Genomic DNA, 57671 nt, shown 5'->3' with positions numbered 1-57671 from the left:
GTATTTGGGAAGCAAGGCTGGGTGGATATTGATGACCTTATTTGGAAATTCGTGAAGTATAAATTCTGGAAACTTCCATAAAAAACCTGCCAAGACTATCAAATCGGGTTTTGCTGCCTTTAAAATATTGAGAACATCCTGACTTTCAGAAAAGGCTATTCTGTTAAATGACAGTGCACTCACTTTTAAACTTTTACAGCGCTCTAAAACTTTGGCGTGAGGATTATTGGTCAGAACCTGAACTACAGAACCGATATCACTATTCTGAAAAAATTTGATTAAATTTTCAGCATTTGTGCCACTTCCCGAGGCAAAAATCACAATCCGTTTCATCTGCTTTTATTCGTTTTAAAATTATAGTCAGACCTGTCTTCAGCTATTCAGATGCAATTTGAGGTCCAATTAAAAAATATGTTCAGCAAAGTTCCATAATCTCATTTCATTTACAGATATTCGCTCCTAATTTCGAAAACAAAAAAAAGAATAATTATTAACAATTAGGAGGTAAAATAGAAATACTTCACCGTATTTTGACTAAATTACAAACTCATTCTAGCTTATTCTAGAAATAAAAATGGGTTTTAAAATAAAGTTTTTTATTTTTGCCAATTAATAAAACTTAAAATTAAAGATTATGTCAGACATTGCATCAAGAGTAAAAGCGATTATAGTAGACAAATTAGGTGTTGACGAGAACGAAGTTGTCACTGAAGCAAGCTTCACCAATGATTTGGGAGCAGATTCTTTGGATACTGTGGAATTAATCATGGAATTCGAGAAAGAATTTGATATCCAAATTCCAGATGACCAAGCTGAAAACATCGCTACAGTAGGTCAAGCTATCTCTTATATAGAAGCAGCAAAATAAGCAACAAACTTTATGGAATTAAGGCGAGTTGTAGTGACAGGGTTAGGTGCTCTTACACCAATCGGGAATACCAAAGATGAATATTGGGATGCCCTGGTTAGTGGTAAAAGTGGTGCTGGACCTATAACCTATTTTGATGCTGAAAAGTTCAAGACTAAATTCGCTTGCGAATTAAAAAACTTTATACCTACCGATTTCATTGATCGCAAGTTAGTCAACAGAATGGACAGATTTACGCAATATGCAATGGTGGCTTCTGATGAAGCTATTGCAGATGCCAAATTGGATCTTAGTGTGGTTGACAAACTTCGCGTTGGGGTGATTTGGGGTGCTGGTATTGGTGGGTTGGAGACTTTTCAGGATGAGGTACTTAATTTTGCCGCAGGCGACGGAACGCCACGGTTCAACCCTTTCTTTATTCCAAAGATGATTGCAGATATAGCTCCGGGTAACATTTCCATTAAACATGGATTTATGGGACCTAACTATACCACGGTCTCGGCTTGTGCATCATCCGCTAATGCAATGATTGACGCTTTGAACTATATACGTTTGGGCTATTGCGATGTTATTGTTACCGGTGGAAGTGAAGCAGCCGTTACTAAAGCAGGAATGGGTGGCTTTAATGCCATGCACGCTCTATCAACTAGAAATGATAGTCCGGAAACAGCTTCTAGACCTTTTGACGCTACTAGAGATGGTTTTGTCTTAGGTGAAGGTGCAGGTGCTATTATTCTTGAGGATTATGAGCATGCTAAGGAAAGAGGGGCAAAAATTTATGCAGAGGTACTTGGAGGCGGATTGTCTTCTGATGCCTATCATATGACTGCACCACATCCTGAAGGAATAGGAGTTATTGCCGTAATGAGAAATTGTTTGGAAAATGCTGGATTGAAGCCGGAAGATGTTGATCATATCAACACACACGGTACCTCCACGCCTTTAGGTGATGTTGCCGAACTAAAAGCAATTACGGAAGTTTTTGGTGAACACGCCAAGAACATCAATATCAATTCAACAAAATCTATGACGGGCCATTTATTGGGTGCTGCAGGTGCTATTGAGTCTATTGCCGCAATTTTGGCTATGGAATATGGTATCGTGCCGCCTACGATAAACCATACCGTTGTAGATGAAAATATTGATCCACAATTAAACTTAACACTTAACAAAGCTCAAAAGAGAGAGGTTAAAGTGGCTATGAGTAATACCTTTGGATTTGGCGGTCATAACGCCTGCGTATTATTCAAAAAATTAGACTAAATCCCGAATGAATTACATTCGTAACATATTAAATTCCCGTTCTAAATCTGACGGGAATTTTTTTTTAGCAATTCAGAAAATCATAGGCTATAAGCCCAAAAATAAGAGTCTTTTCATAAAGGCCTTCACGCATCGCTCTATGAACATCAAGGACGATAAGGGGATGGCCCTCAATTACGAAAGGCTCGAGTTTGTTGGGGATGCTATGTTGGGTGCGGTTATTGCCGCCTATCTTTATGATGAAGTACCAGAAGGAGACGAGGGTTATTTGACGAAAATGCGATCTAAAGTAGTGAGTAGAGAACACCTTAATGAATTGGGAAAGGAGCTCAGGCTTATTGACTATGTGGAAGCAAAAATTCCTAAGAACAATTTTGGTAGTAATATTCACGGCAACTTGTTCGAAGCCCTTGTTGGTGCCATTTACCTCGACAAAGGATTTAAGCAATGCGAAAAATTCATCAACAAAAATGTTATTTATAAACATATAGATATTGAAACGCTTGAAGGCAAAGTTATCAGCTACAAAAGCTTATTGATTGAATGGTGCCAAAAAGAAAAGAAAACCTTCGATTTCAATGTTTATGAAGACACCGGCAATGACAATATCAAACATTTCTCCGTTAAACTTTCTATCGATGGGAAAGTAGTTTCAAAGGCACGAGCAACCTCCAAAAAGAAAGCTGAAGAAAAGGCTTCCAAACGTGCTTTTTTTGCGTTTCAAAACCGAATTAACAGATCGTTTAAGGAATAGTTTTTAGTTTTTTAATAAAAGTTGCTAACTATAACGATTTCGCTTGCTACGCCTGTTAAGAATAAGTAAAACTTCGCATCACAGTTGAGATAAAATGGTATCTTTACGCTTCATGTTGTTATCACTATGGCGTTACACAAACTACTTGTAGATGATTTTTATGACGCTTCCTACTCGCTTTTAGCCGTACACTGTAGGTTGGAAGATTACAGACTTGCCTATCTTCTTAATAAATATTTAAATCTGAACCTGAAACGTCAGCGTCACGATTTGGATTATAAATATTTTGCAGCAACTTATCCAATTTATGAATGGTTTGATGAGGAGTTTTTTACAACCTGGCACATGGTGTCAAATGTCTGTAAGAAGGAAGAAGACAGCTTGCAAAGTTCCGGTTCGTTGTTTTCAACGAGCGAGAAAGTGTTGAAAACATACCATTTGTTGCCTGAACTAAAAAATGTAGATTTTTTAATAAAAGTGACAAATGATGATCGGTATTTAGACGAAAAACAGATGCTGGAAAAAATACAGGGAATACCTCAGGTAGTAACAACATATGCCATAGATGTAGACCAACTAAAGTCTAAGGACAACTTAATTTTTTGATTAATGCAAAAACGAAAGAAAACAAAAATAGTAGCCACTTTAGGGCCCGCAACGAGTACTAAAGCAGTTTTAAAAGGAATGCTTGACGAAGGCGTTGATGTCTTCAGGATCAATTTTTCTCACGCCAATTATGCTGACGTTGAAGAACGTATCAATATGATTCGGGATCTCAATGAGGAGTTTGGCTATAATGCCGCCATTTTAGGAGATTTACAAGGACCCAAATTACGCGTTGGTGTGATGAAGGGTGAAGTGGTCGTGAATGCGGGCGATGAAATTATCTTCGCAACGGGGAAGAAATTTGAAGGCACAAAAGATCGTGTCTTTATGACTTATGACAAATTCCCACAAGATGCCAAACCGGGAGAACGTATTCTTCTTGACGATGGAAAGCTGATTTTTGAAGTGGTTTCCACAGATAAGAAATCTGAAGTAAAAGCGCGCGTTATCCAAGGTGGACCATTAAAATCAAAGAAAGGTGTTAACCTTCCAAATACCAATATCTCACAACCTGCCTTAACGGAAAAAGATATTGAAGATGCCATTTTCGCCATAAAGATGAAAGTAGATTGGATGGCCTTATCTTTTGTGCGTCATGCTGAAGATTTAATGGAGTTGGGTGAATTGATCAAAAAGCATAGTGATCATAAAATTCCTATTATTGCCAAAATTGAAAAACCGGAAGCGGTAGAAAACATTGATAAAATTGTCGCTTATTGCGATGGATTGATGGTTGCTCGTGGAGATTTGGGTGTGGAAATTCCTGCAGAGGAAGTGCCATTAATTCAAAAACAATTGGTTTTAAGAGCTAAGCGGGCAAGAATTCCAGTGATTATTGCAACACAAATGATGGAAACCATGATTTCTAGCTTAACACCAACTCGCGCTGAAGTAAATGATGTTGCGAACTCTGTCATGGATGGTGCAGATGCAGTCATGCTATCAGGAGAGACTTCCGTAGGACAATATCCTATACAAGTGATCCGACAAATGAGCAATATTATTAAAAGTGTGGAAGATTCACCCTTAATTAAGGTGCCACAATCACCGCCACATATTCGTACCAAACGTTATATTACAAAGTCAATTTGCTATCATGCGGCCAATATGGCCAATGAAATCAATGCAAGAGCTATTTCAACCCTTACAAATAGTGGTTATACGGCTTTTCAAATATCAGCGTGGAGACCAAGTTCTCATATTTTGGTATTTACTTCCAATCTCAGAATTTTAACCCAACTTAATTTACTTTGGGGCGTTAAAGCGTTTTTCTATGATAAGTTTGTGAGTACAGATGAAACCATTGAAGATGTGAATGCAATAGCTTGTAAACAGGGTTATTTAGAAGAGGGTGACATGCTCGTAAGTTTGGCGGCAATGCCCATCCAGGAAAAGGGTATGGTTAATACCTTAAGAGTGACTGAAATAACAAGTTGTAATTTTTAGACACCAAAGCCTAATTACTGTTAGCCTATTCAACACAAAAACCTCAACGTCTTTTTAAGGCTTTGAGGTTTTTTGTTGATATAATTGAAATCTTTAAAAATTTGTAACTTTATCGGAGTCCACATTATCTAGAATTAATTACGCAACCATTATAGTCATATCGCATCTAAATAGTGAGGTGTTCAGCTGTAAATTAATATAAAGTGATATCTGCCTTATGAAAAACACCGTTATTCTTTTACTTGTAATTTTGGCATTTAGTTGTTCCAGTAACAATAATGGCACTAAAGGCGTTGTTAATTTAAAAGTTAATGGCTGCTTTCACGAATTCCAGAATAGAGCTCAAATTTGTTTGGACTCCGTCTTTAATGATTCCAGATGTCCTTCAGATCTCGTTTGCGTTTGGGGAGGTGATGCGTTGGCCGCCTTTACGATAACTAAAAACGACAATGTCAGTAATTTCAATTTACATAGTCATAGTAATTTTCAGAGCGATACCATCATCGACGGAATAACCATCACATTAATCAACATCAGGCCTTATCCAATCTCTGGGCGCCCAATTGAACCTCATGAATACAGCGTTGAGATTAAGGTTGACGAATACTGATTCGGAACCGAGAAAATTAAGGGAGATCTAAAACCCAAATTTTAGCTGCACGGTAACGCTTTTCTTTAAAGAATCGACGTCCTTTAATTTGATGCTTTCCGTATTCAAATTAGACAATGAAATACCTAGTAACCTCACTGAATTGCTCATCTTTTCTTGATAAAGTAAGTCTTTGGCTGTTTCGAGAATAATATTCTTGTCGCTGATAAAATAAGGTAGGGTTTTACTTCTGGTCTGAAGTGTGAAATCGCTATATTTAATTTTTAAGGTTACTGTTTTTCCGGCAACCTTACTATTTTCCAATCGCTTGGCAACTTCATGAGCGATTTTATCCAATTTTTCCAGCATGAAAATCTCACTTGATAAATTTTCATTAAATGTGCGTTCTGCCGCCAATGATTTTTGAATACGGTTGGGCTTAACTTCACTATTGTGGATGCCTCTGACGAGGTGGTAATAATAACTTCCAGATTTTCCAAAATGATCTTCGAGGTATTCCAGGGATTTTAATTTTAAATCATTTCCCGTAAAAATGCCCATTTGGTACATCTTATCTGCAGTAACCTTTCCTACACCATGAAATTTTCTGATATCCAACACGTGCACAAAATCCAAAACTTCTTCCGGATTTACTGTTTTTTGCCCATTGGGTTTGTTATAGTCACTTGCAATCTTGGCGACAAATTTATTGACTGAGATTCCTGCTGAAGCCGTTAACCCAACTTCTTTAAAAATCCGCTCCCTGATTTCTTGGGCAATTAAGGAAGCGCTCGGGTTTCCTATTTTATTTTCGGTAACATCTAAATAAGCTTCATCGAGAGAAAGTGGTTCTACCAAGTCTGTATAATCATAAAAAATGGCTCTGATTTGTTTTGAGATTTCCTTGTAGCGATCAAATCTAGGTTTCACAAAAATTAACTCCGGACAGTTGCGTTTGGCTTGGGCACCACTCATGGCACTTCGTACGCCAAATTTTCGGGCTTCATAACTTGCTGCCGCCACCACTCCTCGTTTCTCACTGCCACCAACCGCCAAAGCTTTACCTTTAAGTTCAGGGTAATCCATTTGCTCTACAGATGCGTAAAATGCGTCCATATCCACATGAATGATCTTTCTAATTGGTAAATCGTTTGGCATGCCGTAAATTTATAACATCTAAGTGAAGAGAAATTATAAAACATGGCAAAATCGGCAATTGTTTTGGGAGCCACCGGACTCACAGGGAACATTTTATTAAATATGCTCTTAAACGATGAGCGTTACAATCAAATCATCGTTTTTGGAAGAAATTCCTGTAACATTAAACACCCGAAACTTGAAGAATACATCATTGACTTATTTCAATTGGACCATTATGTCAATAAGTTTAAGGCTGATGAAGTACACTGCTGTATCGGAACCACAAAAGCTAAAACCTCAAATAAGGAGATCTATGTAAAGATTGATTATGGCATTCCGGTAGCTGCGGCAAAACTCTGTAAAACGAATGGCATTAAAACCTTTCTAGTGATTTCGGCCTTAGGTGCCAAAAAAAATAGTAAAGTATTTTACAATAGAACTAAAGGAAAAATGGAAGCAGCCGTGCTTGGCGAGGAGATTCCTCATACCTATATCTTACAACCTTCATTAATTAGTGGCAAGCGGAAGGAATTTCGATTTGGAGAATATGTCTTTAACGGCTTGATGAGTTTGATCAAACCAATGTTTCGTTTTGGAGGCCTAAAACGCTATCAGCCCATTGCTCCAGAAACTATCGCCAAGTGTATGGTTTGGTTAGTCAATACAACTTATAATTCCGGACGAATTAAATCAAAAAAAATACAAGAATTAGGTGAGTGAACTGATTGAAATAGAGCGTAAATTTTTGGTGCTATCTGAAGATTTTAAATTGGAAGCTCTTAAGCAAAAACGGATTGTACAGGCTTTTTTAAATTCTGATAAAAGCAGAATTGTTAGGGTAAGAATTCATGGTAATGAAGGTTTTTTGACCATAAAAGGAGAACCGACAGGAGATGGTATCTCCCGATTTGAATGGGAAACAAAAATTTCAACTGCAGACGCCGAAGCCCTTTTGAATTTATGCGAAGAAGGCAGTATTGAGAAGATGAGATATGAGATAAAATATGGCGATCATATTTTTGAGGTGGATGAGTTTTTTGGCTCCAACGAAGGTTTGATAGTTGCTGAAGTAGAGTTAAAGCATGTATCTGAAACTTTTCAAAAACCGAAATGGCTTGGTGAGGAAGTTACGGGTCAATTAAAATACTATAACTCCCAATTAGTCAAAAATCCATATCAAAATTGGACTTAATTTTAAAATTTATGATGAAGAAATATATAATCTTAACGGCAGGAATATTTTTATTTCTGACCGCTTGCAATGAAAAATATAGAAAAATAGATAAAGATGACGTTACTGTAAGTTCGGAGCGTTTAGATTCGATTATTCCTGAGCCTAAGACTCAAACTGAACTTAGGGAGGCATTACTTACCAAAGGTTATCAAATTTTTGATGTTATTGATGAGAAAACAAAAGACACCATAATTATGCAGCAATATTTTGTCGCCTTTTTAAAAACAGGACCTAGCAAAATCCAAAATGAGGAAGAATCTAAACGTTTGCAAAAATTACATTTAGAACACTTAAAAAAAATGTATGATCTAGGCTATGCTGATATTTCAGGTCCATTTGGAGACGTTGGCGAGATAAGTAATATGACAATCTACAGTGTTCCATCCTTGAAAAAGGCTGATAGTTTGGCCAATGCCGATCCAATGGTCAAATCAGGCAGTTTGGTTGTTGAAATGCATCCGTGGTGGGCTCCTAAAGGCTATTCCTTAAGGTAAGAAACAACAAAACCACTGTTTTAAGGAACAGTGGTTTTGTAAATATTTAAGTTCAGCGACTAAATTGTTGTCTATTGAAAATCTGCAGAAAATGCATCCACAGTTTTCATGTCTTTCACACTGTAGGTGTCTGAAACAGCAATAACAGCCTCTTCGAGTGACGTAGGAGTTATTTTGGCGTTGTCATATTCCACCTTGGCTAAACGTGTATCAAAATCGACCGTAACCGATTTTACGCCTTCCATTTTAGCAATCTTCTTTTCAATAGTTTTGGCACAACCCATAGCACAGGTCATTCCTTCAATTCCAAACTCCGCTTTTGCATAAGTTGCATTGGGATCGAGTTGTTTTTCAGAAGCTGGGACAGGTTGCTCCATAGCAACAGATATTACTTCTGGTTGTGCATTGTCTTTACAGCTTACTGAAAATAAGGTCAGTGTAGTAAGCAAGATAAGGGCTTTAAAAGTTTTCATAATATATCGGGATTAAAACTCTGATTGAGTTATAGCTATTTAATATGGTTGTAAAAGTCAAAATTAAGAAATATTCACGTTGTTTGCACCTAGAATTAAGAATTTAACCTGCAGTGATTTATAGGAAGAAAAGTATGTATTTGAAATGGCTGTATTTAATGGCTCTTACATTTGTTTGGGGCAGCATGTTTATACTCATTAAAAAAGGTTTGATAGGCATGGGACCCTACCAATTGGGAGCCTTGCGAATTGTTTTTACAACCTTGTTTCTTGCAGGTTTTAGTTATCAAACATTAAAGCACATCCATAAAGCGCAATGGAAATGGATCTTAATATCTGGATTTATAGGCGCTTTTTTTCCTTCATTTTTATTGGCTTTGGCAGAAACTGAAGTAGACAGTTCAGTGGTGTCAATGCTAAATTCTTTAGTGCCGCTAAATACAGTTTTATTGGGATTTGCAGTTTTTGGAATTGCCTCTACAAAGCGTCAAGTTGCGGGTATAATTATTGGTTTTATAGGTACATCGTTACTCATTTTTAAAGGAGCAACCCTTCATTCCAATCAAAATTATTTTTATATTTTATATGTGATAATCTCCACACTTATGTACGCGGCCAATGTTAATATCATTAAACGCTTTCTTCAAGACGTGAAACCATTGTATATAGTAACGGGAAATTATTTAAGTATTTTTCTACCAGCTCTTGCCGTCCTATTTTGGTCAGAATTTTTTACACAGACGACTTTTGGAGATCCAAATTTTGAAATGGCTGTTTTTTATGTTGGTATTTTGGCCCTTTTTGGAACGGCACTATTAAAGCTTCTTTATTATAAGCTTGTCCAGATTTCAACTCCGGCGTTTTCATCTTCCGTAACTTATTTAATTCCTTTGGTAGCTATAATTTGGGGAGTTTTGGATGGTGAGTCCTTTAGTGCCATACAAGGAGTTGCCGCCTCCGTCATTTTAGTAGGGGTGTTTTTATCAAATAAAACTAACATAAAAAAAGTCTGAAGCTTTTAGGCTTCAGACTTTTCCCTATTATAATGGATGTTTCTTAATTAAAATCTGCTTCTGTTACTCCTTCATTAACAATGTGGTTCGTCACGTTCATTTTAATCACTTGCGGTCCTGTTGTCACAGAAATACTATAAGGATACAGTACTTCCTTTACTGGTGAATAGTTACCATAATCTTCTACTGCTGTAAAAGATTGTCCTTGTGCTTCAGTAGTTTTTTCAACCCTTATCAAAAGACCTGAGTTTACATCATAATAACGAAATGAGTCTTTGCCGTTTGAGGAAACCTTTATTTTATAAACATCATTTCCATCAATACTGGTAACGCTCTCTAAAGTTAACATGCTAGGTTCATAATGCAATTCTGGAAAAATTGAATATTCGGCTTTTTGGTCTGCAATCTGGTCTGTTGTAAGCTCGAGCTTATTTCCTTGTTGTTCTATATAGCCAGTGGTACCGTCAAATTTTTGCTTCATCACTACGCCCATACCTTCAATGGACATCTCCATAGAAGTTTTGTTTGGTACCATAGCTTTCATTTCACCAAGAGGAGAAAAAGGCATGCCTTCAATAGTTACGTTGGCAGAGGTCCAAACTGTTTTTACAGTTTTTGCTTTGTCTTTACCGCCAACAGCATTTAGATAAGAGTCCATTACGGTTTGTGCGGTAACACCATCAGGAATTGGTTTTGAAAACTCTGGTTTGCTTACAGGACTTGCATAAGTATCAAAATACAGAATTGGAATCCCAGTTTTTTCTAGGTTCTCTAAAACATCAGCGCCTTTTCCAACCACGATAATACGAGCATTTTCTGGTTTAAAGTATGTGTTGGCTACACGGGTGACATCTTCCGATGTCACTGCATTTATTTTTTGTAAAAAAGTCTCGTAGAAATCTTTTGGTAAATTGTTTATCTTGATGTTTAAAGCATATCTGGCAACCGTTTGCGGACTTTCTAAGGCCAATACAAAATCACCAACATATTTAGCCTTTGCATTTTTAAGTGCTATAGCATCTACAGGTTCTGTTTTTATGCGATTGATTTCCTTTAATGTTTGAACGACAGCACTATCTGTAACAGCGTTTCTTACAGCAGAACTAGCTCTAAAACGTCCAACATACTTATCTGCATTTACGCTCGAACCTGCGCCATACGTATAGGCGTGCTTCTCGCGTAAGTTCATATTTAAATAACTGTCAAAACCACCGCCCAAAATTTTATTGGCTACCAATACGGCATGGTAATCTGGATCATTCATTTTTAAATTGACATTATTTGTCACAGCGATGTTAGATTGTACGGCATTGGGCATATCCACAAAATTAATTTGTGTGTATTGCGCGTTGGGCGTTGCGTCAGGAACATTTGTTTCAATGACTATAGATTTCTTCCAATTACCAAAATATTTTTCAACTTGAGATTTAATTTTTGTGAATTCCACATCACCGATAACAACGAGATAGGCATGGTTAGGATTGAAGCTTTCTTCATAGAAAGCAGTAATATCCCCAAAATTGATATTATTAACGGTTTCTGTAGATACAAATTCGCCATAAGGATGGTTAACGCCATAGGATAATGCTTGTCCCACTCGGCTCGCAACAGCATCGACACTTTTTTCTTGTGCTTTCAAACCTTCAAGAAGTCTATCCTTTTCTTTTTGGAACTCATCCTCAGTCAATAATGGGTGAGTGGCTGCATCAGCCATCAGTTCTAAAACCCGATCAGAATATTGAGAAAGCGCGCTGGCATAGCCGCCAGAAGATCCGAAATTTAAAGTTGCACCCAAGAAATCGATTTCTTCATTGAATTTTTCTTTAGAGATGGATGTAGTTCCGTTACCTAACATACCGCCTACCAAAGTGGAAACACCAGCTTTAGTGCCTTCGGTTTCTGGTGTGTTGTCTATAGTTAAGTTAAAGGAAACTCTAGGGAGTTTGTGGTTTTCGACCACCATCACTTTCATCCCGTTTTTAAGTGTGAATTCCTGCGGTGATTTTAAATCGATTTTTGGAGCAGGTCCAGGTTGCGGTTGTTTTGAACGGTCAATTTGTGCATGCGCAGAAAAAGCAACAAAAAACAACATTAGAAACGCTGATATATAAGTTTTCATAGGATACAATTTTTGTTTTAAAATTTCAATTATTTGTTATCTTTCTTTGGAAGATAGTCAAGTTCTAAACGTTGGTTAGGGCTGAGGTACTTTTTGGCCACATCTCTAATTTCTTCCCTAGTGACAGAGCGGTAAATATCAATTTCAGAGTTGATAAGATTCACATCACCTTTTAAAAGATAGTTGGTGGCCAAATTTTCTGCAATCCCTTCCACACTGGAATTGGAATTGACATATTGGTTTTCAAATTGATTTTTAAGTTTTTGGTAATCTCTTTCAGAAATCAATTCCGTCTGGATTTTTAAAATTTCTTCATCCATTTCTGCCAACAAGCTGTCTAGGGTCACGTCTCCTAAAGGTAACGCCAAAATTGCAAACACGCTATAATCCATTTGACCTACGTTGATAGCTTGCGCTTGAAGTGCCATTTTTTTCTCATCTACCATTTTTTTGTATAGCACAGAACTTTTACCACCACTTAGATAACTTGAGATCATATCGAGAATATAAGATTCACGCTCTTTAAAACCTGGCGTACGGTAAGCGGCGATTACTGCAGGAATTTGAATGTTGTTATCGTAATACTCTGCTTTAATAGTTTCTGTGATGGGTTGTTCTTTAGAGAAACCTCTCACAACCTTTTCGCCTCTTGGGATAGGACCAAAATAATCCTTGACCATCTTTTTTGTTTTTGCTTTGTCAATATCACCAGCAACAACTAATACGGCGTTGTTTGGTACATAATATTTTTTGAAATAAGCTTGGAATTCTTCTAAAGTAGCAGCATCCAAATCTTCCATTTCACCAATAAGTTTCTCTTTGTAAGGATGGACTTTAAACAAGTTTTCTCCAATGGCCGCTAAAAATGCACCATAAGGAGCGTTGTCCATACGCAATCGTTTTTCTTCTTTTACCACTTCATTTTGAGTATCTACCCCTACTTGATTGATAATAGGATGCATCAAGCGTTCAGATTCCATCCATAAACCCAACTCCAAATTATTTGAAGGAAAGATTTCGTAATAGTATGTTCTGTCCAAAGAAGTGTTGGCGTTGTTGGTTCCTCCATTGGAGGATACTACGGTAAACCATTCGCCACGGCCAATATTTTCAGTGCCTTCAAATAAAAGATGCTCAAAAAAATGAGCAAAACCCGTACGGGATGGTTCATAATCTTTTCCACCTACGTCATACATAACTGAGGTAATTACTACAGGGGCTGAATTGTCTTGATGCAGAATAACATGGAGTCCGTTGTCTAAATCAAACTCTTCAAATTCAACCTTTTGCGCATGGGCTAAAGTGCCAAAAATAAGCAAAGAGGCCAAGGAGAATAAGCATTTTTTCATTGTCTTTTATTTAAAGATTAGTTGTTTTATGATGTAAGTAGCTCAAAGTGAACAATAGTTACACATTCTCACAAAAATAGCAAATGATTATGCCATAGAGTCATAAGCTGTTAAAAATAACGTCAGAAAATTACAATAATTCAGAATTTTTCACGAATTTTAAATATTAAATGAAAAAACACTTATTTCATGAATAGATCTTTGACAGTTGCCTTAAAATACGGGTTGTTTATTACTGCTTGTTTAATCGCCTATTTCTTAATTTTGAGATTGTTTGGTTTGCATGACAGTGTTTGGTTACGTTTGGCTAATGGGCTCTTTATGGCTGTAGGGATTTTCTTTGCCATTAAATATTACAAGTTCAAATACAATGCTGGGTTTACGTATGTCGATGGATTTAAAACCGGCTTACTTACAGGGTTTATTGCTACAGGCTGCTTTGTTATTTTTATGGCCATATATATGTTCCATCTCGATAAGTCATTTGCACAGGATATTCTGGCGGAATGGTTTGGCGATAGTAATCAAGGCCCTGGCTTATTGATCCTCATTTTAGTGATGGAAGGCTTGGCTTCCACTGCTGTATTGACCTTAACTTGCATGCAAATATTTAAAAAGAGCCAGCACGTTGGTCAACAGGAAGAATTGTTTGATAAAAAATCAGAAAAACGCTAGAATTCAATTTTCTTCATAAAATATCTTTCAGACTAAAGTTTTGAATCAAAACCTGTTTCATTTTGGAATTCTATTATCCAATATTGTAGATAAAAAGGCCTTCTTGAATGCTGTTTTATCAGATAATAATGAAGGGAAATTACGAGTATTTAATGGTTATAAAGGTGCGCTTTTTTCAGACTTGACCATCGCTCAGTATATTGAAAGTGAACATAGGCATCATACCATTGAAATTACAAAGGCGCAAAACAGGTTTTTGCATACGTTTTCTTCGGGAGAACGCCGAAAAGCATTGTTGGACCATTGCTTGGCTCAAAAGCCAGATTATATTATTTTTGATAGCCTATTTGATCATCTCGATGTTCCATCAAGAAAAGAACTTTCCAGCCAACTTCTTGAACTATCAAAATCAATTTCCATAATTCAAGTAGAACATCGCAAAGATAGTGTGTTGCCATTTATAAGGAATGTGGGATATGTGCAGGATAATTCTTTTGTGATTTCTGATGTCCCAGAAATAGTTCAAACCAAAAAAAATAAAATTGCAACAGATTTTCCTAGTTCTTTGATGTTTTTCAAGAAAGATTATGAAACTATTATAAAATTTGATAAGGTGTCCATTCACTATGATGATACACCTATCGTTACCAATATTAACTGGAAAGTTCAGCCAGGTGAATTTTGGCAATTGATAGGTCCTAATGGATCAGGAAAAAGCACTTTATTATCGATGATTACTGGTGATAATCCAAAAGCCTACGGACAGGATATTATGATTTTTGACCGAAAAAAAGGGAGCGGAGAAAGTATATGGGAGCTTAAAAGAAAAATCGGCTATTTTTCTACCAACTTGGCGGAATTATTTAAAAGAAACCACACGGTGGAACAAATGATAGTATCAGGTTTTTTTGATTCAATCGGATTATACAGGAAACCTAGTGGTTTGCAACAGCAAAAAGCCAAGCAATGGCTCGATGTTATTGAAATGAAACACTTGAAAGATTCTTATTTTAACAGATTGCCATTGGGCCAACAGCGGTTGGTATTGATAGCCAGAGCTTTAATAAAACAGCCCCCTCTATTAATATTGGACGAACCTTTTGAAGGGCTTGATACTGAAAATGTGGATTTGGTGGCCCAATTGATCAACACCTTAGTTGAGAAAACCCAAATCACTATTATCTATGTCTCTCATACTGTTGAAGAGGCATTGGCACCTTCGCATATTTATGAATTGATTCCAACTGAAGACGGTTCTTTAGGACAAATAAAACTCTGATTTTAATTGTAGAATCTCTTTGAAATTATTTGTTTTGAAGTGGGCATTACTGGAATTTCTAAAGTTTGATTGATTGGAACTGAGCTTGCTCCAAATATCGGTTTGATTTCTTTTTTGTACTTTTAAACGTAAATATTCTGTGTTGCAGTCAAAAAACGTTTGTAGATTAATTAATTAGGTGTATATTTGCACCCATTTTATAACAAAAATTAATTAATTTAAACGTTACGCTATGTACGCAATTGTAGAGATAGCAGGGCAACAATTCAAAGTTGAAAAAGACCAGAAAGTGTTTGTTCACCGTTTAGCAACAGAAGAAGGAAAGACAGTGTCTTTCGATAATGTTCTTTTGATTGGTGATGGTGATTCATTTACTGTAGGCGCCCCAGCTATAGACGGAGCTCAAGTAGGAGCAAAAGTCTTAAGTCATCTTAAAGGTGATAAAGTTATCGTTTTCAAAAAGAAAAGACGTAAAGGTTACCGTGTGAAAAACGGACACCGTCAAGCTCTTACTGAAATCGTTATTGAAAGCATTGTTGCTTCAGGAGGAACTAAAGCCGAAAAAACTGAGAAAGCTAAACCTGCCAAGGCAGCCAAGCCTGCAAAAGCTGAAAAAGCTGCGCCAGTAAAAGAAGCTAAAAAAGCTACTAAAAAAGAAGTTGAAGTGAGTGAAAACTTAGTAACTCGTGCTGAGCACAGAGCTGAGGACGCACACATTGAAATCAACATTGACAAAGTACTTCATAGTATAGGAACTGCTTTAAAAGCAGATGCTGATGATTTGAAATTGATCAACGGAATCGGTCCTGTCTACGAAGAGAAGCTTAACGAGTTAGGTATTTATACTTACGAGCAAATCAGCAAATTGAAAGCTGCTGATAGAGACGAACTTTCTGCAATTGATGGCATCACTCGTGAGAAAATCGAAACTGAGGAGTGGGTTAAACAAGCAAAAGCTTTGTTGAAAGACAAAAAATAATATAGAAACCTGTTTGCTGATAAGGCAGACAATTAAAACCTTAAGACAATGGCTCATAAAAAAGGAGTTGGTAGTTCTAAAAACGGTAGAGAATCAGAATCGAAACGCCTTGGTGTAAAGATTTTTGGTGGTCAAGCTGCTATTGCTGGAAATATCATCGTAAGACAAAGAGGCTATACACATCATCCAGGTGAGAATGTGTATGGTGGAAAAGATCACACTTTGCATGCACAAGTTGATGGTCTAGTGAAATTTACAAAGAAAAGAGACAATAAGTCTTATGTGTCAATTGAACCGTTTGAGGTTTAATTTTTACAGATTCTTTTCATACCTAAAAACCCTTTCTGAAATCAGAGAGGGTTTTTTTGTGGATATATTTTAAATTGTTTTAGGTTAATAATTCTAATGATTAATCTGAAGTTTTCTAAAAATGGGCGTGTAAAGAAATATATGAGGCTGAGATCCTGCATTTTATTCAGCAAAAGGTTTATATGAATTATAAAAAAAGAACTTCAATATTTTGGGAGGACCTCTATTTATTGCTAATATTGTTACTATCCATTAATTAATCACGAACCCTTAAACTATTTGATGATAAAATCTAGAATTATTGCCGTGTTGGCACTGTTGCTCATAACGTCTATGAATGCTTTCGCTCAGATGCACTCTACTGGCGAAATGGCGGTTAGCCTTGAACTTCTTAATCCATCTTCCGAAATTAATAATGGCGTGGCAAAAGTAGCGATAGAAGGTGGCCAAGCGCCATACCAATATAAATGGAGTAATGTCAACACGCCTTTAGATGTTGCACAATCTGTTGGTTTGATAGAGGGTATGGAACACTCAGTCACAATTAGTGATGCCAATGGAAATTCGGTTTTTAAACAATTTACTATACCTGCTAAATCAATCACTGAAATTTTTAATAGTAAAGTACAGCCGGCGGTTGATGTACTGGGTGCTGTTTTGTTTTGGGATGCTTTTGCTACTCTTGGTCTCTATGATCCGATAGTGTACACTTCTGAAAAGAATGTTCCGCTTTCACCAAGAGATGTGACCCCAGATGAGGAATATCAAGTAACAAAATGGTTGGTTGCCGATGGAACTCAAGTAAAGAAAGGTGATAAAATTGCGCTATTGGAAAGTGATCTTGGTAAAGAATTAGCTGTATTTGCTTCGGCGGATGGCAGCATAGAACATGTTCTCAAGGAAGGTGAAATCATTTCAAGTGAACCTGATGCCGGTTACTTTAAAACACCACTTTTGGCGGTCATCAATTTGCAATCCCCTGAACCGTTGTTATATCCAAATGGCGATACAAAAACCAATACCATCCCTTTTATTGTGGTGTGGCTTATTTTGGGAAGTATCTTCTTTACGTTGCGTTTAAAGTTTGTGAACATTCGTGGTTTTCGACATTCTTTAGACTTGGCAAGAGGAAAGTATGACGATCCTAATGCCCCAGGAACCATAACCCACTTTCAGGCTATGGCCACTGCGGTATCGGCCACCGTGGGATTGGGAAATATAGCAGGCGTTGCTGTAGCCATTTCTTTAGGTGGGGCAGGAGCGACCTTTTGGATGTTCCTCGCTGGTTTTTTTGGAATGTCTTTAAAATTTGCCGAATGTACCTTGGGTGTAAAATACCGTTTTATTGATGAAGAAGGTCGCATTTTTGGTGGACCTATGAACTACTTGCGTTATGGTCTAGAAAAACGAAATCTTAAAAAGCTGGGGAAATTCCTGGCGATTCTTTTTGCAGTTCTCGGCGTAGGCGCTTCTTTTGGAGGTGGTAATATGCTTCAGTCCAATCAGGCGTTTAAAATCGTCTCAGAAGAACTTCCGTTTTTACAGGGCCATGGATTTTGGTTCGGGATTGTCTTTGCTCTTTTAATAGGTGCTGTAATTATTGGAGGAATTAGAAGTATTGCCAAAGTGACGGAAAAAGTAGTGCCGCTGATGGCCATTTTATATGTGTTGGGATGTTTGGTAGTGATCGGTTATCACGTTGAGTATATTGGTGGTGCCTTTTTAGCAATTGTTGATGGCGCATTTTCGGCAGAAGCCTTAAAAGGAGGATTTATAGGGGTGCTGATCATTGGTTTGCAACGTGCAGCATTTTCTAGTGAGGCAGGAGTTGGATCGGCAGCAATTGCCCACAGTGCCTCCAAGACAAACCATCCTATTGCCGACGGATTTACGTCATTGGTTGAGCCTTTTATTGATACGATGTTGGTATGTACCATGACGGCATTGGTTTTGATATTTACTGGAATGCATGAAACGAGTAGTGGTCTTGGCGGCGTGGAACTGACTGCTGATGCTTTTGGAAGTGTGGTGTCTTGGTTTCCTTCAGTTTTGGCGGTGGCAGTACTGCTATTTGCTTTTTCCACAATGGTCTCTTGGTCGTATTACGGCATGCGTTCTTGGAGTTATCTCTTTGGGAGAAGTAAAAAACTGGAAATGGTCTATAAAATCATGTATTTAGGGTTTGTAGTCTTGGGTGCTTCGGTAAGTTTGGGCGCTGTTTTAAGTTTTGCCGATATGATGATCCTAGCCATGTCTTTTCCTAATATCATCGGATTGTATATTATGGCGCCTGAAATTAATGCGGATATGAAAATTTATTGGCAGAAATTAAAACATGGAAAATTGTACATCAATCCAAAGTTTCTGAAAGTAAAAGAATGATGAGGCGTAAATGTTTAATCTGATAGATGCAAAAATTATATGATCTCCATTTTCTTCAATAAGAAACTGGCGTTCATATTCTTGCACACCCCAGTTTTGAAGGTATAGTCAAAATGGAGTTCGTCATCAATGATTTCAGCATCAAAATAATAATTTTTCACTTCATCAAGTTCCTTTTCTATTTCGCATAAACTCAAATCATGAGTGGCAATGATTCCCGTGGCGTTAGAAGCTACGAGTTTTTCCACAAATTTCCGTGAGCCTATGGCCTTGTCCGTACTATTGGTACCTTTAAGAATTTCATCGAGAATGATAAAATAGGGTTCTTCCTGGATTGCGTCTACAATGAATTTTAAGCGTGTTAATTCCGAAAAGAAATAGGAACTATCATCGGTCAAGGAATCGCTGGTACGCATGCTTGTAATTAATTTTACGGGATTGTAATCGCTTGCCGTAGCACATACAGGCAATCCCACATTGGCCATTACAATATGTAAGGAAACGGTTCTTAAAAAGGTACTTTTTCCTGCCATATTCGCGCCGGTAACAATAAGAAATTGTTCGTTATCAATATGGAGATCGTTATCCACCCGTTTCTCAACCTTCAGTAAAGGATGTCCTAAATCCTTTGCTTTAATGATCTCTTTGTTGTTTGTAATATTTGGAAACACATAGTTTGGATGGTTGAACGTATAATTTCCCAAACTATTATAAGCATCGAAAAACGACACCACCTCAAACCAATCCTCTACCTTATCCTTGTAGTCAGAAAGCCATTGCTCTACTTTGTAGCTGTTTTTTAAATCGGTTAAAAAATAGCCGTTTCCGAATATGGCCGATATAAAATTGTTTCGATTATCCAATGCATCTAAGGCTTTTGATAATTTTTTGAAAATTAGTGATGCTTTTTCTGATTCGGATTGAATGTATTTCTGCTTTTCAATTAATAATTCAGAAGTAAAGACTTCATTTTCTATTTGATCCAAAAGCATAGTGTATTGTTTGAAGGTTTCTTTGATCTCATCGGCATGTGAAGCTAAATTGTTGATTTTCTTTAAATATATTCCTGTAATCCCCAGTCCTATTAAAAGCCAGTACCCCAAAAACCCGATGCTGATAAGTTCAAAAAAGAAAAGGGAAAAGATGATCATGGTGCCTCCTAAGAAGCCATACGGAATCCATTGCATTGCTTTTGGCAGAAAGACTTTATGGCTCTTAAGCCAATTAATGATGGTTTTTGCTGAAGTTTCTACTTTTATCAAACTTGCGGTGGCCGAATATAATTGGCGCCATTCTGGTTTTGAGGCCAATTCGTTGATGGCTTCTTGACGCTTTCGGATATTTTCAATGTTATTCGCTTTAAGAGTGTCTGCTAGTTCTTGTGTACCTTCATTAATAACCGTTCTATTAATAAATTGAAAAAAGGAACCACGACCAAACAAATCAATATCCAAGCTATAAAAATGTAGAGGCTCTTGAAAGGCCAGACCTTGGTCCCGATCATGAAAATTACCTGAACTGATTTCCAATTCGGTCCTATTGATATCTGCTAAAGCTAATTTTAATTTCCTTTGGGCCTTTATATCTGTATATTTAGACAAGAGCACTATAAAAATAATAATGCCAATGACTGCAATTCCTACGGCAATTTGCCAATTGGAAAAAGTCATATAAATACCAAATGCGGTTAGCAAAAACACCAGAATACGGAGTGTACTGAAAAGTGCCATTTTCTTATAAAGGGAAGCGGCTTCTACTTCATAACGTTCTAAGTGCTGCTGGTAGTACAGATTTGGATTGTCCATTTTCTTAATTTGAAATTCAAAGAAACAAAAAATCCCAATAATGAATTGGGATTTTAAGAGATATTAAGGCCTTCGCTTTTGGAAGGTTGTAAAAATTTTATCCTTTTAAACTTGCAGATAAATATTCGCGATTCATTCGTGCGATATTTTCAAGTGAAATTCCTTTTGGACATTCTACTTCACAAGCACCGGTATTGGTACAATTCCCAAAACCCTCTTCGTCCATTTGTTTTACCATGTTTAGGACACGCTCTGTGGCTTCGATTTTTCCTTGTGGCAATAAGGCAAATTGAGACACTTTAGCACTTACAAATAGCATGGCTGAAGAGTTTTTGCAACTCGCCACACACGCACCACAACCAATACACGTTGCCGCTTCAAAGGCTTCGTCAGCATCATGTTTGTTAATTGGGATGGCATTGGCGTCAATCGTATTTCCTGAGGTGTTCACTGAAATAAATCCGCCTGCATGCTGAATGCGGTCAAATGAACTTCTATCAACTACCAAATCCTTAATTACAGGAAAGGCATTGGCTCTAAAGGGTTCTATAAAAATAGTATCACCATCCTTAAACATACGCATATGCAATTGACACGTAGTAATACCTTTATCTGGTCCGTGGGGTTCACCATTAATATGAAGTGAGCACATGCCGCAAATTCCTTCACGACAATCGTGATCAAATGCTACAGGTTCTTCACCCTTAGTAATTAAATCTTCGTTTAATATATCCAACATCTCCAAGAAGGACATATCGCCTTCAATACCATCTATTGGATATTCGACTATCTGTCCTTTGGCGTCGGCGTTTTTTTGACGCCATATTTTTAAAGTTAATTTCATAACGTTCCTTCTTATTTATAACTTCTTTCTTTCACTTCAATATTCTCGTACTCCAGCTCTTCTTTATGAAGAACGGCATCTTTTGGCTCTCCTTTATATTCCCATGCGGCAACATATTGGAATTCTGGGCGTCTTAATGCTTCGCCTTCTTCAGTTTGGTATTCTTCTCTAAAATGTCCTCCGGCAGATTCTTCTCTTTCAAGAGCATCTTTTGCAAAAAGCTCACCTAACTCTAAATAGTCAGCAACGCGCATGGCTTTGGCCAATTCTTCATTAAATTCGTTTTGTGTTCCTGGAACTCTGACGTCTTTCCAAAATTCCTTTCGAAGGGCTGCTATCTCAACAATAGCCTCTTTTAAGCCTTGGGCGTTTCTAGCCATTCCGCATTTGTTCCACATAATCTTTCCAAGTTTTTTATGGAAATGATCAACGGAATGCGCACCATTATTATTGATTAAATGTGCCAAGTTATCGTTTACAGCTTTCTCTGCTGCTGCAAATTCAGGAGTGTCTGTAGGTATTTTTCCAGTCCTAATATCTTGGGATAGATAATCGCCAATCGTATAAGGTAACACGAAATAACCATCTGCCAAGCCTTGCATCAGTGCAGATGCACCAAGACGGTTGGCACCATGATCAGAGAAATTAGCTTCTCCAATACAATATAGTCCCGGAACATTAGTCATTAAATTGTAATCTACCCAAAGTCCGCCCATGGTATAATGCACCGCAGGATAAATCATCATTGGCGTTTCATACGGATTTTGATCCACAATTTTTTCGTACATCTGGAACAAGTTTCCATACTTTTCTTTGATGACTTCCTGACCAAGTTGTTTGACCAACTTGGCATCGCTTTCGTTTAAACCTCTCACGTGTGCACGTTCTTTTCCGTACCGTTCAATAGCGGAAGCGAAATCCAAATAAACAGCTTCGCCAGTTTTGTTGACACCATAACCGGCATCACAACGTTCCTTAGCTGCACGCGAAGCAACATCACGAGGCACTAAGTTTCCAAAAGCTGGATAACGACGCTCTAAATAATAATCTCTATTTTCATGAGGAATATCTGTAGGTTTTAATTTGCCTTCTCTAATGGCCATCACATCATCCATGTTCTTTGGTACCCAAATACGCCCGTCATTACGGAGCGACTCAGACATTAAAGTCAATTTAGATTGATGCTCCCCAGATACAGGAATACAGGTAGGGTGAATTTGTGTATAACAAGGATTTGCAAAGAAAGCACCACGTTTGTGTGCTTTCCAAGCAGCAGTTACGTTACTTCCCATTGCATTTGTGGATAGGAAGAACACGTTTCCGTAACCTCCTGTTCCTAAAACCACAGCGTGAGCTGAATGACGCTCAACTTCTCCAGTCACCAAATTTCTTGCGATAATTCCTCTTGCTTTTCCGCCCACCACAACAACGTCCAACATTTCGTGGCGATTGTACATGGTTATTTTTCCACGACCTATTTGACGGTTCATGGCAGAATAAGCGCCTAATAATAGTTGTTGTCCTGTTTGACCTGCTGCATAAAATGTACGTGACACCAATACACCTCCAAACGAACGGTTATCTAAATATCCGCCGTATTCACGAGCAAATGGTACGCCTTGGGCAACACATTGGTCAATGATATTTGCCGATACTTCTGCCAAACGATATACGTTGGCTTCACGAGAACGGTAATCACCCCCCTTTACGGTATCATAAAATAATCGGTAGGTGGAGTCGCCATCACCTTGATAGTTTTTGGCGGCATTGATTCCACCTTGTGCAGCGATGGAGTGTGCACGACGTGGCGAATCTTGGAAACAGAATGCTTTAACGTTATATCCTAATTCTGCCAAGGTTGCAGCGGCAGAACCTCCTGCCAATCCAGTACCAACAACAATAACATCTATGCTACGTTTGTTAGCCGGATTGACTAGGTTAATTTGATTTTTATAGTTAGTCCACTTATCTGCAAGTGGACCTTTTGGTATTTTAGAATCTAAAGCCATATTAGATGTTTTTTTAGTTGAAGTGATGATAGAGTGCGATAAAAATAAATCCTAATGGAATGATGATCGCATAAGCCTTACCAAATCCTCTTAATCCTCTTGTGTATTTATTGTTGGCGCCTACCGACTGAAAAGCGGAACTGAACCCATGTAATAAGTGCAATGCTAAAAACACAAATGCTAAACAATAAAGTGCTACGCGCCATACGTCTACAAATTTGTGTTGTAAGTGCTCAAAATAGCGATACTCGCCATTTGCCAGTAATCCTGACATATCGCCATCAATAAATTTGACTTCAATTTCAGGAAACCAAAAATCGTAAAAATGGAGACCTAGAAATAGTAATATTACTGCACCTGTGTAGATCATGTTTCTGCTCATCCAAGTAGAATTGGCATTACCATTATACTTGACGTACGCAATTTTCCTTGCGTTTCTGTTTCTTATTTCCAACACCATGCCCATCACAAAGTGAAAAATCACACCCAAAATTAAAATGGGTTGAAAAATATATTGCACTACCCAAAACGTTCCCATGAAATGAGAGGCTTCATTAAATGTGTCTGCACTGAACACAGAAAGGATATTAATTGCAAAATGTTGTACTAGGAAAATCATGAGGAAGAATGCCGAAAGTGCCATGGCAAACTTTCTTCCAACTGAAGAATTTAAAATTCCGCTCATATTTTGAAGTTAGTTTAATGTGATACAAAGATACGTTTCAAACGTTTGAAACCCAAAAAATAGAATTATTTATACTTATTTGGAATGAGTTTAATTAAACTATGGTGCCATGTTCTTAAAAATGAGACGAGACCTTGTATATATTTGCTTCAGCATTCCAAATTTATTAACACGACGGAACCTTTTAAAGTTGAGGTTAAAAGTTTCACAAAACAGCAATATGTTTTTTAAACCTCTACGGAATCTGTAATTTTGAAAAAATACATCTTATGAAATACGATCCAATAGATAAACAGCTTTTTATAAAAAACAGAAAAAACTTTAGGGCTCAGATGAAGTCCTCTAGTTTAGCCGTTTTCAACTCCAATGACATTTATCCAATCAGTGCAGATAGTACCATGCCATTTCAGCAGCACCGTGATATTTTTTATTTGAGTGGTGTGGATCAGGAAGAAAGCATTTTGGTGCTTTTTCCTGATTGCCCAAAAGAAAAGCATCGTGAAATATTATTCCTAAAGGAAACCAATGCTCACATAGCTGTCTGGGAAGGTGAAAAATTGACCAAAGAAGCTGCTTTGGAAATTTCAGGTGTCAAGACCGTTTATTGGCTTCAGGACATGGAGAAAATCATGTTTGAATTGATGAGTCAATGTGATACGGTTTATATCAACACGAATGAGCATTATCGAGCCAATGTTGAAACGGAAACCCGCGAAGACCGTTTCACAAAATGGCTAAAAGATAAATACCCAGCACATGTTGTAGCCAAAAGCAATCCTATTTTACAGCGCTTACGCTCTGTAAAAGATCCGATTGAATTAAATCTGATGCAAAAAGCCTGTGATATCACTGAAAAAGGCTTTAGACGCCTTTTAGGTTTTGTGAAACCTGGTGTTTGGGAATACGAAATTGAAGCAGAATTGATGCATGAGTTTTTGCGCAACCGTTCCAAAGGATTTGCTTATACGCCTATTATTGCAGCTGGGAATAATGCGAATGTGCTACATTATGTGGTCAATAACCAACAATGTAAAGCTGGCGATTTGATTTTATTGGATGTTGGTGCTGAATACGCCAATTATGCGAGTGATATGACGCGAACCATTCCTGTTTCGGGAACATTCTCAAAACGTCAGAAGGAGGTTTATAGCGCAGTGAACCGGGTAAAAAATGAAGCTCAAAAAATGTTGGTGCCAGGTACGGATTGGGCAGAATATCACGTAGAAGTTGGAAAACTCATGACTTCTGAATTATTAGGTTTAAAATTGTTGGACAAGGCAGATGTCAAAAATGAAGATAAAGACTGGCCAGCTTATAAGAAATACTTTATGCACGGTACCAGTCATAACATTGGTTTGGATACGCATGACTATGGAATATTAACGGAGCCTATGCAAGAAAATATGGTGTTTACGGTAGAGCCAGGGATTTACATTCCAGAAGAAGGTTTTGGTATCCGATTGGAGGATGATTTGGTCATCCAAAAGAAAGGGGAGCCTTTTAACCTGATGGGCAATATTCCAATTGAAGCCGAAGAAATTGAAGAACTCATGAATTTATAAATATCGTAGAGGCTCTTTGCAAAGAGCCTCTACGATAAACCCACCATAATTGTTTCCACCCAAAAGGATGCGGTAAACTTCAATTAGTTTTTTAAGCCGGTACCAAGTCAAACACATACCGATTCAGTTTTCTTAAAGTTTCAATCTTATCACTAGTGTTGATCAAAAGGGAAATATTATTGCTACTGCCCCCGTAAGAAATCATTCTGACATTAACATCTTGCAGTATTTGAAATAATTTTGGTGTATCAGGATGGTAAACAATATGATTCCCTACAAGACAGACAATAGACCGGTACCCGTCGACTTCTACTTTTGCGAATTTTTCCAGCTCCGTGACTATTTCAGAAAGATTTTTTGTTTCGTCAATTGTTAATGAGATCGCAATTTCTGAGGTAGTGATCATATCTATAGCGGTTTCATGTTTCTCAAAAATCTCAAATACTTTTTTTAGAAAGCCATGGGCCAATAGCATTCTTGCAGATTTAATTTTGATAGCAGTAATCCCATCTTTAGCGGCAATTGCTTTGATGCCTTCACTATGAATGGCGTTGGTAATGAGTGTTCCGTGGGATGATGGAGATAAGGTATTTTTTAAGCGCACAGGAATATCTAAATCTCTCACTGGCATAACCGTTTGAGGATGCAGGATTTTAGCTCCGAAGTAGGCTAATTCCGCAGCTTCATCAAAAGATAAATTGGAAATAGCGTGGGTTTCTGGTACAAACCGCGGATCGTTATTATGAAAACCATCAATATCTGTCCAGATCTGTACTTCTTCAGCTCCCAATGCTGCACCGATAATGGTTGCCGTGTAATCACTTCCGCCACGTTGGAGGTTGGCTATGTTTCCAAGGGCATCTAAGCAGATAAATCCTTGAGTGATGTAGATGTCAGCTTCTGGAAGATCATTAATGAGACGATTGAAATTCTGACGGATGTAAAAATTATCCGGTTCATTGAATTTATCAACGCGCATAAAATCTAAAGCTGGCAATAAACAGGCGTTAAGACCTTCTTGCTTCAAAAATCTACTAAAAATAACAGTGGACAGCAATTCACCTTGCGCAACAATTTTATTGGCGAGCAACGGCGAATAGTTGTCATAGGCCACAGCTTTAAGTGTGTCAAAAATGGAATTCACATAACTAGCCACCTCAGTTTTTAAAGTACTATTTTGAATTAATTTTTCCACAGTTACCTTATAGGTATTGTGAAGTTCGGAAATTTGCTCAAGGGCATTTTCGATTTCCTTAAACTTTATACAGTCTGAAATGGTGACCAGAGCATTGGTTGTGCCTGACATTGCCGATAGCACGACAACCTTACGTTGACCATCATTGATGATATTTTTGACATTGGTCATATTCTCGATTGACCCTACTGAAGTGCCTCCAAATTTTAAAACAAACATATTCTTAGATTTTAATCCAGCGAAAATAAGCGTAACCCTTCTTCTTGCCATAAGAATTAAAAATTTTGACTAATTTTACACATAATGTTAAATAGTTAACAAATGAGAACTATCGCTGCTTGTGTTGAAGAAATTTTAATTGCCCAACCTTTTTTAGAGGAAGCTTTGTCCAGGGGCATCATTAATTATTCTGCTTTGGCTGAAGAATTGGTGGTTCCGATTGGTGAATTGCTTAAAAAGCCTGTGAAATCTGGAGCTGTGATGATGGCTCTGCGGAGATATCAACCACCTACTGACTTTGGAAGTTCCTTAAAACTTAAGCGAGTGGTTCAGAATTTAGGAGACATTACAGTGCGTTCCAATTTGACCGATTTCACCTTTCAAAACTCGAAAACCTTAAGCCATAGCCACTCGAAAATTTTGGAACAGATGGATAACTATTCCAATGTGTTTTATGCGTTTACAAGAGGGATTTATGAAAGTAATAGCATTATCTCATCTTCGCAAAAACACCATATCTTAAAATGTTTTGAATCAGAAGTCTTGTTGGGTGAAAAGGCAGAATTATCGGCCATTACGATCAGCTTGCCTTCTGAAAACAGCAAAGTTACGGGGCTTTATTACCAAATTTTTAAACGTTTGGCATGGGAAGGAATTGCCTTGTACGAAGTGGTTTCCACGACTAATGAATTTACCATTTTGGTGGAAGATGAGGTGGTGGATAAAGCGTTTTCGGTTATGAAACGTTTGAAGGATTGAAATGCCTATATACATTCAAAACTAAAAACATCAGAAGAGAAGGAATCAGCCATCCCAAATTGAATTTTCCCAAGGGGATGACCTCGATTAAAGCGTTAATACTTTCAGAAGGCATTAATATTTTTAAGAAGTCCGGAATACTGAAAATAAAGGCAGTAATTACTACGCCTCTAAAAATTGTAGGTGACGCCCATTGTTCCGGAATGACATTTAGTAAAATCAAAATGATGGTGATCGGGTAGATAAACATGAGTGCAGGAATGGCCACATCAATGATATAGCCAACGTCAAATTGACCCATTACGATTCCCAATAAACTCCCGATAATTGCGGTAATGGTATAGGCAATTTTTGAATTATTAAAAACGCCTTTAAAATAATCTGCCGTACCCATAACAATTCCTACGGCAGTGGTAAAACAGGCCAACGCAATTAGAACACTCAATAAAATTGCGCCAGCACTTCCTAATGTTTTGTTGCCCAGGCCTAAGAGTAATTCCGGTCTGGTAATGCCAAAAGCGAATTCAGAATTGTGAAAGGATCCTGCCAGAATCAATCCGGTATAGATAATGAACAAGCCAAAGCCGGCCAATAACCCCGACTTGAAAATGAGTCGTTTTTTTTCAGTTGGAGAGCCAGAATAATTTAGATTTATAGAGATAATCAACACCGCACCAACGACCAAAGCGGCCAAAGCATCAAAAGTTTGATAACCTTCCATAATACCCTCCACCAAGGGGTTTTCGAATTTTGAAGGCTGAATCGCGTCTGGTGAATAAAATATGGCAATGCCGATGATGGCCAATAGAATGAAGATGATAATAGGGGTTAAGTATTTGCCCAGCAGGTCCAAAACTTTGGATCGGTTCATTGCAAAAATAAATACCAATATGAAATAGAAGGTGCTGGTGAGCAAACTGCTACTGTTAAAAAAGGGCGAAATAGCCATCTCGTGAGTTACTGAAGACGTGCGAGGAGACGGAAGCACGACACAAATACCATAAACCAGTACGCAAAAGATGCTACTGAAAAGTGGTGATATTTTTTTTCCGAAATCGTACATCGTGCCTTGCAATTTGGCATGGGCCATAATGCCAAATATCGGAATCGCCACTGCGGTAATTACAAATCCAAGGGTCACTAAAAACCAATCAGGTCCTGCATAGAACCCTAAATAGGGCGGCAGGATTAAATTGCCCGCACCAAAAAACATGGAAAATAAAGCGAACCCTGTAACGAGTATATCTTTTGATTTATTCATCTGGATATTGATGACAATGCAGTCAAGCGTGAAACTCTTTATATCTTTGCCGAATATAGCTTAAAAATGATTTTAGAATACAAAGACATCCCAATTTTTTATACAAATCAAGGAGAAGGAGGGGCTGTGGTTTTGCTTCACGGATTTTTGGAAACCTCTTCAATGTGGAAGCATTTGATTCCGGAAATTGAATCACAGCACAATATAATTGCTATTGACCTTCTAGGACACGGGCAAACAGGCTGTCTAGGGTATATCCATACTATGGAGCTGATGGCTGAAGCCGTAGCGTTTGTTTTGGATTATTTGAAAGTTGAAAAATTCTTTATCATAGGACATTCTATGGGTGGCTATGTGGCATTGGCGCTTGCTGAATCTTTTCCACAACGCATAAAAGGGCTTTGTTTATTGAATTCTACCCCATTTGCAGATAGTCCTGAGCGTCAAAGCAACAGAGATCGTGCAATTAAAGCAGTGAAATATAACCCCCAAAGTTTTATCACGATGGCCATTGCCAATTTATTTGGTCCTGAAAAGGTATCGCAATTTGCCGAGGAAATTGAATTGATTAAGTTGGAAGCGATGTCCTTATCACTACAAGGAATAATTGCAGCCTTGGAAGGGATGAAAATCAGAAAAGATAGAAGTCATGTGCTCGAACAATTGGACGCTCATAAAATGGTCCTTTTGGGTCGGAATGATCCTGTTTTGGAATATGTTATCTTAAAATCGAAATTCGATGCTTTGGGAATTGATTCAGTTGACTTTGAAGGGGGACATATGACTTATATTGAAAATATTAGAGAATTTACTTACAAATTAAAACGTTTTATCGAAAAATAAAGTGCTTTGACGTTTATTTTAATTTAATTTTTTAAGTTAGAGCTTTCTAACTAAGATTATTATGAAAAAAAACACTAGTGCCCCAGCCCCATTGAAGCTTTATTGTAGCATTTTTGGTCACCGCTATGAAGTTTCCAAGAAAGTAACTTTTCACGTCAAAGAATACACGTGTAAGTGTTGCAAAAAACAATTAACAACTAATAGTAATGGGAATTTAACAGAGCTTACTCCCAAGTTCCAAGAGATCAATTCTATTTTGGAAGAGATGTACATGAGAAGGTCTGTTCGTTCGCAGGAGAAATCGCTCAGTTCATCGATATGTTGAACCTCAAAATGGGCTTATAGTTTGATTTTTATATATTTAGAGATCCTCTAAAATAATAATTAAAACTTGTAGCCACGTGAAAACAATTTATTGTTCCGTTTTTGGACATAACTATGTTGTTTCCAAAAAAATAACCTTTCATGTCAATGAGTATGAATGTACGCATTGCCATGCTGAAATGACCACAAATGGGAACGGAGAATTAACGCCGTTAACACCCAAGTTTAAGGAGATCAATTCAATTCTTGAACGCATCCATAAAAAACGACGCTTCAAACGAATGCAAGGCTTGCTCATTTTTGAGCATTAAGCACTGTTTTGGATAAGTTGTCCTTAATAAAGCGATAGCGTCACCATTCAATTGCTATTGTAAATGATGAACGCCCCATTCTAAATGGCGTGTTCAGATTTTCCCTGTTTAAAAATGTAAAACTTTACTTCCTTTGTTCTTGTACTTCCGACTTGGAATTTTTTTGAATTCTACCCTTCCAGTTGAGTTTATTATAACATTAACATATAATCTTTTCGTATCTGATTCGTTTTGATTACCATGGTGGGTGTCCCAAAAATTTGAGATTTTGAAAAATTTATTTTGCAGATTACTTAATCATGATTTCATTATAAAGAAGGAAATCACAAAATTCGTTAAAGAATACAAGTGTTCACGTTGTGGTATGCAATTAACAACCAGTGACAAAGGAGAACTTATTCCTTTAACCGATAAAAGACGTGAAATCAATGAGGAGCTCAGAAAGCTTTACAATAAAAGAAGGAATCGAAAACGGAATGTCTATTAATTTCTATGAAACAGAAATGCGCATTGCATTAGGTTTTGTTGGTTAAAGTAATAGTCGCCAAAATTTATTCATTTAAAATGAATTTGGCTCCTGATGAGTGCTAAACGCTGACGGATCGAAGCTTTTCGGCCGTAAAATTAGAATTCCAGTAATTTCTAATAAGAGTTATTGGTCTTTAAATGAATTCCAGCCTTTAGCAATTAATGGAACCAAAGTTTCTCCGCGTGTTACCAAATGCATGCCTTTTTCCTTATCTGTGATATATCCAATGACCGTTAAATTTGGATTGCCCTTAATTTTAGGGAAATCTTCTTGTGATATGGTCATTAATAATTCATAATCTTCTCCACCATTCAAGGCAATGGTCGTGCTATCAAGATTAAATTCCTCGCATGTCGAAATGACCTGTGGATCCAACGGGATTTTATCTTCGTATAATTCCGCTCCAACAGCGCTTTGCTTGCACAAATGAATAATCTCTGAAGATAAACCATCGCTAATATCAATCATTGACGTGGGCTTTACTTTTAAATCTTTCAGCAACTTCACAATATCCTTTCGTGCTTCAGGTTTGAGCTGCCTTTCCACAATATAGGAATACGGATCTAGGTCAGGTTGATTGTTAGGATTCACCTTAAAAACCTCCTTTTCTCTTTGTAGTACTTGAAATCCCATATAGGCAGCACCTAAGTCGCCCGTAACTACTAAAAGGTCGTTTGGTTTGGCGCCACTTCTATAAACAACGTCGTTTTTGTTAACCTCTCCAATGGCAGTCACAGAAATAATCAATCCAGTGGTAGAAGAGGTGGTATCGCCACCTACAATATCAATATCATAAAATTTTGCTGCAGCTTCAAATCCCACATAAAGTTCTTCAATAGCTTCCAGAGGGAATCTATTTGAAACTGCAATGGCAATAGTGACTTGTGTTGCCGTGGCGTTCATGGCGTAAACGTCAGATAGATTGACCATAATAGCTTTGTATCCCAGGTGTTTGAGTGGCATATAGCTCAAATCGAAATGCACGTGTTCAACAAGTAGATCTGTTGTAATGACGATTTGTTTTGATTTAAAGTCCAAAACAGCGGCATCATCTCCGATGCCCTTGACCGTCGATTTTTGAGTGATTTCAAAATTTTGGGTCAAATGGTCTATAAGTCCAAACTCACCCAATTCACTAATAGACGTGCGGGGTTGATTTTTATCTTCTATCATCCTGCAAATTTAGGGATATCGCTGAGAAAACACGAATCATTTTTTCGAAATATTAAGGAGGCTCTTGTATTAAAAAGACGAATCTATCCATTTAAGAATATAATATAAAGTTCCATGGAAAAACCCTTCTTATATTGTATCTTTGTCCTCTATTTAGAAATAATCTTAATAACGAATGATAAAAGTATCTGAAACAGCTAAAAAAAAGGTCATTGAACTCATGGGTGAAGATGGCTTTGACTGTGCAACCGACTTTGTACGCGTTGGTGTAAAAAGTGGCGGTTGTTCGGGTTTATCATATGATTTAAAATTTGATAAATCACAAGAAGACGAGGATAAGGTTTTTGAAGATAATGGTGTCAGAATTATTATTGATAAGAAAAGTTTTTTATACCTCATTGGTACAACCCTTGAATATTCAGGAGGTTTGAATGGTGCTGGTTTTGTGTTTAATAATCCAAACGCGAATCGCACATGTGGATGTGGGGAATCCTTTTCCCTATAATCCCATCCCAACCTTCCCCAATGGAAGGAGTTGAACATATAATGTAAATGATAATGACGAAATACACAGAAGACGATTTAAGAGAGGAATTAAAAACCAAGGAATACGAATATGGTTTTTTCACAGATATTGAATCAGATACGTTTCCTCCTGGTTTGAATGAAGATGTTGTTCGTGCAATTTCTTTAAAGAAGGAAGAGCCAGAATGGATGACGGAATGGCGATTGGAATCTTTCAGGGCATGGGAGAAGATGATCGAACCAGAATGGGCCAATGTCCATTATGAAAAACCTGACTTTCAGGCTATTTCCTATTATTCGGCACCTAATACGAAACCCAAATTAAATAGTTTGGATGAGGTAGATCCGGAATTATTGGCCACCTTCAAGAAATTGGGAATTTCCATGGATGAGCAGAAGGCCTTGGCCGGTGTTGCCATGGATGTGGTTATTGACTCTGTTTCCGTAGCGACAACCTTTAAAAAATCCTTGAATGAAAAAGGTATTATTTTCTGTTCCATAAGCGATGCCATTAAAGACCATCCTGAGTTGGTCAGAAAACATATTGGAACCGTGGTGCCACAGAAAGACAATTTCTATGCGGCCTTAAACTCTGCAGTCTTTAGTGATGGGAGTTTTTGTTATATTCCAAAAGGGGTGCGCTGCCCAATGGAACTCTCCACTTATTTCCGAATCAACCAAGGCGGAACAGGCCAGTTTGAAAGAACGCTTTTAATTGCTGATGAGGATAGCTACGTAAGTTATCTGGAAGGCTGTACTGCGCCGAGCCGTGATGAGAATCAATTGCATGCGGCCGTAGTGGAATTGATTGCTATGGATGGTGCAGAAATTAAATATTCTACAGTTCAAAACTGGTACCCAGGAAATGCTGAAGGTAAGGGTGGCGTTTTCAACTTTGTGACCAAAAGAGGGATTTGTGAAAAGAATGCCAAAATCTCCTGGACGCAAGTAGAAACCGGTTCAGCCGTCACTTGGAAATATCCGAGCTGTATTTTGAAAGGTGATAATTCAGTAGGTGAATTTTACTCCATTGCCGTGACCAATAATCACCAGCAGGCCGATACCGGAACAAAAATGATCCATTTAGGTAAAAACACCAGATCGACCATTATTTCAAAAGGCATCTCAGCTGGGAAATCCCAAAACTCCTATAGAGGTTTGGTCCAAATAGGACCTCGAGCAGAAAACGCCCGTAATTTCTCAGAATGTGATAGTTTGTTGATGGGCAATGATTGTGGCGCACACACCTTCCCATATATTGAAGTGAAAAACAAAACGGCAATAATAGAACACGAAGCCACCACAAGTAAAATTGGTGAAGACCAGATTTTTTACTGTAACCAACGTGGTATCGATACTGAAAAGGCAATTGCACTTATTGTAAATGGGTTTAGTAAAGAGGTGTTGAATAAGCTGCCGATGGAATTTGCCATAGAAGCCCAAAAACTATTGGAGATAAGTTTAGAAGGCTCCATAGGATAATGATCCATAACCTGCAAGGTTTTAAAAATGGTGTAGGTTTGAATAAATGACATAAGATTTCTGTTTTATACATCCCAAAATACATGAAAATAATAGGTTTTCTTTTAGTTGTTTTGTTGGCGTTTACAAGTTGTAAAAACGATCCAAGATCTGCTGATGTCGTTGAGGATAAGAAAGACCAGTTGGATGTGAAGGAAGTCTCAGGGAATTTTATCTATTACGACGATGCAAGTGTTTTACAAACCCGAAGTGAACTATTTGGGGTTGTTGAAAACCAAAAAGCCCAGGAATTGATTAAACAGGCCGAGCCTTTAAAAGATCAGCCAACCGATGAGGTAAAAGTGACGTTAAAAGTAAAAGTTACCAAAAAACCAGAGAATGAAGAAGGCTGGGAAAACAGAGTAGAAATCATTGACATTATTGCTGTTTCCAAAGTTGAACGACAGGACAGTGAGATGATAAAATTAAAATCACAAGAATAGAAAAATAAAATTCAAATTTTGATAGACAACTATTCGAATTTGTACTTTAACTTTAAGTAAAACCATATGTTAAAAATTATTGATTTACACGCAAGTGTTGAAGATAAAGCCATATTAAAAGGCATTAATTTAGAGATAAATGCTGGTGAAGTCCATGCCATCATGGGACCAAATGGTTCTGGTAAAAGTACTTTGGCATCTGTTATTGCCGGTAAGGAAGACTATGAAGTCACTCAAGGAGAAATCTTATTTGAAAATGAAAGCATCCTCGAGTTAGCACCAGAAGATCGGGCACATAAAGGTGTTTTTCTTTCGTTTCAATACCCTACTGAGATCCCAGGCGTATCTGTAACCAATTTCATGAAAACGGCCATCAACGAAACCCGTAAAGCAAGAGGACTTGAAGATATGCCTGCCAATGAGATGTTGAAAATGATTCGTGAGAAGTCAGAGATGCTGGAAATTGATCGTAAATTCTTATCCCGATCCTTAAATGAAGGGTTTTCGGGTGGTGAAAAGAAACGAAATGAAATTTTTCAATTGGCCATGTTGGAGCCAAAATTGGCGATTCTAGATGAAACTGATTCTGGATTGGATATTGATGCACTCCGCATTGTAGCCAGTGGGGTCAACAAATTGAAAAGTAAAGAAAATGCGGTGATTGTCATTACCCATTACCAACGTTTGTTGGATCATATTGTACCAGATTTTGTCCATGTGATGTTTGAAGGACGCATCGTAAAATCTGGAGGTAAGGAATTAGCCCATGAGCTCGAAGAAAAAGGCTACGATTGGATTAAGGAAGAAGTGAACGCTTAGTTTGGTTTGAAGTGTTTCTTGTTTAAAGTTTCAAGTTATGGCAACGGTTAAGAAATTTGAAGATTTAGAATATGGCAGGAAGCTCGAAGACTTTCAAACGAGATAAAAGAAATTGTTTTAAAATCTGAATAAAAGAATGATTTTAGACTGAGAGATCAAATCAAAGGGTCTTCAGGTTCAGTAATGGACACTATTGCTGAGGGTTTTGAGCGTGATGGGACTATTGAATTTAGACAATTTCTAACCATTGCCAAAGGATCAGCAGGAAAATCAAGATCTCAATTATATAGAGTTTTTGATTATGGATATATAGAAGAAGAGAACTTAGAGAAACTGGTAAATGAATACGAACAATTAAGTAAACGAAGAGCCAATTTCATAATATATTTAAATAAACAAGATTTCAAAGGAAACAAATTCAAATGATTACGAATGTGCAATCAGCTTGAAACAAGAAACAAAAGAAACTTGAAACTTACAGAATGGAACTAAAAGAAAAACTCATCGCCTCATTTATGGCATTCGAAAACCTGGTAGATATTGATTCGCCGGTACACGACCTGCGAAGCGAAGCCATAAAAGAATTTGAAACGCTAGGCTTCCCATCCAGAAGGGACGAAGCCTGGAAATACACCTCATTAAAGAGTATTTTAAAACACGATTATAGTGTGTTTCCGAAAAGTGAAAACCATATCGATTATAATGATATTAAGAAATATTTTATCCATGACATTGACACGTATAAAATTGTCTTTATCGATGGGAAATATTCATCACATCTTTCTGAAACGACCCATGATGGCGTGGATGTTTGTTTAATGTCATCGGCATTGTCCAATCCAAAATACAGAGCTATTATTGAAAATTATTTCAATAAAGTGGCTTCTAAAGATGGATTATCATCATTGAATACTGCATTTTCACAAGAAGGCGCCTATATTCATATTCCAAAGAACAAATCGGTTGCAAAGCCTATTCAAATCGTTCATTTTTCAACAGGAAATGAGGCTGCATTGATGTTACAGCCTCGAAACTTGATTGTCGTGGATGAAAATTCACATGTTCAAATTATTGAGCGCCATCAAAGTTTGACGGAGAATCCTGTGTTGACCAATAGCGTTACTGAGATTTTTGCGGACAAGCGTGCCATCGTGGATTATTATAAAATCCAGAATGATAACGAAAACGCCTCTTTGATTGACAGCACCTTCATCAATCAAAAGCAAGAAAGCTGTGCAACGGTACATACCTTTTCTTTTGGTGGAAAACTGACCCGAAACAATCTTAATTTTTATCAAAATGGAGAGCGGATTGATTCTACGTTAAAAGGCACCACAATTATTGGTGACAAACAACATGTAGACCATAATACCTTGGTGCACCATATTGAACCAAATTGCGAAAGCCATCAAGATTACAAAGGGATTTTTGACGACAATTCTACAGGTGTTTTTAACGGCAAGGTTTTAGTCGATAGAAAGGCCCAAAAAACCAATGCATTTCAGGCCAACAATAATATTTTGTTGAGTGATAAAGCAAGTATCAACACCAAACCCCAATTGGAGATTTTTGCTGATGATGTGAAATGTTCCCATGGATGTACTATTGGTCAATTGGATGAAAGTGCCATGTTTTACATGCGCTCAAGAGGTATTCCAGAAAAAGAAGCAAAAGCTTTATTGATGTATGCTTTTAGCAACAACGTGCTGAGCTCCGTTAAAATCCCTGAAATTAAGCAACGTATTACTAATATTATCGCTAAAAAATTAGGCGTTAATATTGGATTCGATCTATAGTTAGAACACGGATGACGCAGATATGGCAGATTGTCGCCGATTATTGTTTTCGATAAATGTCAGCTTGGTTCTGACCTATTGAAATCTGCGTTTATCATAAGCAATCAGCGCTATCCGCGTTCCTCAAAGTGATTCAAAATTTCAAAAATTAAAGCATGTTTCAAGTCGAAGATATAAGAAAAGATTTTCCAATACTTCAAAGAAAAGTCAATGGGAAACCATTGGTGTATTTTGACAACGCTGCAACTTCGCAAACACCGCAACACGTTATTGATGCCATTGTAGATTATTATTCAAACTACAACGCCAATATCCATCGCGGTGTGCATAGCTTGAGTCAAGAAGCGACGGATCATTATGAAGAGGCGCGACTAAAAATCCAAAAGCACTTTAATGCTAAAGAAACGCATGAAATTATCATGACTTCTGGTACGACGCATGGCATTAATTTGGTGGCAAGCGGTTTTACGTCACTTCTTAAAAAGGGTGATGAAATTTTGGTGTCTGCATTAGAACACCATAGTAATATTGTGCCTTGGCAAATGTTGTGTGAACGTAGTGGCGCGATTTTAAAAGTCATTCCTATGAATGATGAAGGCGAATTGGTCATATCTGCTTACGATAATCTGCTTTCTGAAAAAACAAAACTTGTTTTTGTTAATCATATTTCCAATGCATTGGGGACTATAAATCCTATAGAAACCATTATTAAAAAAGCACACGTAGTTGGCGCTGCAGTTTTGATTGATGGTGCACAGGCCTGTCCTCATATTAAGGCCGATGTGCAAGCTTTGAATGTTGATTTTTATGTGGCTTCCGCCCATAAAATGTGCGGACCTACGGGTGTAGGAATGCTTTACGGAAAGGAAGAATGGCTCAATAAACTGCCTCCATATCAAGGCGGTGGAGAGATGATTGCAGAAGTGTCTTTTGAAGGGACCACATATGCGGATTTACCCCACAAATTTGAAGCCGGCACACCAAATATTTGTGGAGGGATTGCCTTTGGAGCCGCGATTGATTATATGAACGCTATTGGATTTGAAGAGATTAGTGCTTATGAACATGAGCTTTTAGAATATGCCACCAAGCAGCTTTTGGAAATTGAGGGTCTAAAGATATATGGCACTGCAAAGAATAAAACCTCGGTAATTTCCTTTAATTTGAAAGGTATCCATCCCTATGATATTGGTACGCTTCTAGATAAAATGGGCATTGCAGTACGCACTGGGCACCATTGCGCGCAACCTATCATGGATTATTTTAAAATCCCAGGTACTGTTAGAGCTTCTTTTGCATTTTACAACAACAAACAAGAAATTGACGCCTTGGTTGAAGGGGTTAAAAAAGCAAAAATGATGCTGTCCTAATCGGCAGATTTTACAAAATTAATTATATGAGTTCAAAGTTTTTAGCCATTTTTTCAATGGTATTATTATTTTTTTCATGTTCATCAAATAAAGATAAAATACTATTTATTGCAAGTGCCAAGGTGGATTGTACAGGGGTAGCCCCTCAAAAATGTCTTCAAATCAAAGAAGAAGGTTCATCTGATTGGACTTATTTTTACAATGATATTGAAGGTTTTGATTATGTTGAAGGTTTTTACTATAAGATAAAAGTCAGTATTTCAGAGGTTGAAAACCCGCCAGCAGACGGCTCATCATTGAGATATACATTGGTTGAGGTTTTACAAAAATCGAAATCACCTTTAAATTTGGATAAAGGCTCATGGATGGTGACCCGGGTGAAGAGCATGGACAGTTTTGGCAGAAATCCATTTATTAAAATTGATCTTTCACAAAATGAAATCAATGGCAATACAAGTTGTAATCGGTTTTCTGGAAAAATTGTTGTGACAGATAATATCGTGGACATCACAGAAGTGTCTTCCACTAAAATGATGTGTAAGAACATTGAAGTTGAAACGGCATTTCTTGATGCTTTAGCGAGCATCTCCTCTTACACTTTAAATGATGACAAGCTTCAATTATTAGATGATAATCAGGAACTGCTCATAGAATGTAACTACTTAAAATCGGAGTGATATATAAAGAGTTTAACCTTGATGTCCAATGTTAAAATGCTGCGGTTGAAGAGATAAATTGTAACTTTGTATAAAATTTTAGAATGACTATAAAAGCGATACAAGAAGAGCTGATTGATGAATTTTCAATGTTTGAAGATTGGGAAGAGCGCTATCAATATATGATAGATTTGGGCAAAACCTTGCCTCTTATTGACGAGCGATATAAAACTGAAGAAAACATTATTAAAGGCTGCCAAAGTAAGGTTTGGGTTCATGCTGAAATGAATGATGATAAGGTGGCGTTTACAGCAGATAGTGATGCTATTATTACCAAAGGAATTATCGCTATTTTAATACGCGTGTTTTCCAACCAACATCCACAAGATATTATTGACGCTGATACTGATTTTATAGATGAGATCGGACTTAAAGAACACTTGTCGCCAACGCGTGCCAATGGATTGGTGAGTATGATTAAACAATTAAAAATGTATGCTATTGCCTACCAAACGCAGTTAAACTAATTCTTGCGAAAGCAGGAATCTCATAATTGAGATGTAATGTAGGTAATCAAAGTAAAGTTTGAATACTTCCTGAATTAGAGAAAAAAATGTATGCTTCAGCATATGAAATACAGTTAAATTAAGTGGATGAGGTTAAAAATTTAGGCGAATGCTTTTTGCAATGTTCCTGAATTTTTTAACTTCTAAACTCCTAAACTTTAAAAAATGAGTAAAGAAATAGACACTTTCGCTTTGGGCGAAAAAATATTAAGAGTTATAAAAACCATATACGATCCAGAAATTCCTGTAGATATCTATGAACTTGGATTAATATATGATGTTTTGGTAAATGAAGATTATGAAGTTAAAATCTTGATGACCTTAACCTCTCCTAACTGTCCTGTAGCGGAAAGCTTACCGATGGAAGTTGAAGAAAAAGTGAGATCATTGGATGATGTCAAATCAGCAGAGGTTGAAATCACTTTTGATCCACCTTGGACGCAAGAGTTAATGAGCGAAGAAGCAAAGTTGGAGTTGGGAATGCTTTAATATAAGCTTGGTTGAAAAGCCGTCCTGACCTTGCCGGTAAAGATATATCGAGTTGTGTGGCATTTGAGAAATGACGAACAAGGAATTAAATATAGAATATAATTTAATAATTAAAAATATTGTTGCACCAATCTTTAAGAGGTTAGGCTTCAAGAAAAGTGGAACGAATTTCTATAGAAAGACTGACGATATTATCCAAGTATTTAATTTTCAAAAAAGTTCCATGAACTTTGAAAACTCTTTTTCATTTGTAGGGAATATTGGTTTTATTGAACCAGAAACATATTTAAAACTCTGGAAAACAGATTCCCTTCCGAAATTTCCAAAATGTACGGATGCTCTAATTGAATTTAGACTTGGAACAATAACACATGACGGACTTGATTATTGGTATAAAATACAGAATGACAATCGTTCTGCTGCCCTAATTATTCAACTTCAAAAAGATTTGATACTTATAGAAAATTTATTCGAAAATCATAAAACTTTATTATCCTTAGAAAAGTTCTTTTCAGATAGAACTAAAATTTCGGGCTTTTATGGAGAATTAGGTCAGTTCGCTCTTTTTAAAAAAATTGGCAAAGATAAAGTTGCTAAACAAATAATTAATAAAGTGTATAAAAAAGCGAAAAAACCAAAAAGCTGGACTAATTTTAGCACGCTAACAAATGGTGTATGGGAAAATCAGAAATCGAAGCCAGAAGTCAATCAATCTTGGGTCGCCAGAATAGAAGAAATAGCTATTTTATATAATGAAGAACTAAAATAAAAACGCCACACAACAAAGATGTGTATAAGCAATGGCTTGTCCTCGCTTACTTGGAAATTCCTGCGGAATTTCCAATGGCAAGTACTTGTTTGCAGTTGTTTGTACCAGCCCTCGCCACTGCCCATACACGTAACGTTGACGAGAGTTAGCAATTCTTATAAGGTTTCCATTAATGATAATCTTATAAACCTTTATCAAAAAGCAAAAAATCATTCAATGACTAACTTTTTGAGTTTGTAATTGAATGATTTTTAAAATGAGATGCACTAATTATTGTGCACTAATTTGATTATTGTTTACTGTAGGTTAAAAACTAGACCACTTCCCAAACTAAATTGATATATGGTGGAATACGTGCTGACTCCTGTGCCAACACCTCCGGTGCCAAAATAAAATCCACCACCAACAGATTGAACTGCTGAAAGCATCTGCATTTGAAGTTTAATCCCGACGCTATCGGAGGCCCAAAAAATACCTCCTAATTTTCCGCCCCATGCAAATTTGGTAACGCTGGCTTCATTGCCGTTATCAGGATTGGTAAGTCCCGCTGTAAATACACCGGCACTTAAACCAGCAAACCCTTCTAATTGAGAATTTGATGCTCTAAAATATTTATTCGCTCCCAACATGATATAATTGATCCCGAGATCAAAATCGGTAAATTTTGTTAAAAGTTGGCCTCTCATTAAATAGGTTGTCGGCGAATGGGTGTCTTGCCGGAAATAGGAAATTTCTATTCCAACACTTGGCTGCACTCTGTATTCCGCAGCTACGCCCCATTGAAAACCTCCTTTAATCTTACCATTGTAAAATTCAGTAGGATCGTAGTAGGAGTCAAATTTGTTATCAAATACGTACCCAGCATTAACACTTACGTTCACACTTTGCGCATGCACACCTAAACTTGCCAAGGCTATTATGGCGACTAAAATTAATTTCTTTATAACAATTATTATTTTGGTTCCGTGGAGTTTAAAGCACTAAATTCAATTAAAAGTCACCGTAAATTTAATAAAATCTCATTTATAATAGGGGAATATTTATGAAACCTGCTAAGACCATATTTTTATTCTGCGAAATGATCCTTGTTTATTTAATTCACCTTGTCATTTGGTTGAAGGAATTGACGTAGCGCTCAAGGTGTTCTTATAAGGTTTTTTTTGGTCAATATTATTACTTTAAGTTGTTTTCAATTTCACCTATCAATAGCCAAAAGAAATGAACTCATCACCAATGATACGGTTTTTATGTAATTTTGTAATCAGAATTATTTCAATCGAAAATCGCCTTTTAACAATGTACAACTAAAGGAGAATTGTGATCTTCAAAATGTTATTTGACACTTTTGATGGTGTCGAATGCCAATCTAAAAGCCGAATTTTAAACCTAAAATTAAAAAATGCCAAGACCTAGCCCAAAATCCTTAAAGGACAAAAATAAAATCAGCTTAAAAAAGTCTTTTAGTGCCTTGGTATTTATCCCGCGTTTCTTTAAGGAAATATGGAGAACAAATAAAAGGTTATTTCTTTTATCAGCTTTCTGCAGACTAATAGGCGCCCTACTGCCGGTGGTGATCTTATGGGTTGGAAAACTTATTATTGATGAGATCATTCTTCAGACCAATACAGATTCGTCAGATTTAACCCAACTATGGACGTATGTGGGGATTGAATTAGGCCTCATTGTTCTTTCTGATCTCATGAGTCGCGCCATTTCTTTAACGGACGGCCTTTTAGGTGATGCCTATTCCATTGAATCTTCGGTTACTATCATAAAAAAAACCAATCAAATAGATATCAGTCTGCTTGAGGATTCGGAGTTTTATGATAAGTTGGAACGTGCTAGAATGCAAACCTCAGGTCGCGTGGGACTCATCTCAAATGCGTTAGGTGAAATTCAAAGTTTGATTTCCATTGCAACTTTAGTGGCTGGTTTGATCTACTTTGAGCCGTATTTGATTATCTTATTAGTGCTGAGTATTATACCATCGTTTGTAAATGAAATTTGGTTCAGCCAACAGCAATATTCTTTGGCAAGAGGTTGGACTGCTGAACGGCGCGAACTGGATTATCTTAGATTTATTGGTGCGAATAATGTCACCGCTAAAGAAATCAAACTTTTTGGATTGACGGATTTTATCGTAGACCGATTTAAAAACCTGTCCGAAGAATATTATCAATTGAATAAAAAACTAGCCATCAAGCGTTCAGCTCTTGGGTTCGTATTCAACGTTCTAGGAACCCTTAGCTATTATGGTGCTTATATTTTTATTATCTATCGTGTTATCTCTGGCGTAATTACCCTAGGTGAATTGACTTTTTTATCGGGTTCCTTTAATCGATTGACTCGGAATCTACAGGATTTCTTCTCAAAATTCACACGAATTACTGAGAGTGCACTCTATTTGAAGGATTATTTTGAATTTGTGGATATTTCGATTGTTCCAAAACACGATGAAGATCAACCTTTGCCTGATAAAATAAAATCGGGTTTTGAGTTTTGTAATGTTCATTTTTCGTATCCTGATTCTGAATCTGAGATTTTAAAAGGAGTCAGCTTTAAAATTGCTGTGGGAGAAAAAATGGCTTTTGTGGGTCAAAATGGCGCCGGAAAAACAACCTTGACAAAATTGATGTTGCGTTTTTATGAGCCTACTTCTGGCGAAATATTGTTGGATGGCATCAATATCAACCGATTTAAGATGGATGCCTATCAAGAATTTTTCGGTGTCATTTTTCAAGATTTTTTCCGATATGAGTTTACCGTCAGAGAAAACATTGCCATAGGAGCTATTGATCAATTGGATAATCAAGAAAAAATTGAGAATGCAGCCCAATTAAGTTTAGCCAACGACGTTATTTCAGGTTTAAAAAAAGGATATGACCAACAATTAGGCAAACGTTTTTATAAGGGCCAGGAACTTTCAGGAGGCCAGTGGCAAAAAGTGGCCTTGGCAAGAGCATACATGAAAGATGCTGAAGTGATGATTCTAGATGAACCTACATCGGCCTTGGATGCTAAAGCGGAGAGTGATGTTTTTCAACGATTTATCGGACTGACCCGAGGTAAAACGAGTATCATTATTTCTCATAGATTCAGCACGGTCCGGCAAGCCGATCGTATTTTGGTCTTAGAGGCAGGTAAAGTCTTGGAAATAGGAACTCATGAGCAATTAATGGAAAACGAAGGGCTATATGCACAACTTTTTCAATTGCAAGCGGAAGGCTATCAGTAATCATATGCTGTATTGATTACTATGAGATCCCGCCCAAAATCGTAAATAATACACTTCTATTCTGTCTGAACACTACGTTCTAGACAAAATAGGGTTTCATTAATAAAACACTTAATTTTGTAAGATGGAAAATGAAATTATTAACAGAGTCGCCAATAGCAAATTGGTTGTAGTGGACCTTGAAGATTACTACCCAAAAGGGCAACGTACCGTTTTTGACATCAAGGATTGGCTGTTTCATGAATTGGTACTTCGTGAAAAAGATTTCAGAACATATGTTAAAGAGCATGATTGGACGCAATATAAAGACCATTATGTCGCTTTGACCTGTACTTCAGATGCTATTGTTCCGGCATGGGCATTTATGTTGCTAACCATGAATTTACAGCCTTATGCCAAAAGAATTGTGGTTGGCAGTTTAGAACAACTGGAAACATCCATCTACCAAGATATTATCCAAAACCTAGAAATAGAGGCTTATGTTGATCAGCCGCTAATCATAAAAGGATGCGCCCATAAACCTGTGCCTGCCAATGCTTATATCATGTTGTCGCAAAAATTAAAACCTATTGCAAAGTCAATTATGTATGGGGAAGCCTGCTCATCAGTGCCTTTATATAAAAGAAAATAATAGAGAGAAGACTTTATTATAAATACGCTAACATTTATATTTGCACTTTAAAACAAATTAATCCATAAACACCTAAAATCTAGAAACATGACAAAAAAATTAGTATTTACACTATGCTTACTGTTTAGTATTTCTTTTGGCTTTGCACAAACGAAATCAGAACTGGAAGCCCAAAAATCAGAAAAACAAGCTGAAGCTGATGCTGCCCAAAAAGAGGCTGATGCTATTCAAGCTCAAATAGATGCGCTACCAGGTTGGAAAAAAGGTGCTTTTGGAGTTATTGGAGGTAGTTTGTCAAATTTCAACAATTGGTACGCTCAGGGTACTCCTAATAGCAGTTCTGGAAACATTGGTATTAATTTTAATGCCTATGCCAATAAACTGGAGGATAAATATTTTTGGAGAAACTCTTTAACCGTTAATCTTGCTTGGGTAAAATTGGATGATAAAGATGATCCAAATGATAACGACAGTTTTCAACCAACTTCTGATGTTTTCAATGTTTCGTCTCTATACGGTCGGAAATTAAGCGATAAATGGGCCGCTTCAGCCTTGGCAGAATATAGAACAACGATTCTTGACAATTTTAACGATCCTGGATATTTAGATGTAGGTATCGGTTTTACTTGGACGCCACTTGATAATTTATTGGTTGTGATCCATCCATTGAACTACAATTTTGTCTTTTCGGATAGCGATACCATCTTCGAATCATCTTTAGGTGCTAAAATCGTTGCTGATTATACCAGAAAATTCGGTAAAATTGATTTTAAATCTAACTTATCTGCATTCTTAAGTTATAAAGGTTCTGATTTATCAAATTGGACATGGACCAACAATTTCAGCTATACCCTTTGGAAAAATATTGGAGTAGGTTTTGACTTTGCATTACGAAGCAACAAACAAGAAGCTTTAAACTATGCTTTGGGTAATTATAACCCTGCCGCTGTACCTGCAGAAACCTTGCCTACTTTTGATAACGTAGATAATGATTTACAAACGTATTATACACTTGGTTTGACTTACAAATTTTAAGACCAAAAGTGACATCAATTAAAAAATGCTACCTGTATATCGGGTAGCATTTTTTAATTAATTAGTACATGATTATTCTTCCTCCTCAGTGTCATAATCTGGATAGAGAAAATTATTATATGGAAAACGCTGCACATGGATTTCTCTTACTTCGTCATAAACACGTCTTTTAAAAGCCTCTAAATTCTCTTTATTTAAAGCTGATATAAAGATGGCGTCATTCCCAATCTTGTTCATCCAGGTTCTTTTCCACTCTTCAAGTGTATAATTGGCCTTGGTTTTAACCGCAATCAAATCATCTTTATCAAAAGGAACCGCTTCATAAGCATCAATCTTATTAAAAACCATGATGGTCGGTTTATCTGAACTATCAATTTCTCCAAGAATCTTATTTACAGAAGCAATTTGATCTTCAAAATTAGGATGGGAAATATCCACCACATGCAATAATAGGTCAGCCTCTCTAACTTCGTCCAACGTACTTTTAAAAGATTCTACCAATTGGGTGGGCAGTTTTCTGATAAAACCGACGGTATCACTCATTAAAAACGGAAGATTTCCAATCACCACTTTTCTAACCGTAGTATCAAGGGTTGCGAATAATTTATCTTCAGCAAATACATCACTTTTACTCACAACATTCATTAAGGTTGACTTGCCAACGTTGGTGTAACCCACTAGAGCAACGCGTACCAATTGGCCTCTATTGCCACGTTGCACGCCCATCTGTCGGTCAATATTTTTGATTTTGTCTTTTAAAAGTGAAATCCGATCCCTAACAATACGTCTGTCCGTTTCAATTTCAGTTTCCCCGGGCCCACGCATTCCAATTCCCCCTTGTTGACGTTCCAGATGCGTCCACATGCCTTTTAATCGCGGCAATAAATATTCGCATTGCGCCAATTCAACTTGGGTTCTGGCATAACTTGTTTGCGCGCGTTGTGCAAAAATATCAAGGATGAGGTTGGTTCTGTCCAAAACCTTGCAGTCTAGCAACTTACTGATATTTCGTTCTTGGGCAGGCGATAATTCATCATCAAAAATGGCGGTTCCAATATCGTTTTCCTTAATAAAAAGCTGAACTTCTTGCATTTTTCCTGTTCCTATAAAGGTTTTAGGATTAGGCATCTCCATTTTTTGGGTAAAGCGCTTCACTACTTCACCACCAGCTGTATAGGTCAAAAATTCAAGTTCATCTAAATATTCTTTAGATTTTAGATCATCTTGTTCTTTGGTCACGACACCAATTAAAACTGTTTTTTCTAAATTAATATCTTTTTTCTCTAGCATAAATAGGATTAAAACACAAAGTTACGTAATTGATTGGCTTTCATTTAGTATTTTTAAAACTTAAATTATTTTAAGTGAGCCTTCAATACCCAAATTCTGACGTCCATACCATTGCCTTTTACAATACTGAGAACTTAGTTGATTATAGCGATAACCCTTTAACTCTTGATGATGACTTTTTGCCCAATTCTCCTAAAAAGTGGAATAAGGAGCGCTATGAAAAGAAAGTGTATAAAACAGGACTGGCAATTTCTAAAATAGGATTTGAGGACCTCCAAAAACCGCCTACACTTATTGGTTTGGCAGAAGTAGAAAATGACAGGGTGTTAACCGATTTAATCCAAAGTAGCGCCTTAAAAGCGCATCATTACGACTTTGTACGCTATGACTCTCCAGATGAAAGAGGTATTGATGTGGCCTTGTTATACGATAAAGATAGTTTTAGATTAGAGCGTTCTCAAAATATTGTGCTCGAAGTGGAAAATGAATTGGGGGTAAGAGATTATACGAGGGATATTCTTCAAGTAAGTGGTTATTTAGAGGGTGAAAAAATCCATATTTTAGTCAATCATTGGCCATCTCGGCATCAAGAATCTGATACTACTGGACATAAACGCATGTTTGCCGCTCAAACCATCGTTGGGATTATTGACAAAATACATGCAGATGATAGTGATGCCAAAGTTATCATTATGGGCGATTTCAACGACAATCCGAAAAATAAAAGCATCCAATTTCTTAAAAAAGAACAATCACTCTACAATCCAATGGAAGCATTGCTGTCATATACCAGAGGAAGCGCTAACCATCAATTTAAATGGATTCTCTTTGATCAAATTCTGATGACCAACAATTTTAGAGATCCAAACCAAAATGGATTTCAATTTTTAAAAGCGGATATTTTTGACGATCGATTCCTAACGCAATATGAGGGTAAATACAAAGGTCAACCCTTTAGGACTTATGTTGGTAGGAAATATATGGGCGGTTATAGCGATCATTTTCCTGTATATATCCAATTGAAAAGGAATGGACTTTCTTGAAGAACAGCCAACCATAATGGCACCTCTCATCAAAGTTGAAGTCTTGACGTTATGTAAGTTGCGACTTTTTATTTAAAATAGTCTAAGGAACAACATGGCCAAAAAAACGGCTACCAACGGAATGAGCCAAAGCGTAAAAATACCATAGACGGTTTTCTTTTTTTGATTGGCATTCAAAATTTTTCTTTTTTTACCACTGTATTGTATCCAGTTTTTGAAGTAAAGAAGCAATGCAACGATAACGAATAAAACCCAAGCTTTTGTTGACGACATGGTGGTCACATGCATTTTATTGAAAAATTCAGCAAAAAACACACCCAAAACCAGTAATAATGAGGCTTGTACTATGGTAATATACAATATGGCAATGGCGTTGGCCTTAGCTTTTAAAGTGCCTTTTTTGTAATGGTTGAAACTATTAAAAAATAGTTGGTCAAATATGGTCATATAAAGTTGGTATCATTAAAATGTCATCATTTTTCTAAAATGAGAATATCGTCAATTAAATAAGCGCCAGATAATGATGTTGCTCTTCCGTTGCCCTTCACTTTAAAGGCAATGTACAAAATTCCTTCATAAGACGATAGATCAATTAAACCTGAATCAAGGAATACATTTGATGGAGCGCTTTGTGATGGTAATGAAGCTTCTAAAGGCTGCCAAGTTGCGGCTACAACATTCGTGCCGTCAAAATCTGTAGATATCAAAACTTCCAATGTGTTGGTGGCAGACCGCACGTTAGATTGGGCCGCCTTAAAATTTAAGTAGGCAAAAGAGGATGCGGTTTTTTTGTAAACCGGAGTGATTAGCCAACCAATATTGGATGCATTACCAGAACCGATAGGATTGAATGCCGCATATTTATTTCCGTCAGAATGATGGGTTTTCCAACTCACTTTTCCAGCTTGCGCAAAATTGGTCCAACCTTCAAGGTCTAAATCGGTTTCGTTATCTGCCAATTCAAAATCTTCTTTTAGAATGGTATTAAAATCTTCAATGCCCAATGTTGTGCATCTACTTTCGGTCATGTTGACACCACTCAAATCATTCACTGCTAAGACTATTTCAGTACCATCAAATGTTTTTGAAATAACACCCGTAATGGTTCCATTTCCAAAAGGAAGCAAATTATCTTTAAAGGATGAGAAGGAGCTGATTTCTAAATTGAAATTATCATAGCCTATATTGTCTGAACAGACTTGCATTTCTCTTAGCGTATCAAAATCTTGAGCAGGATCAAAATAGCGTTTGCCTTCTAAATTGTTAGCGAATTCCACGTCATTAAACTGTACGTAAAGGCCTAGGTGGTCGGCGTTAACTTCTGAAAATTTAAGCTGTAGTGGTATCAATTGTAAGGTTTTTTGGGAGCGGAATAGCTGTTGTTTTCGTTGGTTTTCGGACAAGCGTTTTACTGTAGTTCCATATTGATCCGTAGCCGTTTCGCCACCAATGGTCACAACCCCATTGCCAACGCGTTCTTCACCTATATAGAGCCCTTTTAATTTGATATAAACTTCCCTTCCAAAATTATACTGATTATATGTTTCTACTTGATTGGGGATTATTTTAATTCCTTCAGTAGGATTTTCAGGTGCATCCTGAAGAAATAGTTCTTTAAAGAAGTTGCCCTCTTTATCTGATGATGTGACATAACCCTTTATATAGATATCAGTGTCAATTAATACGGGTTTTTTATAATTATTGACATATTTCATTTTCAACTCAGTCATAGTAACTTGAATGGCGCCACTTGCCAAAAGTGCTTCTAGACCTTTGTTTTCTTCAATACCCAAATTATCTGGAACCGAAAAGTCATCGCTTTGGACACAAGAGCTCATCATGATACTCATTGCTATCATGATGAAAATTGCTAAAATTCTATTTGTCTTAAACATAATCTCATTATTTTAGAAATCTCAAATTCGTCTTGTTTTTAGTCATCTTTAAAACCTTATATGAACGTTTAAAAAATAGGTTGTGCCTCGGCCATACCAATATTTTGAACCAAATACCGGAATTTCATTGCTGGCATCTTTTTTCAATACTCTATAATTGGCATTTCTACCTTGCTCGAAGCCACCAGTTTTGTGCGTGACGTCGAGTAGATTGTTAATACTGGCAAAAAAGCCCACAAAATAATTGTTGATTCGCAATGATTTCCCACCCACAAGATTGACGATCATATAGTCATCAAATTTTTCTTGTTTTAAAAGCTGACTGGCCACTTCTGGATCATAATCATTGAACGGCAATCCATCAGCGTCGGTATAGAAATTTCGTGTTCTAATAAGCGGACTGACGTCAACATAGGTGTTGTCAAAAAAGTTTGCCGTTGCTCCAAGCCACCAATAATCAGGGTCACGGTATTCAAAACCTACGGAATAAGCGGTTTGAGGCCCGCCTGCAAGTTTATAGTTTTTAAGGTGGGCTTGTCCAAAATCAATACCATTGAGATTAGTGAAACTTGAAGAGGTCAGATATAAATTGGGATTGTTAGCATAGGTATATTGACCTAAGGAAGCCACGCCTTTTAATTTTATAGCAGGTGTTATTTGTGCCTCAAGACCAAACTCTCCACCAAAATGTGTTTTGTCAATCCCATGCGTAATCTCTTGAACAAATGCTGAAGTCTGATTTTCTGAAATTTCAAAACTGCTCAGTCCATCAGCATAGTAAAATGAGATTTTATTGGCATCTTCAATTGTCGCATAATAGCTAGTCAGTTTTGCCTTTATGGTTGAAGAACGGAAAATATAACTCGCATCGATGGATGTTATTTTTTCTTCCATAATATCTTTTACGACGTTATGATTTTCTCTGGGGTTGGAATAGGAGTTTCTCAGCGTTGGAGCTTTTAAAAGATAACCCAAATTGAAATCTAATACGTGTTTTCCGGTAATTTTATAGGTCAATCCAGCTTTTGCTCCAAAACCTGCAAAGCTTAGTTTATCACCTTTGCCGAGAGAATTATTTGCGTAGATTTCATGTTGATACAATCCTTCCCGTTGGTAAGTCGTATTGGAAGCACTTAAAGCTACAAAATAATCGGCTTTTTTATGCTTGAATTGTACTTGGGCAAATCCTGAAATTACACGAGCAATTAAATTATAATTGTATCTAAACCGCTCACCTTCTCCTACAATTCTATTGGGGTTTTGTAAGTCATATTGAACGTTGTCAAAAGAATCAACATTCAAAACGCCCGAGGCACCTAACACATCTTTCACCTGAGCAAAATTTTCAGATTTTAAATGGCGGTAGTTGATAGCGCCATTTAAAGTGATATGGTCTGTAATATCAGAGTTAAGGATGGTATTTACGGTGAGTTGGGCGTCATCGTTTCTATCTTCGTATAACGCATATGCAGCGTTTAGACCATTGCTGCTATTGGTGATATTAGCATCATAAATCCTGTTCCAATCAATTTGACCATCTTCTGAAAAAGCTTGTTCCAATTGATAGGCCTTGGCATAATCTGGTCCATTTTTATCGGCAAGGGCGTAGCTTGGAAGTTTTTGATAATAGGCGGGACTTGGGTTACCGCCACCGGGATAGTCCAACCGGCTGTTTCCTGTTTTCCCAAATTGGTAGGCAAGATTGGTATTTAGGGTAGTTCTATCGTTAAAATTCCAATAATGATTCAACATTAAGATAGGCTCATCAACCTCTTTCACGCGCGAGTTGCGTTTTTCACCATTTTGATACCCCCAATATTCATTGTATTTAATAGCTTTTAAATCGTAGACTTCTTGTGTGTTGGGCGATGATTTTCCACGTTGGTTAGGTGCATAAATAGCAGTTAAATTGATACTATGTTGCTCATTGACTTTTTTCTCAATAGCCGCAAAAAACGAATTGGAAGCATAAAAAGTAGCCTCTTGAAAACCTTCTTCGCCCCAACGCCGTCCAATAGCGACAGAAGCTGACCAATTCCCGTCCATAAGTCCGGTAGCATAACTTGCAATAACCCGATTGGCATAACTTCTATCAGATGACGAGTAGGTGAGGCGTCCACCTTTTCTATATTCGGAAGCTCTGGTAATCATATTGGTTGATCCCAAAGCGCCACCAAAAGAATAATGCGATGGCCCCAAATTGGTGGAGAGCTCTTGGTTTCTTAAGACATCATTTAAACCACCCCAGTTGCTCCATTCTGGTCGTCCATTGTACATCTTATTCATTTCAATACCATTGATCAGCACCGCACTATGTTCTGAATCGAGACCTCTTACTTTAAAGAATGAAGAGCTAAACTCAAAGGCAACGGTGCGTTGATAAACATCTTGGGAAGATTGTAATAGTCCGGAAATATTATCTGCGCCTCCAGTACTATCATCGTTTAATTCGTCATCAGATAATGTGATGGTGTACCTATCAACGGAATCAGCTACGTTTATATCGAGCATCATATCCCTAATATCCAATACCTGTCCTTCGTTGACAATAATCGGGAAGCGTTTGGTAATATAGCCTGTTTTTTCAACCTTGAGTATATGTTCTCCAAGTGGCACATTAAAGATGAAGTTGAATTCACCTTCGGCATCCGTGGCCTCCATTTGATTGGTCTCCTCAATGGTGATGCTGACGTTGGGTATGGGGACTAGGGTGGCACCGTCAATTACACTTCCCTTAATAATGGTTTGTTGCGCTGTTACAGAGAACATAGAAAAAATCCCAAATAAAAAAATAAGACTCTTTATCATAAGAATATTTTATTATTTCAGTTTCGTAAAACTTGTCAACCCCAATTACCAGATATTGCGATGAGAAATTTTATGTCAACGACAAAAACTTCAAAGTCACTTGTTTCAGATTGAATGATTTCATGTCTTCCTTGATCACTACATATCAGTCGATTAAGATAGTCAAAATATGTATTGTTTGTAATAAATCTTTACATTTGATACAGAACTTTGTGGAATCTTGAAAAAGCATGGCAATGAAACATCAAAAATCAATATGTATAGCGATTTTCTTTATGTTGATCACGAATATTTGGTCTCAAGAAACCAATAGATTTAAGATCCATACAGTTGCTTTTTATAATTTGGAGAACTTATTTGACACGATCAATGATCCTGATAAATTTGACGAGGCGAGTCCTATTATGGAATTGAGCACAGGAAGGTCAGAAGTATATCACAAAAAGGTGCGCAATATGGCAAAGGTTATTGCTGATATTGGTGCTGATGAGACGGGAAATGCACCTGCTATTTTGGGAGTTGCAGAAATAGAAAATCGAAGTGTTCTAGTTGATGTGGTAAATGATCCGTTTTTATTGGGAATTGATTATGGGATAATCCACTACGACTCTCCGGATAATCGAGGCATTGACGTGGGGTTGATTTATCAGAAGAAAATATTTCAGCCAATCCATACTAGCAAGCACACCTTAATACTCTATGACGATGTCACTAGAAAACGCGTTCATACCAGAGATCAGCTTTTAGTGACTGGAAAGCTGGAAGGTGATTTGATACATCTAATTGTTAACCATTGGCCCTCTAGAAGCGGTGGTGAAGAACGCAGCAGGAGCAAGCGTGTTGGTGCGGCCAAGCTCAATAAGCGGATTATCGATTCCTTACAAATCATTGATCCTTATGCTAAAATTATCATTATGGGTGACTTAAATGATGATCCGATTAATGTTAGCGTCAAAGATGTATTAAACGCGAAAGGGGAAAAGAAAGATGTCGAATTTAAGGGTATTTATAATCCTTACGAGAATTATTATAAAAGCGGATTGGGTACCAATGCCTACCGGGATGCTTGGAGTTTGTTTGATCAAATTATGATGACTCAGCCTTTATTGGAAACGGATTATTCATCGTTCAGATTTTACAAGGCATTTATTTACAACAAACATTATTTAACCACCAAACGAGGGCGTTGGAAAGGTTATCCATTTAGAAGTTTTGCCGATGGTGGATTTACCGGAGGTTTTAGTGATCACTACCCGGTGTATATTCATTTAATTAAAGAAGTTGAGTAAACTTCAATTAATTTTAGTTGAGTTGTTCTAAAAGAAACGTTTTACTCTCAAAGAGCTGAGATTCCCAGAGGGATGGCATCTTTGTAATAAAAGTATAGTTCATAAGAATGAGCCCCAAAAGGGAGACATCTTAACTGTCGTTTGCATTTATGAACTAAGTATTGACAACTTGTCTAATTCCAATCGGGTCATAGGACAATAAAAAAGCCACCTTAAAAAAAGTGGCTTTTAAAATAAAATATGTTGATCGGTTTACAAATCAAACTTGATGCCTTGTGCCAATGGCAACTCATCAGAATAATTAACGGTATTTGTCTGACGTCGCATATACACTTTCCAGGCATCAGATCCAGATTCGCGTCCGCCACCTGTTTCTTTTTCGCCTCCAAAGGCACCACCAATTTCAGCACCTGAAGTTCCAATATTGACATTTGCTATTCCACAATCTGATCCAGCGTAAGATAAAAACTTTTCAGCTTCTTTCAGTTCGTTGGTCATGATCGCTGAAGATAAACCTTGAGCTACACCATTTTGTTGATCAATTGCATTCTCAACATCACCTGAATATTTCATAATATATAAAATTGGCGCAAAAGTTTCGTGCTGTACAATTTCAAAATGATTTTCAGCCTCAATAATTGCTGGCTTTACGTAGCAGCCACTTTCAAAACCTTCACCTTCTAAAACACCACCTTCAACCAGAACCTTACCGCCTTCAGCTTTTGCTTTTTCGATAGCGGCCAAATATGTTTTTACAGAATCCTTGTCAATAACTGGACCAACATGATTGTTTTCATCTAAAGGATTACCAATTTTAATCTGTCCGTAAGCACCAACTATGGCATCTCTTACTTTATCGTAAACTGATTCGTGAATGATCAATCGGCGTGTTGAGGTACAACGTTGGCCAGCCGTACCCACAGCACCAAAAACAGCACCAGGAACTACCACTTTTAAATCGGCCGTTGGCGTAATAATAATAGCATTGTTTCCTCCTAATTCTAATAGAGATTTACCAAAACGTTCCGCAACGGTGGTACCCACTATGCGCCCCATTCGGGTTGAGCCTGTAGCAGAAACCAAAGCGATTTTGGGATCTTTAGTCATAAACTCTCCTACTTTGTAATCACCATTGATGATACATGAAATTCCTTCTGGTAAGTTATTTTCCTTTAAAACACTTGCAATTATATTTTGACATGCTATAGAACATAAAGGCGTTTTTTCTGAACCTTTCCATACACAAACATCACCACAAACCCAAGCAAGGGCTGTATTCCAAGCCCATACGGCAACCGGGAAATTGAACGCAGAGATAATGCCAACCACACCAATTGGGTGCCATTGTTCTCTCATAACATGACCTGGGCGTTCAGAAGGAATAGTTTGACCGTTAAGTTGTCGAGACAATCCCACGGCAAAATCGCAGATGTCAATCATTTCCTGAACTTCGCCGTAACCTTCTTGTAAAGATTTACCCATTTCATAAGAAACAAGCTTCCCAAGAGGTTCCTTTAATTCTCTTAATTTATTGCCAAACTGGCGCACAATTTCTCCACGTTGAGGCGCTGGTACATCTCTCCAAGTTTTGAAAGCTTTAGTAGCAGCGTTCATAACTTTATCATAATCGTCCTTCGTAGTTGTTTTAACCTTTCCTATCAGTTTTCCATCTACTGGTGAATAGCTTTCAATAACCTCGCCGTTAGAAAAATTATTGGAACCCGTTGAAGTGCCTTCATTTATATCTTTAACGCCTAATTCCTTTAGGGCTTTTTCAATTCCAAAATCTGTAGCAACTGCTTGCATATATGTATTTTTTAAAAAATTAATGATTCTTGCGAAGATAGCAATTAAATGTGGCTTTTTGAAGTCTTAACTTCTTAAAATAATGCTAACTTTAAGGCTGATTATCAATTTATATGCTATGAAAAACCTTATCTATTTTCCACTTTTAATGCTCCTGTTTCTGAATTGTAAGAATGATCAAAAGTCGTCAGCTTCAGACCAACAAACCAAAGTCAATGCGGAAAGTGTTGATGATTCCACTGCCCACAAAATAAATGAGTTTGCTATTGTTATTCACGGTGGTGCCGGAACCATTTTAAGGAAAAACATGTCTCCCGAGGATGAATCTGCCTATAACGCGAAGTTGGAGGAAGCTATTAGAGTTGGGTATGACATTTTAAAAAACGGTGGCTCAAGTTTGGATGCCGTTGAAAAGACCATTAACGTTTTAGAAAATTCGCCGTTGTTCAATGCAGGAAAAGGAGCGGTGTTTACAAACGCTGGCGTTAATGAATTGGATGCCTCCATTATGGACGGTAAAAATTTAGATGCCGGAGCTTCAGCGGGAACAAAAACGGTAAAAAACCCTATCAATTTAGCACGAGCAGTAATGGAGAAATCACCTCATGTGATGTTATCTGGAGAGGGTGCTGAGCAGTTTGCTAAAGAACAAGGTTTGGAAATTGTTGATCCGTCTTATTTTTATACTGAAGGTCGTTTCAAAGCATTAGAAAGAGTAAAAGCTTCTCAAGAAAATGAATCAGCGCGAGATAAATCAGCTTTTTATGATCCCACGATCAAAGATTCAAAATTTGGAACCGTTGGGTGCGTGGCATTGGACAAAGATGGAAATCTTGCAGCAGGGACCTCTACTGGAGGTATGACCAACAAACGTTGGGGTCGTATTGGCGATGCACCTATTATTGGTGCCGGAACGTATGCAAATAATGCCACTTGCGCTGTAAGCAGTACGGGTTGGGGGGAGTATTTCATTCGTGCGATGGTAGCTCATGATATTTCAGCATTGATGGCATATAAAGGTTTGAGTTTAAAGGAAGCCGCTAAAGTAGTCATCCAGAAAAAAGTTCCTGATTTGGGCGGTGATGGCGGGATTATTGCCGTAGATAAAGATGGACACATGGTGATGGAGTTTAATACTGAAGGCATGTACAGAGCTTCAATGGATGCTTCAGGAAACCTAACTATCGGAATTTA

54 protein-coding genes (2 of these 54 running past the window's edge) are annotated in these 57671 nt (G+C 37.3%); 36 read left to right on the top strand and 18 right to left on the bottom strand.

Going from position 1 to position 57671, the window contains the following annotated elements:
• Positions 1–333, bottom strand: partial view of a phosphoribosylglycinamide formyltransferase gene (gene purN, locus G525_RS0119375; protein ID WP_027127620.1) — the 5' portion only. Its footprint begins 237 nt before the window's first position; the window shows 333 of its 570 coding nt (coding positions 1–333); the start codon lies at positions 331–333; its stop codon lies off the left edge, out of view.
• 301 nt (positions 334–634) lie between these two features.
• Between purN and G525_RS0119370 the strand changes: the two genes are divergently transcribed.
• The 6 genes from G525_RS0119370 to G525_RS0119345 all read left to right on the top strand — a co-directional run bounded on the left by G525_RS0119370 (position 635) and on the right by G525_RS0119345 (position 5547).
• Complete coding sequence (locus G525_RS0119370; RefSeq protein ID WP_007647141.1) at positions 635–868, top strand: acyl carrier protein; 234 nt, start codon at positions 635–637, stop codon at positions 866–868.
• A 12-nt stretch (positions 869–880) separates the two neighbouring features.
• On the top strand, positions 881–2131 hold the full coding sequence (gene fabF / locus G525_RS0119365; protein ID WP_027127619.1) for a beta-ketoacyl-ACP synthase II: 1251 nt from the start codon (positions 881–883) through the stop codon (positions 2129–2131).
• A 7-nt stretch (positions 2132–2138) separates the two neighbouring features.
• On the top strand, positions 2139–2885 hold the full coding sequence (gene rnc / locus G525_RS0119360; RefSeq protein WP_027127618.1) for a ribonuclease III: 747 nt from the start codon (positions 2139–2141) through the stop codon (positions 2883–2885).
• Positions 2886–3011: 126 nt separating this feature from the next.
• Entirely contained in the window at positions 3012–3491 is a 480-nt protein-coding gene (locus tag G525_RS0119355; protein ID WP_027127617.1) for an IPExxxVDY family protein, read from the top strand.
• Positions 3492–3494: 3 nt separating this feature from the next.
• The gene (pyk, locus tag G525_RS0119350; protein ID WP_027127616.1) at positions 3495–4937 is read left to right on the top strand and encodes a pyruvate kinase; all 1443 of its coding nucleotides are present in this window, start codon (positions 3495–3497) and stop codon (positions 4935–4937) included.
• Positions 4938–5154: 217 nt separating this feature from the next.
• The gene (locus tag G525_RS0119345; protein ID WP_027127615.1) at positions 5155–5547 is read left to right on the top strand and encodes a hypothetical protein; all 393 of its coding nucleotides are present in this window, start codon (positions 5155–5157) and stop codon (positions 5545–5547) included.
• Positions 5548–5574: 27 nt separating this feature from the next.
• Here G525_RS0119345 and dinB read toward each other — a convergent pair whose 3' ends face one another.
• Positions 5575–6684, bottom strand: coding sequence for a DNA polymerase IV (gene dinB, locus G525_RS0119340; RefSeq protein ID WP_027127614.1), 1110 nt, complete (start codon positions 6682–6684; stop codon positions 5575–5577).
• A gap of 42 nt (positions 6685–6726) precedes the next feature.
• Between dinB and G525_RS0119335 the strand changes: the two genes are divergently transcribed.
• From G525_RS0119335 to G525_RS0119325, 3 genes are read left to right on the top strand one after another with little or no spacing between them, the layout of a single operon-like run.
• Positions 6727–7386 carry an NAD(P)H-binding protein gene (locus G525_RS0119335; RefSeq protein ID WP_027127613.1) on the top strand — a complete coding sequence of 220 codons (660 nt, stop codon included), beginning with the start codon at positions 6727–6729 and terminating at the stop codon, positions 7384–7386.
• Position 7387: 1 nt separating this feature from the next.
• Complete coding sequence (locus tag G525_RS0119330) at positions 7388–7858, top strand: CYTH domain-containing protein (RefSeq protein WP_027127612.1); 471 nt, start codon at positions 7388–7390, stop codon at positions 7856–7858.
• A gap of 11 nt (positions 7859–7869) precedes the next feature.
• Positions 7870–8394, top strand: a complete 525-nt coding sequence (locus G525_RS0119325) for a YciI family protein (protein ID WP_342662773.1) — start codon at positions 7870–7872, stop codon at positions 8392–8394.
• 71 nt (positions 8395–8465) lie between these two features.
• Here the strand turns inward: G525_RS0119325 and G525_RS0119320 are convergent, their stop codons facing one another.
• On the bottom strand, positions 8466–8867 hold the full coding sequence (locus G525_RS0119320) for a heavy-metal-associated domain-containing protein (protein ID WP_027127610.1): 402 nt from the start codon (positions 8865–8867) through the stop codon (positions 8466–8468).
• 158 nt (positions 8868–9025) lie between these two features.
• Here G525_RS0119320 and G525_RS0119315 point away from each other — a divergent pair, with 158 nt between their 5' ends.
• Positions 9026–9880, top strand: a complete 855-nt coding sequence (locus G525_RS0119315) for a DMT family transporter (RefSeq protein ID WP_027127609.1) — start codon at positions 9026–9028, stop codon at positions 9878–9880.
• Positions 9881–9923: 43 nt separating this feature from the next.
• Here G525_RS0119315 and G525_RS0119310 read toward each other — a convergent pair whose 3' ends face one another.
• Positions 9924–11999 (bottom strand): M16 family metallopeptidase, encoded by a 2076-nt coding sequence (locus tag G525_RS0119310; RefSeq protein WP_027127608.1) that lies wholly within the window; start codon positions 11997–11999, stop codon positions 9924–9926.
• Between the two features lie 29 nt (positions 12000–12028).
• Entirely contained in the window at positions 12029–13348 is a 1320-nt protein-coding gene (locus G525_RS0119305; RefSeq protein ID WP_027127607.1) for a M16 family metallopeptidase, read from the bottom strand.
• 189 nt (positions 13349–13537) lie between these two features.
• Between G525_RS0119305 and G525_RS0119300 the strand changes: the two genes are divergently transcribed.
• The 5 genes from G525_RS0119300 (at position 13538) to G525_RS0119280 (ending at position 18972) form a co-directional block, all read left to right on the top strand.
• Complete coding sequence (locus G525_RS0119300) at positions 13538–14023, top strand: DUF4199 domain-containing protein (protein ID WP_027127606.1); 486 nt, start codon at positions 13538–13540, stop codon at positions 14021–14023.
• Positions 14024–14063: 40 nt separating this feature from the next.
• Entirely contained in the window at positions 14064–15302 is a 1239-nt protein-coding gene (locus G525_RS0119295) for an ATP-binding cassette domain-containing protein (RefSeq protein ID WP_245577830.1), read from the top strand.
• Between the two features lie 232 nt (positions 15303–15534).
• Complete coding sequence (gene rplU / locus G525_RS0119290; RefSeq protein ID WP_027127604.1) at positions 15535–16281, top strand: 50S ribosomal protein L21; 747 nt, start codon at positions 15535–15537, stop codon at positions 16279–16281.
• A gap of 48 nt (positions 16282–16329) precedes the next feature.
• Positions 16330–16590, top strand: a complete 261-nt coding sequence (gene rpmA, locus G525_RS0119285; protein WP_027127603.1) for a 50S ribosomal protein L27 — start codon at positions 16330–16332, stop codon at positions 16588–16590.
• Positions 16591–16872: 282 nt separating this feature from the next.
• The gene (locus G525_RS0119280) at positions 16873–18972 is read left to right on the top strand and encodes an amino acid carrier protein (RefSeq protein ID WP_027127602.1); all 2100 of its coding nucleotides are present in this window, start codon (positions 16873–16875) and stop codon (positions 18970–18972) included.
• Positions 18973–19007: 35 nt separating this feature from the next.
• On the opposite strand, the gene G525_RS0119275 is transcribed toward G525_RS0119280, so the two are convergent.
• From G525_RS0119275 to G525_RS0119260, 4 genes are all read right to left on the bottom strand, one after another.
• The gene (locus G525_RS0119275; protein WP_027127601.1) at positions 19008–20777 is read right to left on the bottom strand and encodes a MutS-related protein; all 1770 of its coding nucleotides are present in this window, start codon (positions 20775–20777) and stop codon (positions 19008–19010) included.
• A gap of 97 nt (positions 20778–20874) precedes the next feature.
• Entirely contained in the window at positions 20875–21621 is a 747-nt protein-coding gene (locus G525_RS0119270) for a succinate dehydrogenase/fumarate reductase iron-sulfur subunit (RefSeq protein WP_027127600.1), read from the bottom strand.
• An 11-nt stretch (positions 21622–21632) separates the two neighbouring features.
• Positions 21633–23630 carry a fumarate reductase/succinate dehydrogenase flavoprotein subunit gene (locus G525_RS0119265; RefSeq protein ID WP_027127599.1) on the bottom strand — a complete coding sequence of 666 codons (1998 nt, stop codon included), beginning with the start codon at positions 23628–23630 and terminating at the stop codon, positions 21633–21635.
• 13 nt (positions 23631–23643) lie between these two features.
• Positions 23644–24315: a succinate dehydrogenase cytochrome b subunit gene (locus G525_RS0119260; protein WP_027127598.1), complete on the bottom strand. Its 672-nt coding sequence runs from the start codon at positions 24313–24315 to the stop codon at positions 23644–23646.
• A gap of 269 nt (positions 24316–24584) precedes the next feature.
• Here G525_RS0119260 and G525_RS0119255 point away from each other — a divergent pair, with 269 nt between their 5' ends.
• Entirely contained in the window at positions 24585–25877 is a 1293-nt protein-coding gene (locus G525_RS0119255; protein ID WP_027127597.1) for an aminopeptidase P family protein, read from the top strand.
• A gap of 91 nt (positions 25878–25968) precedes the next feature.
• On the opposite strand, the gene G525_RS0119250 is transcribed toward G525_RS0119255, so the two are convergent.
• A complete protein-coding gene (locus G525_RS0119250) occupies positions 25969–27291 on the bottom strand; it encodes an aspartate kinase (protein WP_027127596.1) in 1323 nt (440 codons plus the stop codon).
• A 102-nt stretch (positions 27292–27393) separates the two neighbouring features.
• On the opposite strand from G525_RS0119250, the gene G525_RS0119245 reads away from it, so the two are divergent.
• Positions 27394–28050, top strand: a complete 657-nt coding sequence (locus tag G525_RS0119245; RefSeq protein ID WP_027127595.1) for a hypothetical protein — start codon at positions 27394–27396, stop codon at positions 28048–28050.
• Here the strand turns inward: G525_RS0119245 and brnQ are convergent.
• On the bottom strand, positions 28028–29311 hold the full coding sequence (gene brnQ / locus G525_RS0119240; protein ID WP_027127594.1) for a branched-chain amino acid transport system II carrier protein: 1284 nt from the start codon (positions 29309–29311) through the stop codon (positions 28028–28030). The genes G525_RS0119245 and brnQ overlap by 23 nt on opposite strands.
• 66 nt (positions 29312–29377) lie before the next feature.
• On the opposite strand from brnQ, the gene G525_RS0119235 reads away from it, so the two are divergent.
• A complete protein-coding gene (locus G525_RS0119235) occupies positions 29378–30154 on the top strand; it encodes an alpha/beta fold hydrolase (protein WP_027127593.1) in 777 nt (258 codons plus the stop codon).
• Positions 30155–30555: 401 nt separating this feature from the next.
• Positions 30556–30789: a hypothetical protein gene (locus G525_RS21490; RefSeq protein ID WP_035480207.1), complete on the top strand. Its 234-nt coding sequence runs from the start codon at positions 30556–30558 to the stop codon at positions 30787–30789.
• Between the two features lie 652 nt (positions 30790–31441).
• Here G525_RS21490 and thiL read toward each other — a convergent pair.
• Complete coding sequence (thiL, locus tag G525_RS0119215) at positions 31442–32491, bottom strand: thiamine-phosphate kinase (protein ID WP_027127590.1); 1050 nt, start codon at positions 32489–32491, stop codon at positions 31442–31444.
• A 175-nt stretch (positions 32492–32666) separates the two neighbouring features.
• On the opposite strand from thiL, the gene G525_RS0119210 reads away from it, so the two are divergent.
• The 11 genes from G525_RS0119210 (at position 32667) to G525_RS0119160 (ending at position 41445) form a co-directional block, all read left to right on the top strand.
• Positions 32667–32996: a HesB/IscA family protein gene (locus G525_RS0119210; RefSeq protein ID WP_027127589.1), complete on the top strand. Its 330-nt coding sequence runs from the start codon at positions 32667–32669 to the stop codon at positions 32994–32996.
• A gap of 53 nt (positions 32997–33049) precedes the next feature.
• Positions 33050–34498 (top strand): Fe-S cluster assembly protein SufB, encoded by a 1449-nt coding sequence (sufB, locus tag G525_RS0119205; RefSeq protein ID WP_027127588.1) that lies wholly within the window; start codon positions 33050–33052, stop codon positions 34496–34498.
• An 83-nt stretch (positions 34499–34581) separates the two neighbouring features.
• Positions 34582–34980, top strand: a complete 399-nt coding sequence (locus tag G525_RS0119200) for a hypothetical protein (protein ID WP_027127587.1) — start codon at positions 34582–34584, stop codon at positions 34978–34980.
• 66 nt (positions 34981–35046) lie between these two features.
• Complete coding sequence (gene sufC / locus G525_RS0119195; RefSeq protein WP_027127586.1) at positions 35047–35799, top strand: Fe-S cluster assembly ATPase SufC; 753 nt, start codon at positions 35047–35049, stop codon at positions 35797–35799.
• Positions 35800–35982: 183 nt separating this feature from the next.
• Positions 35983–36225, top strand: coding sequence for a four helix bundle protein (locus tag G525_RS22865; RefSeq protein ID WP_342662772.1), 243 nt, complete (start codon positions 35983–35985; stop codon positions 36223–36225).
• 56 nt (positions 36226–36281) lie between these two features.
• A complete protein-coding gene (sufD, locus tag G525_RS0119185) occupies positions 36282–37595 on the top strand; it encodes a Fe-S cluster assembly protein SufD (RefSeq protein WP_027127585.1) in 1314 nt (437 codons plus the stop codon).
• Positions 37596–37750: 155 nt separating this feature from the next.
• Complete coding sequence (locus tag G525_RS0119180; protein ID WP_027127584.1) at positions 37751–38965, top strand: aminotransferase class V-fold PLP-dependent enzyme; 1215 nt, start codon at positions 37751–37753, stop codon at positions 38963–38965.
• Between the two features lie 26 nt (positions 38966–38991).
• Complete coding sequence (locus G525_RS22155) at positions 38992–39642, top strand: DUF4377 domain-containing protein (RefSeq protein ID WP_084647806.1); 651 nt, start codon at positions 38992–38994, stop codon at positions 39640–39642.
• Between the two features lie 83 nt (positions 39643–39725).
• Positions 39726–40148 carry a SufE family protein gene (locus G525_RS0119170; RefSeq protein WP_027127583.1) on the top strand — a complete coding sequence of 141 codons (423 nt, stop codon included), beginning with the start codon at positions 39726–39728 and terminating at the stop codon, positions 40146–40148.
• Positions 40149–40352: 204 nt separating this feature from the next.
• On the top strand, positions 40353–40676 hold the full coding sequence (locus G525_RS0119165; protein WP_027127582.1) for a DUF59 domain-containing protein: 324 nt from the start codon (positions 40353–40355) through the stop codon (positions 40674–40676).
• 70 nt (positions 40677–40746) lie between these two features.
• Positions 40747–41445 carry a DUF4304 domain-containing protein gene (locus G525_RS0119160; RefSeq protein ID WP_027127581.1) on the top strand — a complete coding sequence of 233 codons (699 nt, stop codon included), beginning with the start codon at positions 40747–40749 and terminating at the stop codon, positions 41443–41445.
• A gap of 296 nt (positions 41446–41741) precedes the next feature.
• On the opposite strand, the gene G525_RS0119150 is transcribed toward G525_RS0119160, so the two are convergent.
• On the bottom strand, positions 41742–42356 hold the full coding sequence (locus tag G525_RS0119150; RefSeq protein WP_211222949.1) for a hypothetical protein: 615 nt from the start codon (positions 42354–42356) through the stop codon (positions 41742–41744).
• 488 nt (positions 42357–42844) lie between these two features.
• On the opposite strand from G525_RS0119150, the gene G525_RS0119145 reads away from it, so the two are divergent.
• The 3 genes from G525_RS0119145 (at position 42845) to G525_RS0119135 (ending at position 46346) form a co-directional block, all read left to right on the top strand.
• Positions 42845–44680, top strand: coding sequence for an ABC transporter ATP-binding protein (locus G525_RS0119145; RefSeq protein ID WP_027127578.1), 1836 nt, complete (start codon positions 42845–42847; stop codon positions 44678–44680).
• Between the two features lie 124 nt (positions 44681–44804).
• Positions 44805–45311 (top strand): DUF2480 family protein, encoded by a 507-nt coding sequence (locus G525_RS0119140; protein ID WP_027127577.1) that lies wholly within the window; start codon positions 44805–44807, stop codon positions 45309–45311.
• 87 nt (positions 45312–45398) lie between these two features.
• Positions 45399–46346: a DUF3078 domain-containing protein gene (locus G525_RS0119135; protein WP_035480203.1), complete on the top strand. Its 948-nt coding sequence runs from the start codon at positions 45399–45401 to the stop codon at positions 46344–46346.
• A gap of 72 nt (positions 46347–46418) precedes the next feature.
• On the opposite strand, the gene hflX is transcribed toward G525_RS0119135, so the two are convergent.
• On the bottom strand, positions 46419–47636 hold the full coding sequence (hflX, locus tag G525_RS0119130; protein WP_027127575.1) for a GTPase HflX: 1218 nt from the start codon (positions 47634–47636) through the stop codon (positions 46419–46421).
• 74 nt (positions 47637–47710) lie between these two features.
• Between hflX and G525_RS0119125 the strand changes: the two genes are divergently transcribed.
• Complete coding sequence (locus G525_RS0119125) at positions 47711–48679, top strand: endonuclease/exonuclease/phosphatase family protein (RefSeq protein WP_027127574.1); 969 nt, start codon at positions 47711–47713, stop codon at positions 48677–48679.
• Between the two features lie 72 nt (positions 48680–48751).
• Here the strand turns inward: G525_RS0119125 and G525_RS0119120 are convergent, their stop codons facing one another.
• From G525_RS0119120 to G525_RS0119110, 3 genes are read right to left on the bottom strand one after another with little or no spacing between them, the layout of a single operon-like run.
• Positions 48752–49126 (bottom strand): hypothetical protein, encoded by a 375-nt coding sequence (locus tag G525_RS0119120; RefSeq protein WP_035480201.1) that lies wholly within the window; start codon positions 49124–49126, stop codon positions 48752–48754.
• 26 nt (positions 49127–49152) lie between these two features.
• Entirely contained in the window at positions 49153–50574 is a 1422-nt protein-coding gene (locus tag G525_RS0119115) for a DUF5689 domain-containing protein (RefSeq protein ID WP_051210026.1), read from the bottom strand.
• A gap of 48 nt (positions 50575–50622) precedes the next feature.
• The gene (locus G525_RS0119110) at positions 50623–53382 is read right to left on the bottom strand and encodes a TonB-dependent receptor (RefSeq protein ID WP_027127571.1); all 2760 of its coding nucleotides are present in this window, start codon (positions 53380–53382) and stop codon (positions 50623–50625) included.
• Positions 53383–53618: 236 nt separating this feature from the next.
• Between G525_RS0119110 and G525_RS0119105 the strand changes: the two genes are divergently transcribed.
• Positions 53619–54671, top strand: a complete 1053-nt coding sequence (locus G525_RS0119105; protein WP_027127570.1) for an endonuclease/exonuclease/phosphatase family protein — start codon at positions 53619–53621, stop codon at positions 54669–54671.
• Between the two features lie 252 nt (positions 54672–54923).
• Here the strand turns inward: G525_RS0119105 and amaB are convergent, their stop codons facing one another.
• Entirely contained in the window at positions 54924–56477 is a 1554-nt protein-coding gene (amaB, locus tag G525_RS0119100) for an L-piperidine-6-carboxylate dehydrogenase (RefSeq protein ID WP_027127569.1), read from the bottom strand.
• A gap of 118 nt (positions 56478–56595) precedes the next feature.
• On the opposite strand from amaB, the gene G525_RS0119095 reads away from it, so the two are divergent.
• Positions 56596–57671 carry the 5' portion of an isoaspartyl peptidase/L-asparaginase family protein gene (locus tag G525_RS0119095; RefSeq protein ID WP_027127568.1) on the top strand. It continues 10 nt past the right edge of the window, so only the first 1076 of its 1086 coding nucleotides appear in the window; its start codon is at positions 56596–56598; its stop codon lies off the right edge, out of view.

It is taken from the genome of Gelidibacter mesophilus DSM 14095, from assembly GCF_000423005.1.
Classification (GTDB): domain Bacteria; phylum Bacteroidota; class Bacteroidia; order Flavobacteriales; family Flavobacteriaceae; genus Gelidibacter; species Gelidibacter mesophilus.
This window is presented reverse-complemented; position numbering and strand designations above follow the sequence as displayed.

What these genes read in the sequence shown, in the direction of transcription:
- G525_RS0119370 (WP_007647141.1), top strand. Translation starts at nt 635, where the DNA reads ATGTCAGACATTGCATCAAGAGTAAAAGCGATTATAGTAGACAAATTA.
- fabF (WP_027127619.1), top strand. Translation starts at nt 881, where the DNA reads ATGGAATTAAGGCGAGTTGTAGTGACAGGGTTAGGTGCTCTTACACCA.
- rnc (WP_027127618.1), top strand. Translation starts at nt 2,139, where the DNA reads ATGAATTACATTCGTAACATATTAAATTCCCGTTCTAAATCTGACGGG.
- G525_RS0119355 (WP_027127617.1), top strand. Translation starts at nt 3,012, where the DNA reads ATGGCGTTACACAAACTACTTGTAGATGATTTTTATGACGCTTCCTAC.
- pyk (WP_027127616.1), top strand. Translation starts at nt 3,495, where the DNA reads ATGCAAAAACGAAAGAAAACAAAAATAGTAGCCACTTTAGGGCCCGCA.
- G525_RS0119345 (WP_027127615.1), top strand. Translation starts at nt 5,155, where the DNA reads ATGAAAAACACCGTTATTCTTTTACTTGTAATTTTGGCATTTAGTTGT.
- dinB (WP_027127614.1), bottom strand. Translation starts at nt 6,684, where the DNA reads ATGCCAAACGATTTACCAATTAGAAAGATCATTCATGTGGATATGGAC.
- G525_RS0119335 (WP_027127613.1), top strand. Translation starts at nt 6,727, where the DNA reads ATGGCAAAATCGGCAATTGTTTTGGGAGCCACCGGACTCACAGGGAAC.
- G525_RS0119325 (WP_342662773.1), top strand. Translation starts at nt 7,870, where the DNA reads ATGATGAAGAAATATATAATCTTAACGGCAGGAATATTTTTATTTCTG.
- G525_RS0119320 (WP_027127610.1), bottom strand. Translation starts at nt 8,867, where the DNA reads ATGAAAACTTTTAAAGCCCTTATCTTGCTTACTACACTGACCTTATTT.
- G525_RS0119315 (WP_027127609.1), top strand. Translation starts at nt 9,026, where the DNA reads ATGGCTCTTACATTTGTTTGGGGCAGCATGTTTATACTCATTAAAAAA.
- G525_RS0119310 (WP_027127608.1), bottom strand. Translation starts at nt 11,999, where the DNA reads ATGAAAACTTATATATCAGCGTTTCTAATGTTGTTTTTTGTTGCTTTT.
- G525_RS0119305 (WP_027127607.1), bottom strand. Translation starts at nt 13,348, where the DNA reads ATGAAAAAATGCTTATTCTCCTTGGCCTCTTTGCTTATTTTTGGCACT.
- G525_RS0119300 (WP_027127606.1), top strand. Translation starts at nt 13,538, where the DNA reads ATGAATAGATCTTTGACAGTTGCCTTAAAATACGGGTTGTTTATTACT.
- rplU (WP_027127604.1), top strand. Translation starts at nt 15,535, where the DNA reads ATGTACGCAATTGTAGAGATAGCAGGGCAACAATTCAAAGTTGAAAAA.
- rpmA (WP_027127603.1), top strand. Translation starts at nt 16,330, where the DNA reads ATGGCTCATAAAAAAGGAGTTGGTAGTTCTAAAAACGGTAGAGAATCA.
- G525_RS0119280 (WP_027127602.1), top strand. Translation starts at nt 16,873, where the DNA reads ATGATAAAATCTAGAATTATTGCCGTGTTGGCACTGTTGCTCATAACG.
- G525_RS0119275 (WP_027127601.1), bottom strand. Translation starts at nt 20,777, where the DNA reads ATGGACAATCCAAATCTGTACTACCAGCAGCACTTAGAACGTTATGAA.
- G525_RS0119270 (WP_027127600.1), bottom strand. Translation starts at nt 21,621, where the DNA reads ATGAAATTAACTTTAAAAATATGGCGTCAAAAAAACGCCGACGCCAAA.
- G525_RS0119265 (WP_027127599.1), bottom strand. Translation starts at nt 23,630, where the DNA reads ATGGCTTTAGATTCTAAAATACCAAAAGGTCCACTTGCAGATAAGTGG.
- G525_RS0119260 (WP_027127598.1), bottom strand. Translation starts at nt 24,315, where the DNA reads ATGAGCGGAATTTTAAATTCTTCAGTTGGAAGAAAGTTTGCCATGGCA.
- G525_RS0119255 (WP_027127597.1), top strand. Translation starts at nt 24,585, where the DNA reads ATGAAATACGATCCAATAGATAAACAGCTTTTTATAAAAAACAGAAAA.
- G525_RS0119250 (WP_027127596.1), bottom strand. Translation starts at nt 27,291, where the DNA reads ATGTTTGTTTTAAAATTTGGAGGCACTTCAGTAGGGTCAATCGAGAAT.
- G525_RS0119245 (WP_027127595.1), top strand. Translation starts at nt 27,394, where the DNA reads ATGAGAACTATCGCTGCTTGTGTTGAAGAAATTTTAATTGCCCAACCT.
- brnQ (WP_027127594.1), bottom strand. Translation starts at nt 29,311, where the DNA reads ATGAATAAATCAAAAGATATACTCGTTACAGGGTTCGCTTTATTTTCC.
- G525_RS0119235 (WP_027127593.1), top strand. Translation starts at nt 29,378, where the DNA reads ATGATTTTAGAATACAAAGACATCCCAATTTTTTATACAAATCAAGGA.
- thiL (WP_027127590.1), bottom strand. Translation starts at nt 32,491, where the DNA reads ATGATAGAAGATAAAAATCAACCCCGCACGTCTATTAGTGAATTGGGT.
- G525_RS0119210 (WP_027127589.1), top strand. Translation starts at nt 32,667, where the DNA reads ATGATAAAAGTATCTGAAACAGCTAAAAAAAAGGTCATTGAACTCATG.
- sufB (WP_027127588.1), top strand. Translation starts at nt 33,050, where the DNA reads ATGACGAAATACACAGAAGACGATTTAAGAGAGGAATTAAAAACCAAG.
- G525_RS0119200 (WP_027127587.1), top strand. Translation starts at nt 34,582, where the DNA reads ATGAAAATAATAGGTTTTCTTTTAGTTGTTTTGTTGGCGTTTACAAGT.
- sufC (WP_027127586.1), top strand. Translation starts at nt 35,047, where the DNA reads ATGTTAAAAATTATTGATTTACACGCAAGTGTTGAAGATAAAGCCATA.
- G525_RS22865 (WP_342662772.1), top strand. Translation starts at nt 35,983, where the DNA reads ATGGACACTATTGCTGAGGGTTTTGAGCGTGATGGGACTATTGAATTT.
- sufD (WP_027127585.1), top strand. Translation starts at nt 36,282, where the DNA reads ATGGAACTAAAAGAAAAACTCATCGCCTCATTTATGGCATTCGAAAAC.
- G525_RS0119180 (WP_027127584.1), top strand. Translation starts at nt 37,751, where the DNA reads ATGTTTCAAGTCGAAGATATAAGAAAAGATTTTCCAATACTTCAAAGA.
- G525_RS22155 (WP_084647806.1), top strand. Translation starts at nt 38,992, where the DNA reads ATGAGTTCAAAGTTTTTAGCCATTTTTTCAATGGTATTATTATTTTTT.
- G525_RS0119170 (WP_027127583.1), top strand. Translation starts at nt 39,726, where the DNA reads ATGACTATAAAAGCGATACAAGAAGAGCTGATTGATGAATTTTCAATG.
- G525_RS0119165 (WP_027127582.1), top strand. Translation starts at nt 40,353, where the DNA reads ATGAGTAAAGAAATAGACACTTTCGCTTTGGGCGAAAAAATATTAAGA.
- G525_RS0119160 (WP_027127581.1), top strand. Translation starts at nt 40,747, where the DNA reads ATGACGAACAAGGAATTAAATATAGAATATAATTTAATAATTAAAAAT.
- G525_RS0119145 (WP_027127578.1), top strand. Translation starts at nt 42,845, where the DNA reads ATGCCAAGACCTAGCCCAAAATCCTTAAAGGACAAAAATAAAATCAGC.
- G525_RS0119140 (WP_027127577.1), top strand. Translation starts at nt 44,805, where the DNA reads ATGGAAAATGAAATTATTAACAGAGTCGCCAATAGCAAATTGGTTGTA.
- G525_RS0119135 (WP_035480203.1), top strand. Translation starts at nt 45,399, where the DNA reads ATGACAAAAAAATTAGTATTTACACTATGCTTACTGTTTAGTATTTCT.
- hflX (WP_027127575.1), bottom strand. Translation starts at nt 47,636, where the DNA reads ATGCTAGAGAAAAAAGATATTAATTTAGAAAAAACAGTTTTAATTGGT.
- G525_RS0119120 (WP_035480201.1), bottom strand. Translation starts at nt 49,126, where the DNA reads ATGACCATATTTGACCAACTATTTTTTAATAGTTTCAACCATTACAAA.
- G525_RS0119115 (WP_051210026.1), bottom strand. Translation starts at nt 50,574, where the DNA reads ATGTTTAAGACAAATAGAATTTTAGCAATTTTCATCATGATAGCAATG.
- G525_RS0119110 (WP_027127571.1), bottom strand. Translation starts at nt 53,382, where the DNA reads ATGATAAAGAGTCTTATTTTTTTATTTGGGATTTTTTCTATGTTCTCT.
- G525_RS0119105 (WP_027127570.1), top strand. Translation starts at nt 53,619, where the DNA reads ATGAAACATCAAAAATCAATATGTATAGCGATTTTCTTTATGTTGATC.
- amaB (WP_027127569.1), bottom strand. Translation starts at nt 56,477, where the DNA reads ATGCAAGCAGTTGCTACAGATTTTGGAATTGAAAAAGCCCTAAAGGAA.